A 57017-nucleotide genomic window follows, 5' to 3' on the forward strand; every position below is an offset into this window, starting at 1 on the left:
GAGTATTTAAGCCTGAGCCAGCGACCGAATCACCGCCCCAGCGTTGGTCTGCGTGTTGGCCCCGGCGCGAGCCGGAGCCCAACCCGCCCGGAACCGGCCGCCAGGCCGCCCCCGGCCCCGCTCAGACAGCCGGGATCGGATCCGGACCGTAGCGGTTCGGGCCCTCGGTGCCGCGCGCGCACATCCACACGAGCAGCACGATCGCGCCGACGAGCGGGATGAGCGTGATCAGCACAAACCAGCCGGAGCGGTCCGTATCGTGCAGGCGGCGCACGGTGACCGCGAGGCTGGGCAATACCAGCGCAAGCGACGCGAGCGCGACGACGACCATCAGCAGCATCGCGATCGCGCTCGGGTCCTCGGCGGCCGCGGCGACCACCTGACAGACGATCGACACGATGCCCGTGAGCAACGCGAAATACCAGTATTCCGCGCGGCGCGCCCGGCCGTCGAATTTTGCGTATTGATTGAGTGCGGAACGCACGGCTTCACCGAAATTCATTTTATTGCCCTCTCGTTTTATATCGTCGACCGCGGAAACAACGAAGGCATTATAAATATCAAGTTCCGGGTATTGCATCTCTTTTCGCGCATCGCTCAATGCTTGCCGCACCGGCCGCGCCGGCGCTCCGGGAGAACCGCCAGCCGCGTGCCCCGCCGCGCTTATAATCGCCGCGCCGCGCGACGAATAACCAAAAGATAATCCACAATTCGATTACGGCGGCATGAAACGCTGCACAGCCGATAATCGGCTCGCCGATGCCGCGACGGATTTACCGCCCATTCGCAACAGGCATGCCACCAGCATCGCGCACGGGCCTGAAACGGCGCAGCAAATCGCCGTGCCGCCGCTAACCGGCCGCCGCCTGCTCCAGCACGCTCAGATCGAGCTTCTTCATCCGCAGCACCTGCGCCATCACGCGCTCGGCGCGCGCCGGGTCGCCGGCCATCAGCTCGGGCATCTGCACGGGCACCACCTGCCACGACACGCCGAAGCGGTCGCGCAGCCAGCCGCACTGCTGCGCGCGCTCGTCGCCGCCCTCGGCGAGCGCGGCCCAGTAGCGGTCGATCTCGCGCTGGTCGCGGCAGTTGACGACGAACGACACGGCCGGCGTCAGCGGAAAGGCGGGGCCGCCGTTCAGCGCGAGGAACGCCTGGCCGTCCAGCTCGAACGAGACGGTCATCACCGCGCCCTCGGCCTGCCCGGCCGCCTGCGCACCCGCTTTGCCGTAGCGCGCGACGTCGACAATGCGCGCGTTGTCGAACACCGACACGTAAAAGCGGGCGGCCGCCTCGGCGTCGCGGTCGAACCACAGGAACGGCGTGATGCGCTGGATACGCTCGGTCATGGCAGTGCCTCCTCGATGTCGTCCCGGCACCGGCGCCGGTCTTATATCGTAGGCGCTGTGCGGCGGTGGCGCGGCGCCGCGCTCCGTAGCACGCCCGGTGCCCGCGCAATGAGAAAGGGGGCGATCGCTCGCCCCCTTTCCGGTCATCGCCAGCCGCGCGCGTTCAGAACGCGACGTAAGGCTGCGCGCCGCCGCTGGCCGTCTTGTCCATCCCGAAGTAGATGGTCTTGCCGTAGAAGTGCGGCATGCCGAGGTCGAGCCAGCCGCTCGGACCGAACGGGCCGGCGATGTCGTTGTAGACGAACGTCGACGGCGCCGCGAACAGCGCATCCGCATTCCCCACCGGCATCGACACGCCACCGCTCGCGCCGTTCTTGCCGGTCAGCGTCGCCGAATAGGTGACCGTCGACGACGGGCAGTAGAACTGCGTGTTGGTCGAGCACGTCGTCTGCGCCGCATCGTTGAAGAAGTACGCGTTCGAGCCGGTGTCGAAGAACGCGGTCACGCTGCTGCCGAGGAAGGTCGCATCGACGTCGCCGGCGCTCGTCGACGTCAGCTGCGTCGATGCGCCGAGCGCGTTGTTGCTCTGCGTGCCGATCCCGAACGTCAGCAGCCCGGTCGCGCTGCCCTGCCCGCTGTTCGACACGGTCGGCATCTGCACGATCACGCCGTTGTTGTCGGTCGCGAAGTGATGGACCGGGTTCGCGACCTGTTGCGACGTCGGCACGAGCGCGACCGTGCAGCTCGCGTTGCCGTTCGGGCACGCGTAGTAGTTGTTGTAGGTCGGCGACGTCGACGTCGCACAGGTCGCGCCGCAGTCGAGCGGCGCCGGCCCGATGCCGAGGATGCCGTTCGCGCCGAGATCGCCGGTCGTGTTCGCCGAGGTCCGCGCGCCGTTGTTTGAGCACGAGGCCGGCACGTTGGCCGTGCCGAGGTCGCCGATGATCTGCACCGGCAGCGCAGGCGCCTGCTCGGTGCCGATCGACAGATCGACGGTGCGCAGCGAGCCCCACGTGTAGCTCGACACGAACTTGCCGCACTCGGCCACCGGCGCGCCGCCGCTGGTGATTTGCGGCAGGCCGTTCAACACGCCCGAGGTCAGCGCGCTGCTGACGAGTCGCAGCCCGTACGACGCGGTGTCGACGAGCACGTTGTTGACCACCTGGCAGGTCGACGTGCCGGGCACGCAGATCTTCACGTTGACCGTCGGGATGTTGATCACCCGCGCGGCGCCCGGGCCGACCGTGATCACGGCCGTGTTCGCGGTATTGCCGTCGGACACGTTGGAGCCGCCGCCACTGCTGCCGCCGCTGCCGCCACTGTCGCCGCCGCCGCCGCATGCGGTGACGAGCATCGCCGTCGCGGCGGCCAGGCCCAGCACGCCGAGCCAGCGCTTGAAGGTACGAGAAATGTTCAAGGTCGCTCTCCCGCCGTCACTGGATGTCGTTGCCGGTCAGCCCGGCCGGCAATGCCGCGGGCAGCCATGCCTGGCCCGCGAACGAGCCCATGTGGCCGCCGGTGCGGATCACGAGGCCGCTGGTCGCGACCGACACGGGCGCGCGCCAGCCGTGCGCCGCGTGCGCCGCCTGCACGCCCGCCGTGTACTGCGGGAAATAGCTGCCGAGCAGCGACTCGAGGTCCGGCATGCTCGGCCCGCGCCACGCGAGCCCGAACACGCTGCCGGCCGCGCTGGTGTATTCGTGGATGACGGTGCCCGACCCGAGCGTGATCTCGCGCACGGTGTATGCGGCCGCGCTCGGCTGCACGACGCCGTCGGCGGAGCGCATCGCGCGCTGCAGCGCGCGCACGGTGGCGGCATGATCGTCCGCCGGCGGCGACATCGGTGCGCCGCCCAGTTCGGCATGTGCGTGGATCGACCACAGCACACCCGTTGCAGCCGCCGCATGCGCGACGGCCCAGCCCAAGCGTTTCAGTTTCACATTCCCCCCCAAGGGACTGGCTTCGTCGCCGCGATACCGAACCGTCCGGCACCGCCGGCTACGAATTGGAGTCTTCACAATGACGCTTCATTGCTGCTGACGCGTAGTATGCCTGCGGAGTATGTCGGAATGTCAAATGGGTGCCGCATGATGCGTCGCAGCATGTCGCGCGAGGCAGGGCAAGGCGAAGCGATGCCGCGCGGCGATCCGGGCGATGTGAATACCGCGGAATAGCGCGGAATACCGCGCATGCGCGCCGCACCGGGCCGCTCCATGCAACGGAGGGGCCGCGGGCGCGATGGGTGTGCCCGGTCAGAAACCGAGGCTGGCGAGCAGATCGTCGACCTGCGCCTGATCCTGCACGACGTCGGACTTGCCTTCCGGCGCGATCTGCGGGCCGTTCAGCAACGACGCGGGGCTGCCGGTCGAGCTGACCTGCTCGGCGGCGAGCGCGGCGGCGGTGGCCGCGAACTGCTCGCGCCGCTCCGGGGCGATGTTCTCGACGAGCACGGTCAGCAGTTGCTGCTCGATCAGATAGACCATGTCCATGATCTTCTTGATCACCTGCCCGGTCAGATCCTGGAAGTCCTGCGCGAGCATGATCTCGAGCAATTGCGCGCTCGTCGCCGAGGCGGCCTCGGGCAGCGTGTGCAGGAACGTGCGCGTGTCGTCCATCAGCTCGCGCACTTCCGCGTGCTCGATCGGCGCCGCGTACCACTGCGCCCAGCGCGCGTCGAGTGCCTCGGCTTCGTTCTGGATGCGCTCCTGCACCGGCTTCGCGATCTCGATCGCGTTCAGCACGCGCTCGGCCGCCTGCTCGGTCATCGTCGCGACGTAGCGCAGCCGGTCGCGGGCGTCGGGCACGGCTTCCGCCGCGCGCTCGACGTGCTTGTCGAGCCCGAGCTCGCGCATCGAATCGCGCAAGGCGCGCGTGACCTGGCCGATGCGCGCGAGGATCCTGTCGCTCGCGAAATCGGCGCCTTCGGCATGGCCGTCGGCGTTGATCGCCGCGCCGGCGAGCGCCGCATGGATCGGCTCGTTCACGTCAGCTCCCGGCCTTGGCCATCTTGTCGATGATCTTGTTCAGCTTCTCGTCGAGCGTCGCGGCCGTGAACGGCTTCACGACGTAACCGCTCGCGCCGGCCTGCGCCGCCGCGATGATGTTCTCCTTCTTCGACTCGGCCGTGACCATCAGCACCGGCAGGTGCGTGAGCGTCGCGTCCGCGCGGATTTCCTTCAGCATCGCGAGGCCGTCGAGGTTCGGCATGTTCCAGTCCGAGATCACGAAGTCGAAGCCGCCGCCGCGCAGCCGCGCGAGGCCGGCCGCGCCGTCTTCGGCTTCGTCGACGTTCGTGTAGCCGAGCTCCTTGAGCAGGTTGCGGACGATCCGGCGCATCGTCGGGAAATCGTCCACCACCAGGATTTTCATGCTCTTGTCCATCGTCGTTCCTTTGCAGATTCGTTACCGTCAGGGCATGCAGCATCGTACATGCCCGGAGACATTTCGTTCAGACGCGCTGCACGCGATCGCCCATCGTAGCGAGTCGCGCCATCACGCGCCGGCTCATTTCGGCGAGCGGCGCGACTTCGTCCGCGCCGCCGAGCGCGATCGCCTCGCGCGGCATGCCGAACACGATGCAGCTCGCCTCGTCCTGCGCGAACGTGTGGGCGCCCGCGCGCTTCATGTCCAGCAGCCCGGCCGCGCCGTCGCGGCCCATGCCGGTCAGGATCACGCCGATCGCGTTCTTGCCCGCGTGCTGCGCCGCCGAGCGGAACAGCACGTCGACCGACGGCCGGTGGCGGTTCACCGGCGGATCGTCGGACAGCTGCGCGATGTAGTTCGCGCCGCTGCGCGCGAGCAGCAAGTGCGCGTGGCCGGGCGCGATGTACGCATGGCCGGGCAGCACGCGCTCGCCATGCTCGGCTTCCTTCACCGCGATCCGGCACAGGCCGTTCAGCCGCTGCGCGAACGACTTCGTGAAGCCCGGCGGCATGTGCTGCGCGATCAGCACGGCGGGCGCGTCGGGCGGCAGCGGCGTCAGCACCTCGCGGATCGCCTCGGTGCCGCCCGTCGACGCGCCGATGATGATCAGCTTCTCGGTACTGACGAGCGGGTTGTTGAACATCGGCGCGGCCGGCTGGCCGTTCGCCGCGCGTGCGGCGGCGTGCGGCTGCGGCGTCTGGCGCACGCGCGCGCGCGCGGCCGCGCGGATCTTGTCCGCGAGCTTCTCCGCGTAGTCGAGCATGCCGTCGCGAATCCCGACGCGCGGCTTCGTGACGAAATCCACCGCGCCGAGTTCGAGCGCGCGCAGCGTGATTTCGGAGCCGCGCTCGGTCAGCGACGACACCATCACGACCGGCATCGGCCGCAGGCGCATCAGCTTCTCGAGGAAGTCGAGCCCGTCCATGCGCGGCATTTCGACGTCGAGCGTCAACACGTCGGGGTTGTGCTGCTTGATGAGCTCGCGCGCGACGAGCGGATCGGGCGCGGTCGCGCACACCATCATGTCGGGCTGGCTGTTGATGATCTCGGTCATCAGACTGCGGATCAGCGCCGAGTCGTCGACGCACAACACTTTGATCTTCTGCACTGCGGTCATGCCTCCTACTTTCTCGAAAGGTTGGCCGCGTACGGGCTGGCGGCCTTTTGAACCGCCGGCTGCACGCCCGCGCCGCCGCTGCGGGCGCCGAACAGTTCGATGCGCGGCCGCGCCGGCGGCGGCGCACTCGGCCGCGGCGCGGCGAACAGTTCCACTTTCGCACGCGCGCGCGCCGCGCTGGCGCGGACGGCCTCGCGTGCGAGCGCGGCTTCGCGCTCGGCCACGCCCGGCACCTGCAGCCGCAGCTTCTTCACCATCGCGCGGCCGGTGCGCGGCATGAACGCGACCTTGCGCGGATGCACACCCTGCAAATCTTCCGCGGTGATGCGAATGCGTTCGAGCGCGAGATAGCGGCGCACGAAATCGGCGTTGCGGTCGCCGATGTTGATCGTCGTCATGCCGGCCAGCACCGCGGCGCCGCCGAACACCTTCGCCTCGAAGCGCTCGCGGCGCCCGCCGGCCTTGATCAGTTCGTTGATCAGCACTTCCATCGCGTAGGCGCCGTAGCGCATCGACTCCGACGCGGCCGCGCCGGCATCGGCGCCGTCGTCGGGCAGCATGAAGTGATTCATTCCGCCGATGCCGGAGACCGGGTCGTGCAGGCAGGCCGCGACGCACGAGCCGAGCACGGTCATCAGCACGATGTCTTCGGACGTCGTGTAGAACTCGTTCGGCAGCAGCTTCACGCCGGGGCGGTCGAAGTGGGTGTCGAAGTAGTGGTTGGTCGCGATCGGGAGAGCGCTCATCAGCGTTCTCCGTAAGCGGGCGTCGCGCCCGCGGCGCGTTGCGCGCCCGACGGCGCTGCCGCGGAACCCGCCGCGCCGCGCGCGCGCGCGCTCTGCACGGCGTCGCGCGTGAGCTCGTACACCGTCTGCCCGCGCAGCCGGAACGCCTGCGTCACGTACGTGAAATTCTCCGAATGCCCGGCGAACAGCAGCCCGCCCGGCTTCACGAGCGGCTCGAAGCGCGACAGCACCTGCCCTTGCGTCGGCTTGTCGAAATAGATCATCACGTTGCGGCAGAAGATCGCGTCGAACGGCTTCGCGATCCCGTAGTCGGCATCGGTCAGGTTCAGCTGCTCGAAGCGGATCATCGCGCGCAACTCCGGGCGCACCTTCACGCGGCCGGCCTGCGCGCCCGTGCCCTTCAGGAAGAAGCGCTTGAGCCGCTCCGGGCTCAGGTGCTTGACCTGGTCGTACGTATAGATGCCGGCCTCGGCCTTCGCGAGCACCTGCGTGTCGAGGTCGGTCGCGAGAATCGACGCGCTGCGCGCGGCCGATTCGCCGAGCGCCTCGACCAGCGTGATCGCGATCGAATACGGCTCCTCGCCGGTCGACGCGGCCGAGCACCACACCGACACCGGCGCCGGCCGCCCTTTCACGAACTCGGCCAGGATCGGGAAGTGGTGCGCCTCGCGAAAGAACGCGGTGAGGTTGGTGGTCAGCGCGTTGGTGAACGCCTCCCACTCGAGCGGATCGTCTTCCCGCTCGAGCAGGTCGAGGTATTCGCGGAACGTGTCGAGGCCGCGTGCGCGCAGCCGGCGTGCGAGCCGGCTGTACGCCATGTCGCGCTTGTGCTCGGACAGCGAGATCCCGGCGCGTTGATGGATCAGCTCGCGTATGCGCGCGAAATCCGCGCCGGTGAATGCGAAGTCGCGCCCCGGCTCGCCCGCTCGGGGCGAGGCTTCCGGTGCATCGGATCGAAACGGTGCGCGCGCGGACAGCATGGCTTAGAAGGTCTCCCAGTCGTCATCGGACGTACCGGCCGCGGCCAGCGCCGGCTTCTCGCCGTGCAGCGCGGGGCGCACCAGTGCGGGTTTCTCGGCGGTCTTCGCAGCCGGCGCGGCGGGCGCCTTCGCGAGACGCGGGCCGTAGCCGCCGGCAGCCGGCGCTTCCTTGGACGGACGTGCGCCGGCATCGGCCGCGCGCTTCGGTTCGTGGCTCGATGCCGATGCAGCCGATGCCGCTGCGGCGCGCCGTGCGGCCGGCTGCGCGGCTGCTTGCGGCGCCGGCGATGCAGACGATGCGCTCGGTGCGGCGTCGTGACGGCTTTCCGACGACGCGGCAGCCGGCGTTGGCGTCGGCGCGGTCGCCCGTGCGACGCTGCGCGCCGGCGCGAGCGCGATGCCGCCCGCGACGCGCCATTCGGCGACGATCGCCTTCATCTGGCGCGTCTGCTCTTCGAGCGACGCAGCAGCGGCCGCCGCCTGCTCGACCAGCGCCGCGTTCTGCTGCGTGACCGAATCCATCTGGCCGACCGCGCGGTTGACCTGCTCGATGCCGGTCGACTGCTCCTCCGACGCGGCGCTGATCTCGCCCATGATGTCGGTCACGCGGCGCACGGCCTGCACGATTTCGTCCATCGTCGTGCCGGCGCGCGCGACCAGCGCCGACCCGCTTTCGACCTTCTCGGCCGAATCGCCGATCAGCTGCTTGATTTCCTTCGCGGCGCTCGCGCTGCGCTGCGCCAGCGAGCGCACTTCGCCCGCGACCACGGCGAAGCCGCGGCCCTGCTCGCCTGCGCGTGCGGCTTCGACCGCCGCGTTCAGCGCGAGGATGTTGGTCTGGAACGCGATGCCTTCGATCGTGCCGATGATGTCGACGATCTTGCCCGAGCTCGTCGCGATGTCCTGCATCGTCGACACCACTTGGCCGACCACGTCGCCGCCTTGCGTCGCGATGTCCGATGCGTTCACGGCGAGCTGGCTGGCCTGACGCGCGTTCTCCGCGTTCTGGCGCACGGTGCCGGTCAGCTGCTCCATGCTCGACGCCGTTTCCTGCAGCGACGCGGCCTGCTGCTCGGTGCGCTGCGACAGGTCGGTGTTGCCGGTCGCGATCTCGCGCGCGCCGACGTCGATCGACTCGGTGCCGCGGTGGACGGCCTGCACCATCCCCGTCACGGCGTCCTGCATCCGCTTGATGCCGCCGAACAGGCGGCCGATCTCGTTGTTGCTGAATACGGTCACCGGCTGCGTGAGGTCGCCGCCAGCGATGCGCTCGAAGTGCGCGATCGCGTCCTCGAGCGGCTTCACGATCAGCCCGCGCAGCATGAAGCGGATCGCGATCACGACGACGAACGCGATCGCGATGCCCGCGGAGATCAGGACGATCATCAGCGAGATGCGCGACTGCGTCGCGGCCTGGCGGTCTTCCGCGCGCTTTTGCAGCGCCGCGATCACGGCGGCGGCGGTCTGGTCGAACGCGACGAACATCGGGCTGATCTTGGTGTCGGCGATTGCGTGGTACGCGGCCATGTCGCCCGCGCGCGCCGCGACGAATTCGGGCTCGACGCCGTCCTTGATGATGGCCGTGTAGCGCGCACCGAGGTCGTCGAGCAGCGACTGGTCGACGCCGAGCTTGGCCGTCGCCTGGAACGCCTGCCAGTTCTGGTTCGACTTCGCGTACAGCTCCTGCGCGCGTTCGAGCACCTTCGCCGCCTCGGCCGTGTTGCCGCCTTCGGTCAGCGTGCGGAAGCGGTCGAGCGCGACGCGCGAGCGCAGCAGATGCGCCGACGTGTCGTCGAGCGTATGGATCGCCGGCAGATCGGCGTGCGCGATCTCGTCGAGCGCGCTGCTCGCGCGATCGAGCGCGTAGAGGCCGAGCCCGCCGACCGCGGCGGCCAGGCAAACGAGGATGAGTCCGACCGCCGTCAGCGTCGAGCGGATCGACCAGTTGTGCAACATTGCAGAATCTCCCGAAATTACTGCGCGCGCGTGGCGCTTATGCGCCGAGCATCTCGATCAGCGCCATTTCCCGGCTCGACATCAGCTTCTCGATGTCCATCAGGATCAGCATCCGGCCGTCCACCGTGCCGAGGCCCGTCAGGTACTCGGTCGTCAGCGTCGCGCCGAATTCCGGCGCCGGCATGATCTGGTCGGTCTGCAGGGTCAGCACGTCCGACACGCCGTCGACCACCATCCCGACCACGCGGTTCGACACGTTGAGGATGATCACGACGGTCTGATGGTCGTACTCGACGCGGCCCAGATGGAACTTGATCCGCATGTCGACGATCGGCACGATGATGCCGCGCAGATTGATCACGCCCTTGATGAAGTCCGGCGCGTTGGCGATGCGCGTGACGCTGTCGTAACCGCGGATTTCCTGCACCTTCAGGATGTCGATCCCGTATTCCTCGTCGCCGAGCGTGAAGACGAGGAATTCCTGCCCGGTCGCATCGCCCTGTTCGGCGTCGCGGCGGCTTGCGACCGCGTTCGCCGCGGCCGGATTGATCATTTGGACTTCAGCAGACACGTGTGCCCCCAATCGGTTGAATGGCGAGAGTTAGAAGATCGCGAGTTCAGCGCCCACCCGGGCGCCGTGCGTCGCACGGGTTTCGCGGTTCAGCGCCGCGACGTCGACGATCAGTGCGACGCTGCCGTCGCCCAGGATCGTCGCTGCCGAGATGCCGTGTACCTTGCGGTAATTGGTCTCGAGGTTCTTCACGACCACCTGCTGCTGGCCGACCAGCTCGTCGATGAGCATCGCGAAGCGGCGCCCTTCGGTTTCCATGATCGTCACGATGCCCTGGGTCGGATCGGTGCGCGCGTCGTCGACCGAGAACACCTCGTGCAGCGCGACGAGCGGCAGGTATTCGCCGCGCACGCGCACCACGCGCTCGCCGTTGCCGACCGTGTAGATGTCGTCCATCGACGGCTGCAGCGACTCCATCACGAAGTTCAGCGGCAGGATGAAGATCTCGCTGCCCACCTTCACCGACATCCCGTCGAGGATCGCGAGCGTGAGCGGCAGCACGATCCGCGTGGTGGTGCCGCGGCCGGCCTGCGACGAAATCTCGACGTGGCCGCCCATCGACTGGATGTTGCGCTTCACGACGTCCATCCCGACGCCGCGGCCCGACACGTCGGTCACCGTCTCGGCGGTCGAGAAGCCCGGCGCGAAGATCAGCTGCCACACTTCGTCGTCGCTGACGTTCTCGGAAATCTGCATGCCCTGCTTCGCGGCCTTCGCGAGGATCCGCTCGCGGTTCAGGCCCGCGCCGTCGTCGCTCACCTCGATCACGATGTTGCCGCCGTGATGCGCGGCCGACAGCACGAGCTGGCCGACTGCGTCCTTGCCGGCCGCGACGCGCTTGTCGACGGTCTCGATGCCGTGGTCGAGGCTGTTGCGCACCAGGTGCGTGAGCGGGTCGATGATGCGCTCGATCAGGCTCTTGTCCAGCTCGGTGGCCTGACCGAACGTGACGAGCTCGACCTGCTTGCCGAGCTTGCCGGCGAGATCGCGCACCAGCCGCGGGAAGCGGCTGAACACGTAGTCCATCGGCATCATCCGGATCGACATCACCGCTTCCTGCAGGTCGCGCGCGTTGCGCTCGAGCTGCGCCATCCCGTTGAACAGGCGGTCGTGCAGCGCGGGATCGAAGGCGGTCGCGGTTTCCGCGAGCATCGCCTGCGTGATCACGAGTTCGCCGACGAGGTTGATCAGCTGGTCGACCTTCTCGACGCCGACGCGAATCGAGCTGCCTTCGGCGCCGCCTGCCGCGCCGGCCGCGCCGCGCGGACGCTTGTCGTCGTGGTGATGGTGGGCGGCATGCGCGTTGGCCGGTTCGGCGTGCGGCGCTTGCTGCGGCTGGGCTGCGGCGGGCTGTGCCGGCGCCTGCGGCGCGGCCGCGGCGGCCGGCGCCGCCGGTGCGGCGGGCGCTGCGGGCGCGAACACCTCGACGCGTGCGGCCGGTGCGGCTGCGGCCGCGGCCGGTTCGGCGGCAGCCGGCGTCGCGGCGGCCGGCGCCGGTGCGGGCGCTGCGGCCTCTGCTGCCGGTGCGCCCGGCGCCGCCGCTGCGGCCGGCGCGGTGCCGCGCGAGATGCGGATCTGGCTTTCGTCGATCACGAAGCAGCACACGGCGATGATGTCGTCGGACGGCACGTCCGATTCGAGCCACAGCGTCAGGTCGCCGCCCGACTGCTCGCGGCCGGCGATCCGGCCGAGATTGCTCAGCTCCTCGGTGAGGAGCGCCTGGTCCTTCGTGTCGACGCCGACCAGCGTGATCTTCAGATGCGGGCCTTCGGCGCCGGCATCGGCCCCGCCTGCCGCCGGATGGGCGGCCGCGACGGCCTGTTCGATCACGTGGTCCGGCGCGCTATCGCCGGCGGCGGCGGGCTCCGGCGCAGCCGCAGCCGGCGCAGCGGGCGCGGGTGCGGCGGCCGCAGCCGGCGCGGGCGCCGGTGCTGCCGCGGCCGTGCCGCTCGCGGCCTTCAGCTGTTCGAGCTTCGCGCAGATTTCCGCGGCGGCCGCCGCGTCCGGCTCCGCGCTCGCACGATAGTCGGCGAGCTGGTCGGACAGCACGTCCTTGGTCTCGAGGAACGCGTCGACCATTTCCTTGGTCAGCGTCAGCTCATGGTTGCGCGCGCGGTCGAGCAGCGATTCGAGGATGTGGGTCGTTTGCGTCAGCGCGGTAAAGCCGAACGTCGCCGCGCCGCCCTTGATCGAATGCGCGGCGCGGAAGATCGCCGCGAGATCTTCGGGGTCGGGTGAATCGACGTCGAGGTTCAGCAGCAGCTGCTCCATCTGTGCGAGCAACTCGTCCGCTTCGTCGAAAAAGGTCTGGTAGAACTGCGTGATGTCGAGAGTCATGCCCGGTCACCGGTTGGATTCGTCGCGTTCATGTCAGGAGGCCGTCTGCTCGGAGAGCGTCGCGACCAGGTCGATCAGCACGGCCGGGTCGATCGGTTTTTCGATCCAGCCGGTCGCGCCCGCGTCGCGTGCGGCGTCCTTGAAGGCATCGCTGCCTTCGGTCGTCAGCACGAGGATCGGCGTGGCCGTATACGCGCTGAGCCTGCGCAGCGCGGAGATCACCTCGAGCCCGCTCCTGCGCGGCATGTTCTGGTCGGTCAGCACCAGGTCGTACGGCATCGTGGCCGCCATGTCGAAGCCGGCTTCGCCGTCCGGCGCCACCGTCACGTCGTAGCCGGCCTGCGCAAGCGTCGCCTGCAGCAGCGCACGCATGGTCGCGGAGTCGTCGATGGCGAGAATGGTTCGGATCATGTCTGTCTCGGAAGCTGGAAACGTCAGGGTTTCGGCGCGACGGCCACGGCGCTCGCGAGCACCGGCCGGGCGGCCGAGGCGGCGCCCAGCTGCTGCCCGAGCAGCTTCGAGCCGGCCGCATCGGCCGACAGCGTGGTGGTCGTCGCGTCGTCGCGCATCAGCGCCTCTTCGGATTTTCGGTTCAACACGATCACGCTGATCCGGCGGTTTTCCGGATCGAGCGGATCGGCCTTGTTCAGGTTCTGCGTCGAGGCGAGGCCGAGCACGCGCAGCACCTTCGCCTCGTCCATGCCGCCTGCGATCAGCTCGCGGCGCGACGCGTTCGCACGATCGGCCGACAGCTCCCAGTTGCTGTAGCCGCCTTCGCCGCCCGCATACGGCACCGCGTCGGTGTGACCCTGCACGATGATCCGGTTCGGCACGTCGTTCAGCGTCTTGCCGATCTCGCGCAGGATGTCGCGCATGTACGGCTCGACGTTGTTGCTCGACATCGCGAACATCGGCCGCTTCTGCGAATCGACGATCTCGATGCGCAGGCCCATCAGCGTCGAATCGATGCGGATCTGCTGGCGGAACTGACGCAGCGTCGGGTTCGCCTCGATCGCCGCCATCAGCTTGATCTGCAGGTCGTGCAGGCGCGCCTGCTCGCGCCGCTCGATCGCGCCTTGCGCCTGCGCCTGCGCGGTGTCTTCGCCCTTCTTCGCGACGCGGTCCGCGAGGCTCGTCGAGCCGTCGGTGCGGCGCGTCGTGCCGGCGTCGACGCTCGACAGGTCGCGGCCGCCGCCGTTGATGATGCTCGAGTCCTGCGAGCTGCGGTCGCCGCTGCCGAACAGCGCGGCCTGCAGCGGCGTGTTGAAGTACTCGGCGATCCCCTTCAGCTGCACCGGCGTGGCCGAGCTCAGCAGCCACATCAGCAGGAAGAACGCCATCATCGCGGTCATGAAGTCCGCGTATGCGAGCTTCCATGCGCCGCCGTGGTGGCCCTTCTTCTGCGGGGCCACCCGTTTCACGACGATTGCGCGATCCTTGCTCTTGCTCATCGAACGCTCCGCGTCACTTCGCCTTCACGCGGCGCACGTGCTCTTCGAGCTCGTTGAACGACGGACGCTCGGTCGAGAACAGCACCTTGCGGCCGAATTCGACCGCGATTGCGGGCGCGTAGCCGTTCAGGCTCGCGAGGATCGTCACCTTGATGCACTGGAACATCTTGGTCGCCTCGGCCACGCGCTGCTCCGCGAGGCTCGACAGCGGCCCGATCAGCCCGTACGACAGCAGGATGCCCAGGAACGTGCCGACCAGCGCCTGCGCGATCATCGCGCCGAGCACCGCGGGCGGCTTGTCGGCCGACGCCATCGTGTGCACCACGCCCATCACGGCCGCGACGATACCGAATGCCGGCATCGCGTCGCCGACACGCATCAGCGCGTGCGCCGGGGCTTCACCTTCGGTGTGGTGCGTCTCGATCTCCTCGTCCATCAGGCTCTCGATCTCGAACGCGTTCATGTTGCCGCCCACCATCAGGCGCAGGTAGTCGGTCAGGAATTCGACGATGTGGTGATCGGCGAGGATCTTCGGGTACTGCGTGAAGATCGGGCTCTTCTCCGGATCGTCGATGTCGGCTTCGAGCGTCAGCGTGCCTTCCTTGCGCGCTTTCGCGAGCAGCACGTACAGGAGCCCCATCAGCTCCATGTAGACGTCCTTGTTGTACTTCGAGCCCTTGAAGAGCGTCGGCAGCACGCGCAGGGTCGCCTTGATCGTCTTGATGCCGTTGCCGAGGATGAACGCGCCGACACCCGCACCGACGATCATCAGGATCTCGAGCGGCTGGACCAATGCGCCCAAATGCCCGCCTGCCAGCGCATAACCGCCGAAGACGGACAACAGCGTCACGAGTGTTCCCACGATAATCAGCACTGCCTGTCCCTCACGAAAGACCGGCGGGGAGACCGCCGTTAATCAGGTTTACGGCAGTCGGCAGGAAAACTTTCGCGGCGCCTCCGCTGCGCTGCGGCGGTGTTTACCAGCAGGCCGGAATCGGTTCGCATGCGGTGCAGCCGCTGCCGGACACTCGCCAACGCGCCGTCCGGCGCGGCTCAGGCCGTCGCGGCGGCCAGTTCGGCGCGCGCGGCGGCAGCCTTGCGGGTCTTGCCCGCGCGCGACGGCGGTTGGCACAGGCCGCACACGAAACCTTGATGCGGATCATGCGCATGGGCGACGAAGTGGCCGCCGCAGCGCGTGCAGGGCGTCATCTGCAGCATCCCGGAATCGAAGAAGCGCACCAGCGTCCATGCGCGCGTGAGGCTCAGCGCGGCCTCGTCGCCCGACAGATCGACGTGCTCCTGATAGAGCCGGTACGCCTTGACGATCGACTGGATCGGGTCGCAACGGCCGTGGTCCTGCATGAACCGGTAGATGTTGTAGAACAGCGACGAATGGATGTTCGGCTGCCACGTCATGAACCAGTCGGTCGAGAACGGCAGCATCCCCTTCGGCGGCGACACGCCCTTCAGTTCCTTGTACAGCTTGATCAGGCGGTCGCGCGACAGGCTCGTCTCCGCCTCCAGCAGCTGCAGCCGGGCGCCCAGTTCGATGAGTTCGATCGCGAGGGTGATTTCCTTCACCTCGTTCACGACGCTTTTGCTAGCCATGGTCAATAACCGTACGCTTGACGTTGTTCGGATGTGTCGCCGATACGCCGCCCGCCGGCGCGGCGCGCCGGGGCGAACGTGGAGGCGGTGGTGATCAGCGGACGCTTTCGACCGGCTGGCCGGCCATCAGGATGGCCGAGTGTGCGTGCGTGACGACGTCGCTGCGGCCTTTGTCGGCGAGCGACGACAGCAACGCGTGGTCGTCGAAGCGGAAGCGGCACAGCATCTGGTTCGATGCGGCGAGCTTCACGGTCTGCGCGAGCGTGAGGTTCGCGAGCACATCGGCGAGTTCCTCGGAAACACCCATGCGGAACATGCCCATCGCTTTGTCTTCCCGCAGCAGGCGCTGCGCGAGAAGGAGGTACGACAGGTTGACCTCTTTGATCTCACTGAGCATTTCGCTGGTGGCGCTCATCATTCCCCCGTTAGAAAACTTTGCTTTGGCCTTTCGTGTTATGAAAACGTTTGCTCTATCAGGCGCCTACTGGCGCAGCTGCCGGCACGTTTATAGTCTTACAGGCCGAATTCTGGCTAAACGGCCTTTATGCCGGTATCAGCGAAGTGGCGTATGCCGTGCAGGATTTGTCTGTAAACCGTGTAGGAATTTTTCCGACAGAAAAAATGCCCGGTGGGGACGGGTGAAACCCGGATCTGTCGGAGGAGAGGCGCTGCAGAGCGCGTAGACGGGGGAAGCTGGAACGGCGGGGCGCGAGTGAGTCAATCGGTAAAAATTATAGTGGTTTTTCACGATATCGCAACAATTATGGCCACTGTCTCGATTTCGATTCGCGTGCCCTTTTTCTCGGGGTTTTCGCGTATTTCATCGTGTAACAAGCCTTAAGTCTTTGAAAAAACACTCGAACCCCTGAAGGCGATATCCATAATGGACTCCAATGGGCGGCGGCGTGAGCCGCGCCGGCCCGCCCCGCAGCTTGCCGCCCGGCGTCCCGCATCTCCCCTCGCGGGCCGGTCACGTACCGCTCAACGCGTGCGTCGGCGAGTTCCGCAACCTTGTATCGGACCAGCATCCGCACCGGAACCCGCTGGTCGACACTGGAGAACGCCCATGCGTATTGCCCAGATCGCGCCGCTTTACGAAGCCGTCCCGCCGAAACTTTACGGCGGCACCGAGCGTGTCGTGTCCTACCTGACCGAGGCGCTCGTCGAGCTCGGCCACGACGTGACGCTGTTCGCGAGCGGCGACTCCGTCACGTCCGCGCGGCTCGAGGCCGCGTGGCCGCGCGCGCTGCGGCTCGACCCGTCGATCCGCGACTCGATGGCGCCCCATATGCGCCTGATCGAGCAGGTGGCGCGGGTCGCGCACGAATTCGACGTGCTGCACTTCCATCTGGACTATCTGCCGTTCCCGCTGATGTCGCGGCTCGACACGCCTTATGTGACGACGCTGCACGGCCGCCTCGACCTGCCCGAGCTGCAGCCGGTGTTCGACGCGTTCCCGGACGCGCCCGTCGTATCGATCTCGAATTCGCAGCGCAAGCCGCTGCCGCAGGCCGCGTGGGCCGGCACCGTGTATCACGGGCTGCCCGACACGCTGCTCACGCCCCAGCCGGACGTGAAGCCCGAGTACCTCGCGTTCCTCGGCCGCATCTGCCCAGAAAAGCGCGTGGACACGGCGATCCGGATCGCCGCGCAAAGCGGGCTGCCGCTGAAGATCGCCGCGAAGGTCGACAAGGCCGACGCCGACTACTTCAAGGAAGTGATCGAGCCGCTGCTGGGCGAGGCGCACGTCGAATTCATCGGCGAGATCAACGAGGCGCAGAAGCCGGCGTTCCTGTCGGGCGCCAAGGCGCTGCTGTTCCCGATCGACTGGCCGGAACCGTTCGGGCTGGTAATGATCGAGGCGATGGCGTGCGGTACGCCGGTCGTGGCGTTCAACCGCGGCTCGGTGCCGGAGGTGATCGAGGACGGCGTGACCGGCTTCATCGTCGAGGACGTCCAGGGCGCGGTCGGCGCACTGCACCGGATCGACAGCCTGTCGCGCGACGCGATCCGCGCCCACTTCGATGCGCGCTTCAGCGCCACGGCGATGGCGCGCCGCTATGTCGAAACCTACGAATCGCTTTGCGCGGCGGCGAAACGCCCGGCGTTGCGCAGGGTCGCCGGAGCCTGACGCGTAAATTCGTCACGAAATACGCCGGAAAAATTGCGTGGAAATCCGCGCGTAAAAGCTGCCGGCATCGAACAAAGAGCCGCATCGTCGATGCGGCTCTTTCTTTTTGCGCGGCGCGCCGATTGGTGCCGGCGATTGATGGATCATTCGATCAGGAAACGATCGCGGTTTTTGCCGACGATCCAATTCGGCGGCTTGCCGCGACCACTCCAGGTTGCACCCGACTTCGGATCGCGGTATTTCGGCGGCAACGGCGCCTTTTTCGGCGGCCGGCCGCGCCGCGCCCGCTCGGCGAATCCCAGATCCTGGGCCGTCAGCCCGTATTCGGCAATCACCCGCTGGACTTCGGTGATCACTGCCGCCACTTCCTGACGGCGCACTTCGTCCGCCTGGGCCTGCAGATCGGCGATCTGCGCCTTGAGTTTCGCGTATTGAGACATATCGACTCCCTTTTTTTGCATGATGCGGCTCCGCCGACTCCGGCCGGAACGCCGACACCCGTTACGTCATCGCACTGCCGCCCTGCTCTTGCCAATTAATTCTGCCATCTTTAACCGATTCGTCTATATGGAGAATGCGGATTTATTCTAATAAAGCGAGCCGTCGGCATTCAAATTTAACAATCGTTGACCCTCGTCGGTCCGATTCATTTCCTATAATCCAGACCAATTCGGGCGACGAAGTAAATCAGCCGGCCGCCCATTGGTGTTCACCCTACTTGGACGAGGTCCCTTCATGAATCTTTCACAGCGGCTGGCCGCAGAAGCATTCGGCACGTTTTGGCTGGTGCTCGGCGGGTGCGGAAGCGCCGTGCTGGCGGCCGCCTTTCCGGGCCTCGGCATCGGCTTTGCCGGCGTCGCACTTGCTTTCGGCCTGACCGTGCTGACGATGGCATTCGCGATCGGCCATATTTCGGGTTGCCATTTGAATCCGGCTGTGAGCGTGGGCTTGACGGTCGCCGGCCGCTTTCCGGCACGCGATCTCGTCCCGTACGTCGTCGCGCAGGTGGTCGGCGCCACGCTCGGCGCGTTCGTGCTGTATCTGATCGCAACCGGCAAGCCGGGCTTCGACGTGGTGGGCAGCGGCTTTGCGACCAACGGCTTCGGCGAGCGCTCGCCCGGCCACTACTCGCTCGGCGCGGCGTTCACCTGCGAAGTCGTGATGACGGGCTTCTTCCTGTTCGTGATTCTCGGCGCGACCGACAAGCGCGCGCCGGCCGGCTTCGCACCGATCGCGATCGGCCTGTGCCTGACGTTGATCCACCTGATCTCGATCCCGGTCACGAACACGTCGGTGAACCCGGCCCGCTCGACCGGCCCCGCGCTGTTCGTGGGCGGCGAAGCGATCGGCCAGCTGTGGCTGTTCTGGATTGCGCCGATCATCGGCGCAGCCATCGCAGGGGTCGTCTATCCGTTGATCGCAGGGCGCGACGCTGCCGTCCTGCTGCCCGCATCCGCTCGCACCGTCGAATAACAACGCTACGGGGTCACGCGAGCAGCGCAGCGAGCCTCACGCTGTCGAACAACACGAGGCAGGTAATTTGAACGGGCGCCGCTGGCGCCCGTTTTTCCTTTTCGTTCAGGACGCCGCGACGCCGTCGACGGCATCCGTCAGCGCGAACAGCGTGCGCAGGTGACGCGCCACGCCGGCGTCGAAGTTGTTGCCGATCCGCGGAATGTGCGGCAAGCGCGCGATCAGGTCGGGATTCGCGTTGTTCATCGTGAACGCGTGCCCGGCGGTTTCGAGCAGATCGATGTCGTTCATGTTGTCGCCGAACGCGATGCAGTGCCCGGCGTCGACGCCGAGCCGCTCGAGCACCGCCCGCAGCGCGCGGCCTTTCGAGACGTTGGCAGTCATCACTTCCAGGCAATCGGGCAGCGAGTAGGTGACGTACAGCGCGTCGCCGAACTGCACGCGCATCTGCTCGGCGACCACCGCGAGGTCGGCCGGCTCGCCGATGTAGAGCACCTTCGCGATATCCGTGCCGTCGTGCGCGGCCATGTCGATCACGTCGTAGCGGAAACCGGAGTCCTGATGGAATTCGAGCAGGTGCGGGGCCTCGCGATCGATCAGCCAGCCGCGATCGGTAAACAGATTGACGATCACGCGCCCGTGCGCGCCGGCCACGGCGGGCTGCACGAGCTCGCGGACGATTGCCGGGGCGATGTCCTGCGCGTGGATCGCCGTGTCGTCCGGCGCATGCACGCGCGCCCCGTTCGACGTGATCAGGTATGGCCGGATCCCCAGCACGTCGCGGATGCCGGCGACGTCCGCATAATGCCGCCCGGTCGCGATCACGAACTGCAGGCCGTCGCGTTCGAGCCGGCGGATGGTCTCGATCGTGTACGGATCGAGTTGGTGATCGCTGTTCAGCAGGGTGCCGTCGAGATCGGTGGCGATGACTTTGTACATGGGAGGCGGTGAAGGACGCGCACGGCGGTGCGGAGCCGCCATTTTAACGTCGGGCCGGCCCGCGCGCCGGACGACCGGCGTTTGCGCCCGATCACCGGTGACTCGCCACGCGCGCCCCGCTATCCTGCGCCCGCGGCCGCAAGCGCCTTCAGCGCGAGCCGCAACGCGCCGTGCGCTGAATCGTCGAGCGGCGCCCGCAACCGCGCCGCGTGGCGCTCGGGCACGGCCGGCGCGAGCGCGTCGGCCAGCCCGCCGCACAGCGCGACCGGCAGCGCGTGCCGCGGGTCGAGCGCGTCGATCATCTTGCCGATTTCCTCGCCGGCCTGCGCGATGAGCGCGGCGGCATACGGATGGTCGCGATGCGCGAACACGATCGGCGCGAGCCGCGCGTAGATGGTCTGGTTCGCGTCGCACGACCACTGGACGAGCGCGTCGCGATCGTCCGCGCCCGTTGCGCCGAGCAGCGCCTCGGCAAACGCATCACGCGGCGCACGGCCATCGAGCGCCTGCTGCGCGTAAGCAAGCGCACGCATGCCGAGCCACGCGCCGCTTGCCTCGTCGCCGGACGGAAAGCCGAAGCCGCCCGCAATGCGGCAATCGCCCGCCGCATCGAGCACCGCCGCGATGCTGCCGGTGCCCAGCGCGACGATGAGCCCCGGCGCGCCGCCGTGCGCACCGACCAGCGTCGTGTATGCGTCGCTTTCGACCGCGAGCGCGTCGAGCGGCGCGTGCGCGCGGAAAGCGGCCAGCCAGGCAGCGTTGTTGACGCCCGCCAGCCCGCAGCCAAGCGCGCATTGCGACCAGTTCAGCGCGAGTCCCGCTTGCGTGAACGCGTCGGCACAGGCCGTGCCGATCGACGCCCAGGCGCGCTCGATGCCGAGGCCGAGCCCCGACGGGCCGCCGCGCCCCTGGGCGAGTTCGCGGCCGTGCCGGTCGGCGAGCACCGCGCGGGTGCCGGTGCCGCCGCCGTCGATGCCGATTGCAAAAAGTAATGCCGTCATGCGTGGATCCTGCTGATTCGACCAGTCGCCAAGCTTAACCGCATCGGCCCCGCGCGCCCATCTGCCGTTCGGCCAGCTATGCCGCGCATGGGGCTTCCGCTATGCTGGCGCGATCGAATCGACACTGGAACGAGGCCGACGATGTCGCAGCGGTGCAACTGGGTAAAGACGGAAGCGGACGCCCACTATCACGATACTGAATGGGGCGTGCCGTCGCATGACGATCGCCACCTGTTCGAGATGCTGATCCTGGAAGGCGCGCAGGCCGGGCTGTCGTGGTCGACGATCCTGAACAAACGCGCCGGCTATCGGGAGGCGTTCGCCGATTTCGACGTCGACGCGGTCGCGCACTTCACACCGCAACGCGTCGACGAGCTGCTCGCGAATCCCGGCATCGTGCGCAATCGCGCGAAGGTCCAATCAGCGGTGATCAATGCGCGGGCCGTGCAGCAGATTCGCGAGGAGCACGGGTCGCTGGCGAAGTTCATGTGGTCGTTCGTCGGTGATACGCCGATCCAGAACGCGTGGCGGTCGTATCGCGACGCGCCGGCGTCGACCGCCGAGTCCGACGCGCTCAGCAAGGCGTTGAAGGCGTACGGCTGCAAGTTCGTCGGCTCGACGATCTGCTATGCGTTGATGCAGGCGACCGGGATGGTGAACGATCACGAGCTCGGCTGCCCTTGCCATGCGCAATGTGCGGCGCTTGCGGGCAAGCAGCCGGCACGGCGCCGCAACGCAGGCTGACGGCGAGGCGGCGGGCAGCGGAGCTGGACGGGCCGACGACAGGCCCGCCACGAAGCGGGCTGGCCCGGCGGCACGACCGCGGCGGCGGCAGCGGCAGCGGCGCCGGCTGGGGGGATAGCCGCAGACCGCGCCTGTCGGCAGCGCTCCCGACACCTATACCGCCCGGAACAGCCAGCCAAAAAAGCAAAACGGCGGAGCGGCTTCTTTCGAAGCACGCTCCGCCGTTTCGCGGCGAACCGTCAGACGCTCTTAGTGGAGCTTCTTCGGCAGCATCTGGCTACGCAGACGCTTGTGCAGGCGCTTGACGGCTGCTGCCTTCTTGCGCTTGCGGACTGCGGTCGGCTTTTCGTAGGACTGGCGTTCGCGCAGTTCAGCGATCAGGCCATTTTTTTCGATAGCACGGCGAAAGCGGCGAATCGCCACTTCGAACGGCTCGTTTTCTTTCAGAAGAATCGTCGTCATGTCGTTCCTAAAGTGCTTAAACGGTCAAAAACGTAGCGGCCAAGCGCCACGCACCGGCCATCCGGGCGTCCCCACAACAGGCGAAACGAGCGGAAATACGGCCTCGGAGGCCGGAAATGAGAGGCGGAAAGCACCGCGAGTACGCTTCACAAGCCGCGTGCAGCGCCGCGTTTGACTGCCAGCAGGAATGCCGCAACGGCAAAGGCGTGACAGAAAATCTCAATTCAGCCCGCCATCATAGCAGGAAATCACAGACAAAACCATCCTTTTGTCGTTCGCGGGGTGCTGGAGCGCGTGAAGGCTGCCGAAATGCCGTCCCGAACGGCTGCCGCACGCGCCCACAAAATCGCTGCGACCCAAGCCAGGCTTGGGCTTCGCGCCCCCATCCCACTTCCGTCCCGAATTTCCTCGACGGAGTTTCTAAAGTTTTCGCCGGGTGCCGCCGTCAACCAGGAAAGGCGGGCAGCGCCACTCGCGATAAAGCGCGACGCCGAAAACGACCCCTGTCTGTACTCAGGCATTTTCCAAAACGAGGAAGCAAATGCTGAACATCAACACCAACATCCTTTCGCTGACGACGCAGACGAACCTGTCGGGCTCGCAAAGCGCACTGTCGCAAGCGATCAACCGCCTCTCGTCGGGCAAGCGCATCAACACCGCAGCTGACGACGCAGCAGGCCTGGCGATCGCAACGACGCAAACCGCAGCAATCAACGCGCTGACGCAGGGTGTTGCAAACGCGAACAACGGCATCTCGATGATCCAGACCGCCAACGGCGCGCTGCAATCGACGATCGACAACCTGCAACGTATCCGTACGCTGGCAGTGCAGTCGGGTGACGGCTCGCTGGATTCGGCCGCTCGTGCAAACCTGCAAGCTGAAGTCTCGACGCGTCTCGGCGAAATCGACCGTGTCGCATCGCAAACGACGTTCAACAGCCAGACCATCCTGGGCGGCACGGGCAGCGTCACGTTCCAGATCGGCGCAGCAGCGAACCAGGTCGTTACCGTCGACTTCGGCACGCAGAACTGGAACAGCACGGGCATGAGCGTGAACGCCCTGAGCGTCAGCACGCAATCGGGTGCGCAATCGGCGATCACGGCGATCGACGCGGCACTGAAGCAAGTCAACACGTTCCAGGCAACGCTGGGTGCGGCACAGAACACGTTCCAGGCTGCGATCTCGACGACGCAAACCCAGGCAACCAACATGAGCGCTGCTCGCGCGCAGATCACCGACGCGGACTTCGCGACGGAAACGGCGAACCTGAGCAAGGCGCAAGTGCTGCAGCAAGCAGGCATCTCGGTTCTGGCGCAAGCGAACTCGCTGCCGCAACAAGTCCTGAAGCTCCTCGGTTAATAGAGAAGCACGCGCGGCGGGCCATACGCCCGCCCGCCTACGGGCACCGCGGCGTCGCCATCGGCACTCGATGCGACGCCGCCGCCCTGACCGGAATTCTCAAGGGAGGCACGCCTCCCTCTTTGCATTGAACCGCGGCGCCACCGCCGCATCGCGCTCGTTGATTGCGCGGACGACCGGAGTAACGGCATGGCCACCACCACCCCCGTCAGCAGCACCGACATCAGCACCCTCCTGTCGCAGGCCGGACAGTCGATCATCAGCGGCGCGACCAATTCGTCGCTCGACGTCAATACGCTCGTGACGACGCTGGTGAACGCGAAGACGGCCGGGCAATTGCAGACGCTGCAGACCCGGCAGACGAACGACAATACGCAACTGTCCGCGATCGGCCAGTTGAAGAGTGCGCTGTCGGCGCTGCAGAGCGCGCTTACCGGCCTCTCGGACGGCAGCACGCTCAGCGGCCTGGCGGCGACGGCGAGCGGCACCGGTATCGCGACGACGGTGACGAGCAGCAGCAGCGCGGTGGCCGGTTCGTATTCGGTCAACGTCACGCAACTCGCGACCGCCAACAAGCTGTCGTCGGCCGGCGTGACGTCCGCGGACACGATCTCGGCAGGCTCGCTGAGCATCACCTTCGGCAGCAATGCCGCGTTCAACGTCAACGTGGCGGCCGGCGCATCGCTGTCCGACATCGCGTCGTCGATCAATTCCGCATCCGGCAATGCCGGCGTTACCGCATCGGTCATCACCGGTTCGGACGGACAGCATCTCGTGATGCAGTCGAACGCCACCGGCGCGGCCAACACGATCTCGATCACGGGCACGGGCGTCAACTCGAAACTGACGTCGGGCTACACGACGGTCACCCCGGCGGCCGATGCGAAGCTGACGATCGACGGCACGCCGGTATCGAGCGCATCGAACACCGTCACGGGCGCGCTGACGGGCGTCTCGCTGGCGCTGTCGCAAGCCGCGGTCGGCACGACGCAAACCATCACGCTGTCGCAGGACACGGCCGCGGCGACGAATGCGATCACCAATTTCGCGAACGCGTACACCAGCTTCGTGACCACGGCGAAATCGCTGTCGTCCTACGACTCGACGGCGAAGAGCGCCGGCCCGCTGCTCGGCGATGCGATGCTGAACACGATCACGAACGCGCTCGCGACGACGCTCAGCAGCGGCGTCACGACCGGCGGCACGACGTATGCGCTCGGCAGCATCGGCATCAACGTGACGTCGACCGGCACGATGACGGTCGACACCGCCGCGCTGACCACGGCACTCAAGTCGAACAGCTCGACGGTGGCGGCGATCTTCAACCAGACGAACGGCGTGGCGCAGGCGCTCAACTCGCAGATCAACTCGTACACGCAGACGTCCGGCTTGATCGACCAGCGCACCACCGCGATCAACGCCGATCTGACGAACGTGCAGAGTCAGGCCACGCAACTGCAGACCTACTCGAACCAGCTGACCACGCAATACACCGCGCAGTTCACCGCGCTGAACTCGCTGATGGCGCAGATGGCGAACAACACGCGGTATCTGACTCAATTGTTCGGCGGCCAGAGTAGCGCCGGCGCGTTGGCCACCAACAAGTAAGCCACTACGAACCGGACCTGACCATGACGACCGACACCCTGTCCCGCGCCTTCGACCTGACCCGCGCCATGCAGTCGGCGGCCGACGCACGCGACTGGGTGCGCGTCGCGGCCCTCGTCGGCGAACGCTCGCCGCTGCTGATGAGCCTGTCCGGCGAGCAGACGCAGGATGCGCTGGACCGGGTGCGGCAAATCATGGCCATCGACGCGTCGATCACGGCGCACGCGCAGGCGGACCATCACCGTCTGACTGCGGAATTTGCGCAGTCGCAGGAACGCATCAAGGCCGCGAGCTTGTACCAGAAGACGGGCATGCTGTAACCGGCAGGCCGTCTGGTCTGTACCGATGTCGAACTAGAAGACGCCGCCAGTCGAGCGGACCGTAGTCGCCGTAACGTCGAGCCGCTTCAATGCGGCTTTTTTTTCGCCGGCACGCGGGGCGCGAGCGGGATCGCGCCGGTCACCCAGTAGCGCTCATTCGGCCGGCACACAAAGCGTCGGTTCGAACGTCGCTTCCAGCCGCGCCCCGCCCCGCTCGCGCGTCACGCGTCCGCGGGCGCCGTCTCGCCAGCCGCGTAGCTGGCCCACATGCCGTGCAGCGCGTCCTCCAGGTTGTGCGCAAAGCGCGATGCGTCGCACAGCGGCGACGCCAGCACGCGCTCGCGCAGCGTGGCGCGCAGCGTCGCCAGCCGGTCGCGGTCGGTCGCGAATGCGACTGCCTTCGCGAGGTACGCCGCCTCGTCGTCGGCGATCCATTCGCCCATGCCCGCCGCGTGCAACAGGCTCTCGCAGATGTGCGTGACGAACCGGCCGCCCTTCATGCCGAGCACCGGCACGCCCATCCACAGCGCTTCGGCGGTGGTCGTGCCGCCCGGGTACGGGAACGGGCTCAACGCGATGTCGATGCGGTTGTACGCGGCGAAGTATTCCGCGCGCGGCGAGCCGCCCTCGAGAATCAGCCGGTCCGCGCTGATGCCATGCCGCGCGAAGCGCTCGAGCGTCGCCCGATTCACGTCGTCGGCGCCGAGCTCATACGCCTTCAGCAGCAGGCGCGCGCCCGGCAGCGCGTGCAGGATCCGCGACCACAGCGCGACGACCCCGTCGCTGATCTTGACCAGCTTGCCGAAGCAGCCGAACGTGACGCCGCCATTGGTCGCCATCGGCAGCGGGCCGACCGCGACGTCGTACGCAGGCGGCGTGAAGCACAGGTAGCTGTCCGGCAGCCGCCACGGGCGCTCGGTGAAGTGATGCTCCTCGTCGGCGGGCAGCGTGTGCGCATCGCCGATGAAATAGTCGATCGCGCGGCAGCCGGTCGTCGCGAAGAAACCGAGCCAGCTCGCCTGCACCGGCGCGGGCTTGTGCGCGAAGATCGGCAGGCCGCTCCAATCGGTGTGACCGGCCATATCGATCAGGATGTCCATCCCGTCGTCGCGAATCAGTTGCGCGGCCTCTTCGCGGCCCAGGCCGACCACCTTCTTCCAGCTCGCGAAGTTCGGCTTGAGCCGCGCGGTCACGCCGTCCTCGCCGACGAAGGTCACATAGGCATGCGGCTCGATACGCGACCGGTCGATCCGCCCGAGCACGCTCTCCAGGAAAATCCCGACCGGATGCTGGCGCAGGTCGCCCGACACGAAGCCGACGCGCAGCGGCCGTGCATGCGCCTGCGCGACGCGCTTCGCGCGATCGTGCTCGAACGGATCCGCATCGCGCTCGAGATGTTCGCCGTAGCGGACCGCTTCGACGACCCACTCCTGCGGCTCGAACGCCGGCGAACTCGACATGTTGAACAGCATCCGCGAGTACGCGCGATGCAGGTCGTATCGGATCGCCGAGCGGTACGCGTCCAGCGCGCCGGCGAAATCGCCTCTCGCCCACCGGATGTCGCCGAGCGTCATCTGCATCTTGAGGGGATCGATGCCGAGCTCCCGAGCGATCTCGATGTGCTCCATCGCCTCGTCCAGCTTCTCGAGCCGCAACAGCACGGCGGCGAGGTTGTGATGCGCGTCGGCATCGTCGGGGTTCAGGTCGATCGCGTGTCGGTAGCTCAACTCCGCGGCGGCCAGCGCGTTGAGGTTGTGATACGCGAAGCCGAGGAAGTTGTACGCATCGGCCAGTTCGGGATCGAGCTCGATCGCGTGCCGGCACGCCTGCACTGCCTGCCCGTATTCGCCCTGCTGGTTGCGCAGGTCGCCGAGCCAGGCCCATGCCCGCGCACGCGCGGGATCGATCTCGATCGCCCGTTCGAGCAGCGCGACCGCCTTGTCGAATTCGCTCATGCGCTGCAGCAGTCTTGCCAGTACGCAGTGCGCGTCCGCGTCGCCCGGATCGAGCCCTTCGCGCGCATGGTCGACCGCACCCCGCAGATCGCCTGCCGCGCGCAGCGTCTCGCTCAGCCCTTGATGAGCAACGCGCAAACCCGGTTGCAGCGCGATGGCGCGGCGATAGGCATCCGCAGCCTCGTCGAATTTCTCCTGCGCGCGCAGTGCGTTGCCGAGGTTGCTGTACGCGTCGGCGTATTGCGGCTGGTGCGCGACCGCCTTGGCGTAGCTCGCCGCCGCCGCCTCGTGCTCGCCCAGATCCTGCAGCGCGTTGCCCAGATTGTTGTAGGCCTGCGCGTAGTCGGGGCGCAGCTCGAGCGCGCGCGCGCAGCTCGCCATCGCCGCCGTCGGATCGCGCGCGTCGCGCAGCGCGTTGCCGAGGTTGTTGTGCGCTTCCGCATAATCCGGACGCAGCGCGACCGCGCGACGGTAGTGCGCGATCGCGTCGTCGAGCCGGCCGCTTTCGCGCAGCATGTTGCCCAGGTTGTTGAAGTACGACGCGTCCGGCCGCTCGACCAGCGATTGCTTCATCAGTGCCAGCCCAGCGTCGTACTGCTTCAGCTGACACGCCAGCAGCCCGAGGAAATGCAGCGCATCCGGCTGGCCCGGCTGCGCGGTGAGGATCGCGTCGTACAGCGTCTTCGCTTCCGCGAGACGCCCCGACTGGTGATGCGCCAGCGCGGATTGCAGCGTGTCGTGGATATCGTTCATGCTTCCTGTTCCGAGTTCGTATAGCGTTGCCACATGGCGAGGAACGCCGCTTCGAGATGCGTCGCGAACCGGCGCGCGTCGCACAGCGGCGATGCGAGCAGTTGCGCGCGCAGCCCGGCGCGCAGCGTCGCGAGCCGCTCGCGGTCGCGCACCGCCGCGATCGCCTTCGCGACGTAGGCGTCCTCGCCGTCCGCGATCCAGTCGCCCATGCCCGCCGCGTGCAGCAGGCTTTCGCAGATGTGCGTGACGAACCGGCTGCCCTTCATGCCGAGCACCGGCACGCCCATCCACATTGCTTCGGCGGTGGTCGTGCCGCCCGGGTACGGGAACGGGCTCAGCGCGACGTCGATGCGGTTATATGCGTTCAGGTATTCCGTGCGCGGCGAACCGGCCTCGAGGATCAGCCGGTCGGCGCCGATGCCATGCCGCGCGAACCGCGCGACGGTCGCATCGCGCACGCCCTCGCGGCCGAGCTCGTGCGCCTTGAGCAGCAGCCGCGCGTCCGGCACCGCGTGCAGGATGCGCGACCACGCGTGCACGACGTCGTCGCCGATCTTCACGAGCTGGCCGAAGCAGCCGAAGGTCGGATGGCCGTGCGCCGCCATCGGCAGCGGACCGACCTCGACCTCGTCGGCCGGCGGCGTGAAGCACAGGAAGCTGTCCGGCAGCCGCCACGGCGCTTCGACGAAGTGATGCGCGTCGGCGTCCGGCAGCGTGTAGCGGTCGCCGATGAAGTAGTCGATCGCGTCGCAGCCGGTCGTCGCGAAAAAGCCGAGCCAGCTCGCCTGCACCGGCGCGGGTTTCCAGCCGAATGCGGCCAGCCCGCTCGACTGCGTATGGCCCGCGAGGTCGACGAGGACGTCGATCCCGTCGTCATGAATCATTCGCGCGGCGGCCTCCGGCGGCAGCGCGGCGATCGAGCGCCAGACGCTCGCGTGCGGCTTCAGTTTCGCGGTGATCGCGTCTTCCTCGTCCGTGGTCACGTACACGCGCAGGTCGATGCGCGTGCGGTCGAGGTGGGCAAGCACGCTCTCCAGGAAGATGCCGACCGGATGCAGGCGCAGATCGCCGGACACGAAGCCGACGCGCAGCGGCCGCCCCTGCGCGCGCGCCGCCCGCTCGCGCGGATCGTGCGCATAGCGCGTCGAACGCGCCGCCAGATGCCGGCCGTAGCGCAGCGCATCGGCCAGGTAATCGGCAGGGCTCACGCAAGCGGATGCCGCCGCGCTGAACAGCAAGCGGCTCAGCACCGTCGCCGCCACGTCGTCGGCATCGTCGCGCACCAGCGCCAGCGCGTCGCGATACGCGTGGACCGCGGCATCGACGTTGCCCTGCGCGCGCAGGATGTCGCCGAGATTCACGTGCATCAGCACGGCGGGCGCGCCGGCCTGCAGCGCCTGCCGGCAATACACGAGCGCTTCGTCGAGCCGCTGCAGCTTCAGCAGCACGACGGACAGGTTGTGGCACGCGCCGGCGTCGGCGGGATTCAGCGCGACGGCGGTGCGATGGCACGCCAGCGCGTCGTCGAGCCGGTTCAGCCCGTGATACGCGTTGCCCGCGTGGTTGTGCGCCTCGCCCAGGTTCGGCGCGAGGCGGATCGCGTCCAGCGCATGGGTGAGCGCTTCCGCGCAGCGCAACTGCTTGTGACGCACGGCGCTCAGGTTCGCGTGGGCCATCGCCATCGACGCGTCCAGCTCGATCGCGCGTTCATAGTGCTTGGCGGCGCCATCGAGGTCGCCCAGGTCTTGCAGCGCGTTGCCGAGATTGTTGTAGGCCTGCGCGTAATCGGCGCGCAGCTCGATCGCGCGCGCACTGCTCGCCATCGCCGCCGTCGGTTCGCCCGCGTCGCGCAACGCGTTGCCGAGGTTGTTGTGCGCTTCCGGGTAGTCGGGCCGCAGCGTCACCGCGCGGCGGTAGTGCGCGATCGCGTCGTCGAGCCGGCCGCTTTCGCGCAGCATGTTGCCGAGGTTGTTGAAGTACGACGCGTCCGGCCGCTCGACCAGCGACTGCTTCATCAGCGCGAGGCCAGCGTCGTACTGCTTCAGCTGACACGCCAGCAGCCCCAGGAAATGCAGCGCATCCGGCTGGCCCGGCTGGGCGGTGAGGATCGCGTCGTACAGCGTCTTCGCTTCGGCCAGACGGCCGGACTGATGGTGCGCGAGCGCGGTCTGCAATGCCTGTCCTGTTCCGTCCATCTCGTGTGTCCTGCTCAATAGGGATGAGTCGCATACGCAGTCGATCGGCGACCGTCAGATGTCCGATCGTGACGGGCGAGGTCGCGATCCCTTCGCGACCTATCGCGACCTATCGCGGCCTATCGCGGCGACGATGCCGCGCGCCGCCAGGTCGGGGGAACGTCAGGTCGGCCGGCGCGCTGCTCGGCGCGACGTCCGCCGTGTTCCGCTTGCCGCCGACGCGGCATCGTCGGCGCACGTCACGCCGTGACCGACCTCACGCGGACTCGACCGGCGCGGCTTCGACGTGCTGCGCCCACATGCCGTGCAGCGCGTCCTCGAAGTGGCGCGCGAAGCGCGGCGCATCGCACAGCGGCGACGCGAGCAAGCGCGCACGCAACGTCGTGCGCAGCACCGCCAGCTCGGCGGACTTGCCGACCCGCGCGACGGCCTGCGCAACATACGCGTCGTCGTCGTCCGCGATCCAGTCGGGCAGCCCTGCCGCATGCAGCAGGCTTTCGGTGATGTGCGACAGGAAGCGGTCACCGCGGCGGCACAGCACGGGCACGCCCATCCACAGCGCCTCGGCGGTCGTCGTGCCGCCCGGATACGGGAACGGGCTCAGCATCAGGTCGACGCGTCGATATGCGGCCAGATACTCGGCGCGCGGCGCGCGGCCTTCGAGGATCAGGCGCCGAGCGTCGATGCCGTGCGCCGCGAAGCGCGCGGCAAGCACTTGCTGCTCTTGGGGAGCATCGAGATGCTCCGCCTTAACGAACAGCTTCGCGCCCGCGACCGATTGCAGCACGCGCGACCAGACCGCGACGACGCGATCGGTGATCTTCGCGAGCTTGCCGAAATAGCCGAAGGTCGGATGGCCGTTCGCGAGCATCGGCAGCGCGCCGACATCGATCGGCTCGGCCGGCGGCGTGAAGCACAGGTAGCTGTCCGGCAGATGCCACGGCCGCTCGGTGAAATGCGCGGCCTCGGCAGGCGGCAGCACGTGGCGGTCGCCGATCACGTAATCGATCGCGCGCACGCCGGTGCTCGCGAAATAACCCGGCCAGCTGGCTTGCAGCGGCGCCGGCTTCCACGCGAACAGCGGCAGGCGGTTGTAGATCGTGTGACCGGCCGCATCGAGCAGCACGTCGATGTGGTCCGCGCGGATCCGTGCGGCCGCCGCTTCGTCGCTCAGGCCGGCGATGCGGGTCCACGTCGAGAAAGCCGGCTTGATGCGGGCGGTCAGGTCGTCCTCGACGTCGCGCGTCGGGTACGCATGCATCTCGATCCGGTTCGGGTCGAGATGCTTGAGCATGCTCTCGATGAAATAGCCGACCGGGTGCGACTTCAGGTCGCCCGACACGATGCCGACCTTCAGCGGCCGACCGACCCGCGGCGACAGGTCGACGAGCCAGTCCGTCCACGGCTTCGCGTGCCGCGTGACGAGCTCGTCGTAGCGCGCGGCCTCGGCAAGATACGCGGCGTGGTCGAACGTTTCGCCGTAGTGGCTCGCGAACAGCAGGTTGCTGCGCGGCTCCGGCAGGTCGGGGCGCAGCGCGACCGCATGCTGGTATGCCTCGAGCGCGGCCGGAATCTCGTTCAGGTCGAACAGCGCGTTCGCAAGATTGTTGTAGGCCTGGCCGTTGTCGGGCTTCAACGCGAGGGCCTGGCAAAACGCATCGACGGCGCCGCGCGCGTTACCTGCGAGCCGCAGCGCGTTGCCGAGGTTGTTGTACGCGTCGACGTAATCGGGCCGCAGTTCGATTGCGAGGCGGAAGCACTCGGCGGCGGCGGCATGACGGTTGTCCGCCTGCATCACGTTGCCGAGGTTGTAGTAGTACATCGCGTCCGGCCTGATCTCGATCGCCGCCATGATCAGGTCGGATGCCTGCCGATAACGCCCGTACTGATGGCCGATCAGGCCGAGGAGGTGAAGCGCGTCCGCGTGCCGGGGATCGGTGTCGAGGATCTGCCGGTACAGCGTCTCGGCCTCTTCCAGCCGGTCGGCCTGATGGTGCGCCAGCGCCTGTTCGATCGTGGCGGCGGCGGGGGAGGTGGGCATCATGAGCTATGTCGTCCTGGTAGCCAATACGGGATTCGAATCGCGGCCGGCGACGCTGCGTCGGCGCACGCCTTCGCCCGCGGACGCACACACCGACGGTCTCCGACGTGTCCGAATTCTCCTCGCGCACGCCGCGTTCCAATTTGGCGAGCAGGTGCTGGAATTGGTCGCTATTCCCGCGACTGCAAGCCGCACCGGCGGGCGCCCCGAATTCGCGCCGGACACCCGCGAATCCATCGAAATGCGGGGTGAAACCACCCGCTAATCCGACATTCGATCCCGGCGGCGCTCGCTAGACTTGATCGCAGAAAGATGTCCGACCTGCGACGCTCGGACGGCTGTGCATTCCGATGCCGCCGCGCCGACGCGTGCTCGTCCGGTCACACCCTTTGTGCCTGGAGCCCTGTGTATGCACGAATCAGCGATCATCACCAACGCAGATGGCGATCAGCTCGCGGCGCGCCGCGAATTGTTCGACCTGATGCAGACCTACCCCGCGACGCGCGAGGAACTGGAACGGTCGCTCGGCCTGTTCGTGCGCGGCTCGCTCCTCGCACGCATTCTCGCGACCTTTGAGATTTATCAAAAAATCGTGCCGCTGCCCGGCGCGATCCTCGATCTCGGCACGTGGCGCGGGCAGACCGCCGTGCTGTGCGAGAACTTCCGCGCGATTCTCGAGCCGCTGAACTTCCAGCGCCGCATCCACGCATTCGATACGTTCACGGGCTACACGGGCTTCGCCGAGCACGACACGCGCGACCGCAAGCTGTTCTCCGACGGCACGTACTCGCTGTCCGGCGAGTACGCCGACCTGCTGCGCAAGCTGCTGAACCTGCACGAGCGCAGCAACGCGATGGGGCACGTGCATGACAAGCACCACGTGTGGGAAGGCGACTGCCGCGACACGCTGGCGGCGTTCGGCGAAGCGCATCCCGGCGAGATGGTCGCGCTCGCATGGTTCGACCTGAACGTGATCGAGCCGACCCGGCATGCGTTCGACGCGGTGATGGAGCGGCTGGTGCCCGGCGGCGTCGTCGCGTTCTGGCAGCTCACCCGCGGCGGCCAGCTGCCCGCGGAAGGCGTCCATTACCTGCGCGACCTGCTCGGCAACCGTCCGCACCAGATCCACAAGGCGGCGGCATATCCGTCGCTCTGCTACCTGTCATTCCCCGAAGGTGGGGGCACACGCAAATGAAAATCGCAATCCTTGGCAACGGCATTCTCGGCCTGATGACGGCCCGCGCATGGCAGCAGGCCGACCCGGGCGTCGAGCTCGTGATCGTCGGCCACGCGCATCGGCCCGGCTCGGCCACGCGCGCTGCGGCGGCCATGCTCAATTCGTTCACCGAGCTGGAAGGCGATTCGCTCGGCACGCCGATCGACCGCTTCAAGTTCGAGCTGAGCCGCGGCGCGACGGCGGCCTGGCCCGCCGTATTCGCCGAAATCTGCACGCCGGAGCGCGCGGTCGCGCACGGCTTCGGCACCTTCGTGCTGAACAACGCGGCGACCGACGCGCTCGACGACGAGAACTTCGCGGCCATGCAGCGGTTCTGCCGCGAATTCGAGGAGCCCTGCGAGGCGGTCGATCCGTCAGGCATCCCGAACTATCATCCGGACCCGCGCTATCGTGCGCTGAAGGCGGTCTTCCTGAAGCGCGAAGGCTGGGTCAATCCGAAACAGTTTCTCGACGCGCTGACCGCGTCGGTCGCGCAAGCCGGCAACGTGCGCTTCATCGACGCCGAGGTCGAGCGGCTCGACACCGCGGCCGGACGCGTCACCGCGGCGCATATGTCCGATGGCAGCGTGCTCGGCGCGGACCGCTTCATCCTCTGCAACGGCGCCAACGTGACGCGCGTGCTGCAGGCGAGCCTGCCCGAGCTGCCGGTGCAGCGGATGTTCTACGGCATCGGCATGTCGGTCGAACTGCAGAGCGCGGAGAACGTGCACACGCACTGCGTGCGCACGACCAACCGCGGCCTCGCGTGCGGTGTGTATTCGGCGCCGCACGGGCCTGACCGGACCCTCGTCGGCGCCAGCAACTACATCAGTCCGGTGCCGCACGAGCACGGCCACGCCGGCAGCGCGTACACGCTGCTCAAGTCTGCGATGGACCAGATCAACACCCGCTTCTCGCGCGCGAACCTGGTCAACGTCAACGTCGGCTGGCGACCGACGACGTCCGACCTGTATCCGCTGTTCGGCGAAACCAGCGTGCGCGGACTGTGGATTCTCGGCGGCACCAAGCGCGACGGCTTCCACCTGTCGCCGGTGCTGTGCCGCGACCTCGTCGCGGCGATGCGCGGCGAGCCGGTCGATCCGCGCTACGCGGAACTCGCGCCCGAACGCCCGCTGATCCGCAACATGACGCGCGAGGCCGCGATCGCGAAGACGGTACGCCATCAGATCAATGCCGCGTACCAGCACGACTTCGTGCCGGCGCGCAACCGCATGGTCGAACAGCTTCAGAACGCGATGCGCGCGGACCTGGAGGCGCTGCACGACAAGCTGGGCGCAACGGACTGGGGCATTCCGCCCGAGCTCGTCGACATGTACCGGTACGGCCACATTCCGGCATGAGCGGCGCGACCATGAACCGCGACGCGAAGCGGGTGGCGATCGTCCAGTCCAACTACATTCCGTGGAAGGGCTACTTCGACCTGATCGCCGCCAGCGACGAGTTCATCCTCTACGATGACGCGCAGTACACGCGCCGCGACTGGCGCAACCGCAACCAGATCAAGACGCCGCAGGGCGTGCAATGGCTGAGCGTGCCGGTGAAGGTGAAGGGCAAGTATCACCAATCGATCCGCGAAACCGAGATCGACGGCGCCGACTGGGGGCCGCTGCACTGGAAGGCCCTGCAGCAGAACTACGCGCGCGCGCCGCACTTCGCGCGCTATGCAGACGAGCTCGAAGCGCTCTACACCGGTCGCACCTACGGGATGCTGAGCGAGCTGAATGTCGCGATGCTGACGTGGGTCCTCCGGCAACTGGAGATCGGCACGCGCGTGTCGTCGACGTCGGACTATGCGCTGCACGGCGACCGCACCGAGAAGCTGCTGAACCTGTGCGTGCAGGCGGGCGCGACCGAGTACCTGTCCGGCCCGGCCGCGCGCAGCTACCTCGACGAGAACCTGTTCGCCGATGCCGGCGTCGCGGTGCGCTGGTTCGACTATCCGACCTACCCCGAGTATCCGCAGCAGTGGGGCGACTTCGTCCACGGCGTGACGGTGCTGGACGTGCTGTTCAACTGCGGTCCCGAAGCGCGCCGGTACGCGCTGACCTCGAAAGACTGAAGCGATGTCCATGAGCGAATCCCCGCATGCGAGCCTGCTGGAAGAAGTGGCCGCGTACTACAGCGCGCGGCTGGCGGAGCACGGCGCGACCGCGCGCGGCGTCGACTGGAACGGCGAAGCCGGCCAGTTCCTGCGCTTCGAACAACTGACGAAGATCCTGCCCGCGTCCGGCGGCCACTCGGTGAACGACATCGGTTGCGGCTACGGCGCGCTGGTCGATTTCCTGAAGGCGCGCGCGCTGCCGGACGGCTTCGCGTATGCGGGCTACGACATCTCGTCCGACATGGTCGACGCCGCGCGGCAGCGCTACCGCGACGACGCGAACGTCGCGTTTCATGTCGGCGCGGTGCCGCAGGCTGCGTCGGACTACGGGATCGCATCCGGCATCTTCAACGTCAGGCGCGGTCACGGCGACGACGCGTGGCTCGACTACATCCACGCGACGCTCGACACGCTGCACGCGACGAGCCGCTTGGGCTTCGCGTTCAACTGCCTGACGTCGTATTCCGATCCGCCGTTCATGCGCCCGGACCTCCTGTACTACGCAGATCCGTGTGCGCTGTTCGATCGCTGCAAGCGCCGCTATTCGCGCCACGTCGCGCTGCTGCACGACTACGGCCTGTACGAATTCACGATTCTCGTCCGCAAGGACATCTGAGCGGCGCCGCGCGCGCGCCGCGCGGCCGAACCTCCCCAACTTACCGCGGAGCCTGACCATGTTCGGCCCACCCAATCTCGACAGCATTCCGTTCGGCCGCCCGTTCGTGGTCGGCAAGGAGCTCTACTACATCGCGAAAGCGGTCGAGCAGGGCGGCCTCGCTGGCGACCAGGCGTTCACGAAGCTCTGCCACCGCTGGCTGGAGGCGCGCATCGGCTGTCAGCGCGCGCTGCTCACGCACTCGTGCACGGCCGCGCTCGAGATGGCCGCGATCCTCGCCGACGTGCAGCCCGGCGACGAAGTGATCATGCCGTCCTACACGTTCGTGTCGACCGCCAATGCGTTCGTGCTGCGCGGCGCGACGCCGGTGTTCGTCGACATCCGCCGCGACACGCTGAACCTTGACGAGACGCAGATCGCCGCCGCGATCACCAAGCGCACGCGCGCGATCGTGCCGGTGCACTACGCGGGCGTCGCATGCGACATGGACGTGATCGGGCAGCTCGCGGCGGACCACGACCTGTGGGTGATCGAGGACGCCGCTCAGGCGCTGCAGTCGACCTGGAACGGCAAGCCGCTCGGCAGCCTCGGCCACCTCGCGTGCCTCAGCTTCCACGAGACCAAGAACGTGATCTCGGGCGAAGGCGGCGCGCTGCTGGTCAACGACCCGCGCCTCGTCGAGCGCGCGGAGATCATCCGCGAGAAGGGCACCAACCGCAGTCAGTTCTTCCGCGGGCAGGTGGACAAGTACACATGGGTCGACGTCGGCTCGTCGTTCCTGCCGGGCGAGCTGATCGCGGCGTTCCTGTACGCGCAGTTCGAGCACGCGGACGTGATCACCGCGCAGCGGCGCGCGACCGTGCAGCGCTACCAGGACGCGCTGCAGCCGCTGCATGCGGACGGGCTGATCGAGCTGCCCGCGATTTCGCTCGCCGAGCGCGGCAACGGCCACATGTTCTATTTCCTCGCACGCGACCTCGCCGAACGCACCGAGCTGCTGGAGCAGATCCGCACGGTGGGCGTGAACGCGGTGTTCCACTACGTGCCGCTGCACAGTTCGCCGGCCGGCCAGCGCTACGGGCGCTGCGGGTCCGGCATGGCGGTGACGGACCTCGTCGCCGACCGGCTCGTCCGGCTGCCGCTGTACCACGACATGACCGAAGCCGAACAGGATCGCATTCTCGACGTGGTCTTCGATTTCTACCGCACCCGATAACGATGACGACTCACAAACCTGGCTTGGCGCACAGCGGCTCGCGCATCTTTACGCGACTCGGCCACCCGTACTACATACTCGCGCCGAATTACCGGCAAACCTCCGGCGGGATCCGCGCAATGCACTACCTGTGCCACGTGCTGAACCTGCTCGGCCAAGAAGCGTACGTCTGCACGCAGGTCGTGCATCCCGACCTGCGCACGCCGCCGCTGACCAACGACATCGTGCAGACGCACGCCCGCGCGAATCGCAGTCCGATCGTCGTCTACCCGGACGTCGTCACCGGCAATCCGTTCAACGCGCGCTGCGTCGTGCGCTACCTGCTGGCCGAGCCCGGCCGCATCAACGGTGAACCGATCGCCCTGCAGCCGGACGACCTCATCTTCACGTTCGGGCCGTCGCTGGTGCCCGACGGATGGAAGGCGGACCTGCTGCGCATGCCGCTGGTCGACACGCGCATCTTCAACAGCGACGGTGTCGACGACGCCCGCCGCAACGGCACGGCCGTCTTCATCAATCGCCACCTGCGGCGCGGCGGCACGCTGCATCCGGTGACCGCCGAGTCGATCGAAATCTCGACCCGCGTGCCGGAACGTTCGGCGCACGAACTCGCAGCGCTGTTCCGACAGGTCGAGTGCGTGTACATGTACGAATGGTCGACCGCGGTGTTCGAGGCGCTGCTGTGCGGCTGCCCGGTCGTGTGCATCATGAATGACGCGTCGCTGTCGGAGCCGACCCGGTGGGTGATGGACGGCAAGGGCATCGCGTGGGGGCTCGACGAACATGAGATCGCTCACGCGAAGGCCACCGTTCATGAAGCGCGCAGCGTCTACCTGAAGGAAGAGGAGACCTTCTGGCAGCAGTTGCAGAACTTCGTCGAACGGACCCAGGCCCACGCGGACACGCTGGATGCGCAGGCCGTCGCAGCGGGCGCGGCCGCCCAAGGGCAGTCGGCATCCACGCCGCGCTCGTGCATCGCGGTCGTCACCGCCGAGCCGGCCGACCACGCGCGCACCAGCCTGCGCTTTGCGCAGCCGTTCGCGCGGCTGGACCGCGAATGGGCGCTGACTTTCCCCGTCACGCCAGCCGGCATCGATCCCGACGCGCTGCAGCGCGCGGACCTGATCGTGCTGCAGGGCGACACGCCCGGCCTGCTGTCCCCCGCCACGCTGGAACACCTGTTCTCGCTCGGCAAGCCGGTCGTCCTCGAGATCGACGTGCCGCTCGACACGCTGCTCGCCGACATCCCCGGCGCGGCCGACAACGCGCGCCGCAAGGCGGGCATCCGCAGCGCCGTGCAGCGCGCGCATGCGCTCGTCGTGCCGTCGGAAGCGCTGGTGCGGCAGTACCGTCATGTCAACGCATCGGTCCACGTGCTGCCGACCGGCGTCGATCTCGAGCGTCTGCACCGCGCGGCGCCCGGCGTGCGCGACCACGTGAACCTCGCGGTTTCCGGCACCGGTCTCGACGGCGCGCGTCTCGAGCAGGTCCGCCTCGCGCTGGCCGAGCTCCGCCGCCGGTTTCCGGGGAAGCTCCGGGTGTCGTTCGTCGGCGCGGCGCTGCCGGCCGGCTGGGACCGCGAACCGGACGTCACGCTGATCGCAGAGCCTGCCGCTTACGACAGCTACGCCGACGCGCTGAAGCGCGCGGACCTCGACATCGCGCTGGTCGCGGCGCCGGTCACGTTGCGCGGCGATGCGCCGCCGCGCGCATGGCTCGAATGCTCGGCGGTCGGCGCGGCCACGGTGCTCGTCGCCACGCCGGCGGAAGGCTGCTCGGTCGTCCACGGCCGCACGGGCTGGCTCGTCGCCGACACCGCCGACGCGTGGGTCGACGCGATCGCGCACCTGATCGAGCATCCGCAAACCCGCGCGCAACTCGCCGCGGCCGCGCAGGATGAGATCCGCGCGCAGCACGACATCGGCCGCAACGCCTCGCGCCACGGTGCGCTGTACGCGCGACTGCTGGCGGAGAACCGGACGCTGGCGCCGGTCGCCGCGACCGCGGACGCCGCACCGCGCCGCAAGCGCCTGATCGTGTATTCGATCGATCCGGACGCATGCGCGTCGTCGCGAATTCGCCTCACGCTGCCGTTCGGTCTGCTGAGCGACGAATGGGAACTCGTCCCGGGCATCCGGGACGGCCAGATCGACAGCAGCGCGCTAGCAACGGCCGACGCCATCCTGCTGCACCGGCTGACGCCCGGCATACTGACCGGCAACGACCTGTACACGATCTTCAAGCATGAGAAGCCGGTGATCTACGAGACCGACGACCTGCTGACCGAGTTGCCGGCCTCGCATCCGCTCGCCGCGCAAGGCGAGATGGCCCGCGCGGGGATCGAGCTCCTGCTGCGCAACGCGGACGCCGTGATCGTATCCACGCCGTTCATCGCCAGCCGCTACCGGCTGTTGCACCCGCGCGTTCACGTGCTGCCCGACAGCGTGGACTTCGACCGGTTCTACCGCCCCGTGACGGCGCGCGGCGACGATTGCGTGACGATCGGCATCGCCGGTGCGTCGCTGCGCGCCGACAACTTCGCGCTCGTCGACGCGGCGCTGCAGGCGATCTGCGCGCGCCATCCCGGCAAGGTCAGGGTGAGTTTCGTCGGCGCGGACGTCCCGCCGGGCTGGGCCGGCCACCCGGCCGCCGGGTGGGAGCCAGAGCTTCACGACTACGACGCGCACGCACGACGCCTGCCGGAACGGCGCTGGGACATCGCACTGCTGCCGCTCGCCGACCACGACTACAACGCCGGCACGAGCACGATCCAGTGGCAGGAATACGCGGCGGCCGGCATCGCCTCGATCGTCAGCGACCGGCCAGCCTATCGCTTCGCGCTGCACGACGGCTGCGACGGCCTGCTGGTCCCGGATGCGCCGCAGGCCTGGGTCGACGCGCTCGACCGGCTGATCGCGAACCCGGCGCTGCGCCGCGGGCTCGCGCGCACGGCGCAGGCGAAGGTCCGCAAGCATCACGCGCTGCAGCAGGTGCTGCCGCGCTATCGCCATGTGTATCAGCAGTGCATCGACAAAGGCGCTGTCGGCAACCAGCCCGGCCGGACGGATGCGCCGATCCTCGGCGCGCTGATCCTGGACGCCGAGGGCGATCTCGACAAGGTTCGGCTGAGTCTGCAGGAAATCGCAAGGCGGCCGGAACAGGATCTGCTGGCGGTCGTGCTGACCACGTCGCAGGCACCGCTGCCCGAATGGACCGACAAGCTGCGCTACCTGCACGCGCCCGCGCACGAGTACACGGCCACCGTCGAGCAGCTCTGCGCACTGCCGGCGTTCGACTGGACGCTGATCGTCGAAGCGGGCGACGGGCGTGCCGCGCAGGCACGAACGCCCGCCGATGCCGCGATCGCGTAGTTCGGCGCGCGCCGAGCCGCTTGCCTAACGCTGGCGGCCCGGCGCGCTATCCCGGCAGCGCGCCCTATATTCAGTTGCTCGAACAGCCGCCGCAACTGCTCGAGCTGCATGAGCTCGACGAACTGCACGAACTCGAACTACTGCTGTCTCCGGCGCCCGAGTCGGACGAACCGCTCGACCCGCCGGTTTTCACGGCGACGGGCGGCGGCGCCATCAGCACTTCCGAATGCGCGGCCCACACGGTGCCGGCGAGCGCGCCGGCGCCGAACGGCGCGGCCGTCCACAAGAGCCCGTCCGGCGTCGCACGGTCGCCCCGGCGTTCGCCGCGGTGCGCGTCAAGCGCCGCCGCGCCCGAAGCCGGGCAGGCGTCCGACCATGAAGTGGTACGCGACCATGAACGCCGTCATGAAAATCATCAGCGGCAGCATGGGCTGGCCGCGGGTCAGGCCGACCGCGAGCCTCGCCGCGCCCGCGCAGAACACGAGCAGCGGGATCGCGCGCGCGGCGGGCTCGCTCGACGGGCCGTCGCGCAGTTCTGCGCACTGCACCGGGGCGTCGGCGGGCACGACCGGCTCAGCCACGCGGCACGGCCAGATCGCTTCGGGCGGCTCGCAGCCACAGCTTGCGGTAGCTGTCGAGCGTCTGCCGGCAGTGCCGCGCGTACTGCGCGGCCTCGTCGGGCGCGCCCGCGCCCGGCACGTGGTGCAGCGGCGCGCGCAGCACGCCGGCGCAGAACACGTCCCGGTATTCGCGCGTGTATTGCAGGTGCAGGTGCCATGCGGCGTCGACCGCGCGCGCCGGCGTGACCGGATGGCCGGCTGCCTGCGCGAGGATCCAGATACAACAAATCAAACGAAACACGAAATTATTTCAAAAATACATAAGCATTAAATTGCACCAGAACCAATTAATTCGGCGCGACCATACGAAATAAAACGCCGAGCGAAAAAATCACTCGGACTGCAAACCAAAATAACCCCGTCAAATCTGACAGATAGGAATTTTGCAACCACCGCCTAATATTCTTCTGCCGACCCGATTCAATTTCGGCCACACTACCCCCAAAAAAACTACGGGGATAGCCGTTAACAAAATGATTAGAAGAGGGCAAAAATGGGTGTTTATATCATTGAATATGGTCAAGATACCAACTTCGTGCTCGCCGTCCAGGACCAAATGCTGGGCTCGTCGGTCGTAATCAAGAACAAGAAAGGGCTCGCGCCGCGATATGCCTTTTGGGATGTCGACTTCGACAGCGGCGTCATTTCGCTCAATTCGAGTGGCGGCGGGATTGCGATCGGTGCAACGCCGATCGCCGCCGAATCCTATGCGAAGCTCGCCCTTCGTCAGGATGCGATACATTTCGATTTCTTCCTGCATCCCGGCTACCTCATGGTCGATGTCAATCCGCCCCTGTGCCTCGACGTCAAGGACCGCAGAATTGCCGACGGGACGCCGACGTGGCTCTACCCGTACAACGGCTCGCCGGCTCAACAGTGGAATCTCATCCCGCTGCGCAACCTCAACGCGTTCGAATAAGACGCCGATCGAGGTCGACAGGCTCGTAGCGAGCCTTCCAGACCTTCGTCGCTCGAGCGCCGCTCGAGTCTGATCACGCCGTTGATACTGAAGCCCGCGGACCAGGAGTTCGCGGGCTTTTTCGTCGTGATCTGTCCCGCCACAAGCGAATACACGTGCTCTGCGCCGCGCGCGGGGCATCGTCGTTGCATGGATGATTGGCTGACCTGAACCGGCACGTTGAGAGCCTGCTTCGCGAAGACACGTGTTCGAAGCCGATCACGATGCCCGCCGTGTGGGCGTGGAGTCTGGCGGTCTCCCGACGACTGGATGTCGCGCTGCAAACGGCCGAGCTGGTGCCGATGCTAGCTGCAACTTAGCTGCAACGGGTCTGCACGACGAAGGGAAGAAACCGCTGAGAGCCTTGAGAGGCTTGGCGCGCCCGGCTGGGATCGAACCAGCAACCCCTGCCTTCGGAGGGCAGTACTCTATCCATTGAGCTACGGGCGCATATGACAGTGACGACGGTGAAACGACCCCGATAAACCAGTCGCCACCGTTGGCAAGACGGCAAGGATACCCGGTTTCCCATGACGCGTCCACCTCGCGCCCGAATCCCCGTCCGGCCGGCTTCCCGTGCGGGTAAACACGCGCCGCCGCGCCGCTCGCCGTGATGTAAACGTTCCGTCTATAATCGTCCGTGCTTCATTGGACTGCCATTTTGCCGTTGCACCGCGCACAATTCCTAATCACGGAGACGAGGCAAGCATGAGCGAAGCACCCCACGAATCTCCCGTCAAAACTCCCGGGCAGCTGATTGCCGTTGTCATCGCGTCATTCGCCATTCCGATCGCCCTGATCGTCCTGTTCGCCAGCTATGCCAACCACGCGTTCCGTTCGGGCGCGGGCACCGACGCGCTCTCCGACCAGCAGGTCGCCGCACGCATCGCGCCGATCGCGCAGGTCGAGGTGAAGGACGCCAACGCGCCTCGCACCTACAAGACAGGCGAGGAAGTCTACAAAGCCGTGTGCGTGACCTGTCACGGCACCGGCGCGGCCGGCGCGCCGAAGTTCGGCAACAAGGACGACTGGGCGCCGCGCATCGCGCAGGGCTACGACACGCTGCTGAAGACCGCGCTGTCGGGCAAGGGCGCAATGCCACCGCGCGGCGGTACGAACCCCGACGACGTCAGCGATTATGAAATCGCCCGCGCGATCGTCTACATGACCAACAACGCAGGAGCGAACTTCGCCGAACCCGCCGCGCCGGCCGCCAACGCCACACCGGCCGCGGGCGGCGCATCGGGTGCAGCAGGCGCATCGGGCGCCGACGCATCGAACGCACAGGCCGCCGCGGCAATGGCCGCGATCGCCGCGATTCCGAAGGCCGGCGACAAGCCCGCGGCCGCGCCGACCAGCGCCGACGCCGCGTCGGCCGGCAAGGCGCTGTACACGCAGGTATGCCAGGCCTGTCACGCAGCGGGCGTGCTCGGCGCACCGAAATTCGGCAGCAAGGAGGACTGGGCGCCGCGCCTGAAGGACTCGATGGACACCGTCTACAACTTCGCGCTGCACGGCAAGGGGGCGATGCCGCCGAAGGGTGGCTCGAACGCGTCCGACGCCGACGTGAAGGCGGCCGTCGACTACATGGTCAACGCGGCGAAGTAACGCGCTCGCCGGCCAACGGAAAAAACCCCCGCGATGCACGCGCATCGCGGGGGTTTCTTTTTACCGGGCTGGCAGATCGAGCGTCGCCTCGGAACGGCGCAACGATTCGCGGAATTACTTCTGCAACAACGCCTTCAAACTCGCGAGCCGGTCCTTCGGCGTCATCGGCGCTTCCTCCGGCGTCGGCGGCGGCGCTTCGTCGAGCCCCATCTCGGGGATGAAGCGCGACGGCTCGCACACCACCGTCTCCCGCGCCCGCTTGCGCTTCTTGCACCAGTTCAGATGCAGGCTGCGCTGCGCGCGCGTGATCGCGACGTACATCAGCCGGCGCTCCTCCTCGATCCGTTCGCTGTCGACCGGGCCGTCGTCGTCGCTGCCGCCGCGGTGCGGCATGATCCCTTCCTCGACGCCGACCAGGAACACGTGCGGATACTCGAGCCCCTTCGACGCATGCACCGTCGACAGACGCACCGCGTCCGGGTCCTCGTCCTTGCCTTCGAGCATCGACATCAGCGCGACCGTCTGAATCAGCCCGAGCAGATTCTTGCCGGTGTCCGCCAGCCCGTCCGCGTTGTGGAAGCCCTCGGCCTCGCCGTCCACGGCTTCGGTCTCCGGCTTGGTGCCCTTGCGCTTCAGCCATTCGAGGAATTCGAGCACGTTCTGCCATTTCGACTGCGCCTGCCGCTCGTCGAACGCGTCGTACAGGTACGCCTCGTAGTGAATGGCGTCCATCATGTCGTCGAGCACGACGCTCGCCGGCTCCTTGTCCGCACGCTCGGTCAGGCGCTGGATGAAGTCGCAAAACATCCGCAGCGGCTCGACCTGCCGCGCCGACAGCCGCGCCTCGATGCCGCCCATGTACACGGCCTCGAACAGCGACACCTTCGCCTGCCCGGCAAACGAGCCGAGCGCCTCGAGCGTCGTATTGCCGATCCCGCGGCGCGGCGTCGTGACCGCGCGGATGAACGCGGGATCGTCGTCGGCGTTCGCGATCAGCCGCAGATACGCGCACAGGTCCTTGATCTCCGCCTTGTCGAAGAACGACTGGCCGCCCGACAGCACGTACGGAATCCGCTCGCGCCGCAGCACCTGCTCGAAGATCCGCGCCTGGAAGTTGCCGCGATACAGGATCGCGTAGTCGCGAAACTGCGCGCGCCGCTCGAACTTGTGCGCGGACAGCCGGAACACGACCGATTCGGCCTCGTGCTCCTCGTCGTTGCACGGCGTGACGGTGATCGAATCGCCCATCCCGTGCTCGGACCACAGCTTCTTCTCGAACAGCTTCGGGTTGTTCGCGATCACGTTGTTCGCGGCGGTCAGGATCCGCACCGTCGACCGGTAGTTCTGCTCGAGCTTGATCACGTGCAGCTTCGGGAAATCCTTGCCGAGCTGCGCGAGGTTCTCGAGCGTCGCGCCGCGCCAGCCGTAGATCGCCTGATCGTCGTCGCCGACCGCCGTGAACGCGGCGCGCGGGCCGGCCAGCAGCTTCAGCAGCTCGTACTGGCACGCGTTGGTGTCCTGGTATTCGTCGATCAGCAGGTAGCGCAGCTTGTTCTGCCAGCGGTCGCGCACCTGCTCGTTGTTCGCGAACAGCTCGGCCGGCAGGCGGATCAGGTCGTCGAAATCGACGGCCTGGTACGCGTGCAGCGTCGCGACGTAGTTGCGGTAGACGAGCGCGGCCTGGTGTTCGTCCTCGTTGGCCGCGATGGTCATCGCCTCCTCGGGCATGATCAGGCCGTTCTTCCACAGCGAGATGGTGCTCTGGATCTTGCGGATCAGCCCCTTGTCGGTGGTGCCGATCTGCTCCTGGATCATGCCGAAACAGTCGTCCGAATCCATGATCGAGAACTGCGGCTTCAGGCCCACGTGCTCGGCTTCCTGACGCAGGATCTGCACGCCGAGCGAGTGGAACGTACACACGGTGAGCTGATTGACGGGCACCTTGCGGCCTTCCTTGCCGGGCGTGGTGAGCGTCTTGCCCTCCAGCAGCTTCGACACGCGCTCGCGCATCTCGGCGGCCGCCTTGTTCGTGAAGGTGACGGCCGCGATGTGGCGCGGCTCGAAGCCTTTCGCTTCGATCAGGTGCGCGATCTTCTGCGTGATCACGCGGGTCTTGCCGCTGCCCGCGCCGGCGAGCACGAGGCAGGGACCGTCGAGGTAGCGCACCGCTTCATTCTGAGCGGGGTTGAGGCCTGCGGACATGATGGCGGATGATGTTGCGGTTGACGGCGGAACGCCGGGAGGATGCCGCGCGCGCGACGGCTGGAATGCAGGCTCACGCGCGGGCAGGACGCGCATGTTAACACGTCGGCGGCCCGCTTTCCGGGAGGCCCACCGCATGGGGCAGAGCGGGCGGGACGCTCGTTTTCGCGGGTCGGCCGAACGGCTAATCCGGCCCTCTCGTCGCCATTTCGCCGGCCCGATCGGCCACAATGGCTGCACGTCGGGCGCGCTGCTCGGCCCCGCGCCGGGCCGTCCGCCCCGCCCCGCCACTTGACCGGATCGACTCCATGGGATACCCGCTCGCTACCGCCGCCCTCGGCCCGCTGCTGTTCCTGCAAGGCCGTCACGTACGCCGCGTCACGCCGCGGCTGCCCGAGGCAGCCGGCCCACGCGACGGCGTGACCGGCGACGGCCCGCCGCTGCGCGTGCTGGTGGTCGGCGATTCGGCTGCGGCGGGCGTCGGCGTCGCGTCGCAGTGCGACGCGCTGTCCGAGCAACTGGCGCGGCGGCTCGCCGCCACGCATCGGGTCCACTGGAAACTGCTCGCACGCACGGGGCTGACCACGCGCGAGCTGGTCGACTGGCTCGCGACCGAGCCGGCCGGGCGGTTCGACGTCGCGGTGACGTCGCTCGGCGTCAACGACGTGACGGGCGGCGTGCCGCCGGCCCGCTGGCGCGCGCAGCAGGCCGAGCTCGTGCAACTGCTCGCCACGCGCTTTGAGGTCGCGCACGTGATCCTGTCGGCCGTGCCGCCGATGGAGCGCTTCCCCGCACTGCCTCAGCCGCTCGCGTGGTATCTGGGGCGGCGCGCGAAACGGCTCAACGCGGCGCTGGCCGAATGGGCGGCGCCGCGGCCGAACTGCACGTTCCTGCGCGTCGCGCTGTCGTTCGAGCGCGACCAGATGGCCGCCGACGGCTTCCATCCGGGCGCGGCGGCCTGCGAGGCTTGGGCCGCACAGGTCGCCGACGCGGTGGCGCGGCAGCGAGCTGCTGCGTGACGGCGCGCGATAGCGGGCGGCCGGTTGCGGCACCGCATCCGCAACAGTGCCGCCCACAAAGGCACGGCGAATGCCTGCCGCGCCGACGCGGTTGCCGCTTGCCGCTTGCCGCTTGCCGCTTGCCGTCTGCCGTCTGCCGTCTGCCGTCTGCCGTCTGCCGTCTGCCGTCTGCCGTCTGCCGTCTGCCGTCTGCCGACGGGCATTCTGCCGGCCCCGTCGATGCGTGTCGCCGCGCCATGCCAAAATAGCCGGTCGTCCCCGCGCCAACCCGGCGCGCCATCCTTTCGTTTCGTACGCAGCCAGGAATTGCCATGTCGTCATTGCTCAGGATTGGTTTGATGGGTTTCGGTTTCGCCGGCGCGACGTTCCACGCGCCGGTGATCGCCACGAGCGGCCGCACCGAGGTCACCGCGATCGCAACGGGGCAACCCGATCGCGCGCGCGCCGCATATCCGGGCGCGCGCATCGTCCCCGACCTCGAAGCGCTGCTGCGGCTGGACGTCATCGACTGCGTGGTGATCGCCACGCCAAACGACACGCACTTCACGCTCGCGCGCCAGGTGCTCGAAGCCGGCCGCCACGTGGTCGTCGACAAGCCGGTCACGCTGACCGCCGACGAAGCGCTCGCGCTCGCCCGGCTCGCCAACGCGCGCAGCCGCCTGTTCGCGCCGTTCCACAACCGCCGCTGGGACGGCGACTTCCTCACCGTGCGCCGGATCGTCGAATCGGGCGAGCTCGGCCGCCTCACCTACTTCACGTCGCACTTCGACCGTTTCCGCCCGACCCCGCGCACTCGCTGGCGCGAGGAGCCGGCCCGCGGCGGCGGCCTGCTGCTCGACCTCGGCCCGCATCTGATCGATCAGGCGCTCGCATTGTTCGGCCTGCCCGAGACGGTCAGCGCGACGGTCAAGACGCGCCGCGACAACGGCACGGCGCCCGACTTCGTACACCTGATGCTCGGCTACCCGGACAAGGACGTCGCGCTGCACGCGAGCGCGCTGTCGGCGATCGAGCCCGCGCGCTTCACGCTGCACGGCACGCGCGGCAGCTACCAGAAGTTCGGGCTCGACACGCAGGAGGACCAGCTGAAGGCCGGCCTCACGCCCGACGACGTCGAATTCGGCGGCGGCAACCCGCCCGGTGTGCTGCGCACGCTCGAAGGCGAGGTCGAGGTCGAGCGGCCGGTGCCGACGCTCGACGGCCAGTACGCGGAGTTCTACCGGGCGCTCGCCGCGGCCGTCCACGACGGCGCGCCGTTCCCCGTCACGCCGCAGGACGCCGTCGACGTGATGACCATCATCGAGCTTGCCGCGCAGAGCGAACACGAAGGCCGCCGCGTACCGTTCGTACGGCGCGTCGTCTGAAAGGCGGTCGGCGCGGGCCCTTGCCGCGCCGGCCGTCGCGGCAAGCTCGATCCGCGGTCCGGCCGCACCGTGCCGCGCGGCGGCCGCTCGCGCCGCATCACGGAACAACCCCGCCGAACAAACCGTTACAAATGGTGCGGGAACGAAAGTCAGCGCTGCCCCGGTCTGACGCGTTTCTCAAAAAGTCGATCCGACACCAAACCGTCAGGAGAATTGTGATGCAACGGTTGATTCGCGCAGCGGCATGCTGCGTTCTGGTTTCCGCACTCGCGGCCTGTGTCGTGCAGCCGCAGCGATCGGCCCGGCAGGTTCCGCCGCCGCCGCCGCGCCCGAACCCGCAGGTCGTCGCCAACGAGCGCATGCAGGAAGTGCAGGGCCGGATCGACAATCTGCACCGCCGCATCGACGCGCGCGTGAACGGCGGCTACTATCCGCCGCCGTACGGCGCGCAGCTGCACCATCGCCTCGACGTGATCCGCCAGGAGGCGAGCGACATGTCGACGCAGCACAGTGGCGGTCTGTCCGGCGACGAGCAGCGCGTACTGAACCAGGAACTCGACACGGCCGCACGCGCGATCGGCGAGTGACGCCGGGCGCGCGCGGGCGCCGGCGAGCACGTCGGCGCCCGCGCTGCGCTTGTCGCGAAGCGACATTCTTTTGCTCAAATTGACAACGCCGACCCGCTCGCGTACAGTCGCCCGCACGCGTCGGGAGAGCGCGTGACCGCATAGTCGATACGCCGGTCGCGCCGCCGAAGGGGCACACCCGCAAACTCTCAGGCAAAAGGACCGACCGCGTCGGGGAATCCCGTTCCGCGCATTGCGCGGGCCGCCTTCCCCGCACTCTGGAGAGCGGCAGTAGCCCGCTGCGCACATGCTGCGCGGGCAGGCTGCCCACCGAAGGGGCGCGCGTTTGCCGGCTTGGTCCGCAGCGCAATCTCTCAGGTATCGAGGACAGAGGGGCATGTACCGGATCGCTCGCAGGCCACACGGCCGCGAAGGTCCGCACATGGCCGTTCTGACCCGCGCGCAAGCGCCTTGCCTGAGGCCTCGATGACTGCCCTGAATCACACCCCGCTCAACGCCGCGCACCGCGCGCTCAATGCCCGCATGGTCGACTTCGGCGGCTGGGACATGCCCGTCAACTACGGCTCGCAGATCGAAGAGCACGAAGCCGTGCGCACCGACGCCGGCATGTTCGACGTGTCGCACATGTGCGTCGTCGATTTCACCGGCAGCCGCGTGCGCGCGTTCTTCGAGCATGCGCTCGCCAACAACGTCGGCAAGCTCAAGACGCCCGGCAAGGCGCTCTACTCGTGCCTGCTCAATCCGCAAGGCGGCGTCATCGACGATCTGATCGTCTATTACTTCACCGAAGACTTCTTCCGCGTGGTGGTCAACGCCGGCACGGCCGAGAAGGACATCGCGTGGTTCAACCAGCTCAACGAACAAGGCGGATACGGCCTGACGATCGCGCCGCGCCGCGATTTCGCGATCGTGGCCGTCCAGGGCCCGAACGCCCGTGAAAAAGTCTGGGCCACCGTGCCCGCCGCGCGCGCCGCGACGAGCGAGCTCAAGCCGTTCAACGCCGCGCAGGTCGCCGGCACGCCGTTCGGCGATCTCACCGTCGCGCGCACCGGCTACACCGGCGAAGACGGCTTCGAAGTGATCGTCCCCGCCGTGCACGTCATCGCGCTCTGGAACGCGCTGCAGCAAAACGGCGTGCGCCCGTGCGGGCTCGGCGCGCGCGACACGCTGCGCCTCGAGGCCGGCATGAACCTGTACGGCCAGGACATGGACGAAACCGTGTCCCCGCTCGACGCCGGCCTCGCATGGACGGTCGATCTCTCCGCCCCGCGCGAATTCGTCGGCCGCCCCGCGCTCGAGCGCGACGGCACGCGCGCCGCGTTCGTCGGCCTGATCCTGCAGAAGGAAAACGGCAAGGCGGGCGGCGTGCTGCGCGCGCACCAGAAAGTCGTCACGCCGCACGGCGAAGGCGAGATCACGAGCGGCACGTTCTCGCCGTCGATGCAGGAGTCGATCGCGTTCGCGCGCGTGCCGGCCGCCGTCCAGCTCGGCGACATCGTCCATGTGCAGATTCGAGACAAGCAACTTCCCGCGCGCGTGGTAAAACTGCCGTTCGTGCGCAACGGCAAGGTCCTCGCTGCGTAACGACCGGGAAGCGGCCACGGCCGCCGCCCGGCAAAGCCGGGAATGGCGCCCGGCGCAACCCCATCCGGCGCACCCCGACGGCGCGCCAGCATAACGAACACATCTTTTATCCAGGAGCATCCGATGAGCAACGTCCCGGCCGATCTGAAGTACACCGACGAACACGAGTGGGTCCGCACCGAGGCAGACGGCACGCTGACGGTCGGCATCACCGATCACGCGCAGAGCACGCTCGGCGACATCGTCTTCCTCGAGCTGCCGCAAGTCGGCAAGTCGGTGAATGCGGGCGACGCGGTGGGCGTCGTCGAATCGGTGAAGGCGGCATCCGACATCTACTCGCCGGTGTCCGGCGAAGTCGTCGCGATCAACGAAGAAGCGACCGATTCGCCGGAAGGCGTGAACGGCGACGCATACGGCGTGTGGCTGTTCAAGCTGAAGCTCGCCGACGGCGCATCGACCGACAAGCTGATCGACGCCGCCGCCTACAGCAAGCTGATCGACTAATTCCCCTACCCGAACCGCGCGCGGCCGGCCAGCCGGCGCGCGCGGGACCAGAGTCACGCCATGAAGCACGAACACCCGGACCGCCTGATGAACCGCACGCCCCTCTCGCTCGCCGCGCTCGAAACGCACGACGCGTTCGCAGAACGCCACATCGGCCCCGATGCCGCCAGCCAGCAGGCCATGCTCGACACGCTCGGCTTCGCGTCGCGCGCCGCCCTGATCGACGCCGTGATCCCCGCGTCGATCCGCCGCGCCGAAGCGCTGCCGCTCGGCCCGTTCGCGCAGCCGAAGAGCGAGGCCGAAGCGCTCGCCGCGCTGCGCGCGCTCGCGGACAAGAACCAGGTGTTCCGCTCGTACATCGGCCAGGGCTATTACGACTCGCACACGCCGGCCGTGATCCTGCGTAACGTGCTCGAAAACCCGGCGTGGTACACGGCGTACACGCCGTACCAGCCCGAAATTTCCCAGGGCCGCCTCGAGGCGCTCCTGAACTTCCAGCAGATGGTCGTCGATCTGACCGGCCTCGCGATCTCGAACGCGTCGCTGCTCGACGAAGCAACGGCCGCCGCCGAAGCGATGACGCTGCTGCAACGCACCGGCAAGCCGAAGTCGAACGTGTTCTACGTGGCCGACGACGTGCTGCCGCAAACCCTCGAAGTAGTCCGCACGCGCGCGCTGCCGATCGGCATCGAAGTGAAGACCGGCCCGGCCGCCGAGGCTGCGCAGGCCGGCGCGTTCGGCGTGCTGCTCCAGTATCCAGGCGTGAACGGCGACGTGCGCGACTACCGCGCGCTCACCGACGCGATCCACGCGGCGGGTGGCCATGTCGTCGTCGCGGCCGACCTGCTCGCGCTGACCGTGCTGACGCCGCCCGGCGAATGGGGCGCGGACGTCGCGGTCGGCAACACGCAGCGCTTCGGCGTGCCGATGGGCTTCGGCGGCCCGCACGCCGCCTACATGGCCGTGCGCGACGAATTCAAGCGCCAGATGCCGGGCCGTCTCGTCGGCGTGACCGTCGACGCACAGGGCAAGCCCGCGCTGCGCCTCGCGCTGCAGACGCGCGAACAGCACATCCGCCGCGAGAAGGCCACGTCGAACGTGTGTACCGCGCAGGCGCTGCTCGCGATCATGGCGAGCATGTACGCGGTCTATCACGGCCCGCACGGCCTGAAGACGATCGCGCTGCGCGTGAACCGCATCGCCGCACTGCTCGCCGCGGGCGTCAAGCAGCTCGGCTTCACGACCGTCAACGACACCTTCTTCGACACGCTGACGATCAACGCCGGCGCACGCACCGCGCAGCTCCACGCCTTCGCGAACGCGAAGCGCATCAACCTGCGCCGCGTCAGCGACACGCAAGTCGGCGTGTCGGTCGACGAAACGACGACCCGCGACGACCTCGCCGATCTGCTGGCCGTGTTCGCGCAGGCCGCGGGCTGCACCGCGCCGGACGTCGACGCGCTGGACGCGGGCCTGCCCGGCGTCGCCGCGCTGCCGGCCGGCCTCGAGCGCACGAGCGCGTACCTGACGCACCACGTGTTCAACCGCCACCATTCCGAAACCGAGATGCTGCGCTACCTGCGCAGCCTGTCGGACAAGGACCTCGCGCTCGACCGCTCGATGATTCCGCTCGGCTCGTGCACGATGAAGCTGAACGCGACGTCGGAAATGCTGCCGGTCACGTGGCCCGAGTTCGGCCGCATCCATCCGTTCGCGCCGTCCGAGCAGACGGCCGGCTACCGCGAGATGATCGACCAGCTCGAGCAGATGCTCGTCGCTGCCACCGGCTACGCGGCCGTGTCGCTGCAGCCGAACGCCGGCTCGCAGGGCGAATACGCGGGGCTGCTGGTGATCCACGCGTACCACGCGTCGCGCGGCGAAGCGCATCGCGACGTCTGCCTGATCCCGGCGTCCGCGCACGGCACCAACCCGGCGTCCGCGCACATGGCCGGCATGAAGGTCGTGGTCGTCGCGTGCGACGCGCAGGGCAACGTCGACATCGCCGACCTGAAAGCGAAGGCCGAACAGCACGCGAACGACCTCGCGGCGATCATGATCACGTATCCGTCGACGCACGGCGTGTTCGAGCAGAACGTGCGCGAGATCTGCGAGATCGTCCATGCGCACGGCGGCCAGGTGTACGTCGACGGCGCGAACATGAACGCGATGGTCGGCCTCACCGCGCCGGGCCAGTTCGGCGGCGACGTGTCGCACCTGAACCTGCACAAGACCTTCTGCATCCCGCACGGCGGCGGCGGCCCGGGCGTCGGCCCGGTCGCGGTCGGCCCGCACCTCGCGAAGTTCCTGCCGAACCAGCGTTCGACCGGCTACGCGCGCGGCGAAGAGGGGATCGGCGCGGTGTCGGCCGCGCCGTACGGCTCCGCGTCGATCCTGCCGATCTCGTGGATGTACATCGCGATGATGGGCGCGAAGAACCTGACCGCCGCCACCGAGACGGCGATCCTCAACGCGAACTACATCGCGAAGCGCCTCGCGCCGCACTACCCGGTGCTGTATTCGGGCCCGGGCGGACTCGTCGCGCACGAGTGCATTCTCGACCTGCGGCCGATCAAGGAAACCAGCGGCATCACCGTCGACGACGTCGCGAAGCGCCTGATGGACTACGGCTTCCACGCGCCGACGATGAGCTTCCCGGTGCCCGGCACGCTGATGGTCGAGCCGACCGAATCGGAATCGCAGGAAGAACTCGACCGCTTCATCGCCGCGATGATCGCGATCCGCGAGGAAATCCGCGCCGTCGAGGAAGGCCGCGCCGACCGCGAGGACAACCCGCTGCGTCACGCGCCGCATACGGCAGCCGTCGTCACCGCGAACGAGTGGCCGCATGCGTACTCGCGCGAGCAGGCCGCGTATCCGGTCGCATCGCTCGTCACGAACAAGTACTGGCCGCCGGTCGGCCGCGCGGACAACGCATACGGCGACCGCAACCTGTTCTGCTCGTGCGTGCCGATGTCGGAATACGCATAACGCGCGGCGACACCGGCCTCCGATCGTGACCGGACCGCACGCAACCGCTGGTTGCGTGCGGTTTTTGCGTTGTCGGCCGGGCCGTCCGGTGCGCGCTGGACCGCCGATCGGGCTAACATCACACGCGATCCAGCCAATCAAGGAGTTCCGCATGGTGCGTCCGATGTTTCCGGGCCATGGTGCAACGCAGGACCGGCCGGCCACGCGCCGTTCGTTGCCGTTGCTCGTCGCGTCGCTGTCGCTCGTCGTTGCCGGCCTCGGTACGGCCGGCAGCGCGCGCGCTGCCATGAATTTCTGCGCGGCGCCCGCGTTGCAGGCGAGCGAGACGACGCAGGCCGAGCCGGGCGTGCAGGCGCTGATCCGCAGCGTCGACGCGCGCATCGGCGAACAGCCGAAGGCGATGCCGCGCGTGCATACCGAAGGCACGCTGCCGCATGAAGGCATCTACGACCAGAGCAACGACGCGCTGAAGGACATGGAGCTGATGCGCGACGCCGCGCTCGCGTGGCGGGTGACCAATGCGCCGCGCTACCTGCAGCTGGTCGACCGCTTCCTGTCCGCGTGGGTGTCGACCTACGAGCCGAGCTTCAATCCGATCGACGAGACGCGCTTCGACAGCCTGATCATCGCGTACGACATGACCGCCAGCGCGCTGCCGGTGAAGACCCGCAACGCGACCGCGGCGTTCATCGCGAAGCTCGGCGCGGGCTACGTCGCGCAGATCGACGCGCAGAAGCGTCCGCTCACCGGCACCTGGCGCAACAACTGGCAGAGCCACCGGATCAAGCTGATCGCGCTGTCGGCCTTCACGCTCGGCGACCGCCGGATGATGAACGCCGCGCAGCGGCTGTTCGTCGAACACCTCGCCGACAACATCGGCGCGGACGGCAAGACCTGGGACTTCGACGAGCGCGATGCGCTGCACTACACGGTGTACGACCTGCAGCCGCTGGTGACGGCCGCGCTCGCCGCACGCCGCTTCAACCGTAACTGGCTGCGCGAGCGCGGCACGAATGGCGCGACGCTCGCGGCCGCGCTCGACTGGCTCGTGCCGTATGCGCGCGGCGAGAAGACGCACGACGAATTCGTGCATTCGGCGGTGCCATTCGACGCGAAGCGCCGAGAAGCCGGGCTACCGGGCTACACGGGGCAGTGGGACCCGAAAAACGCCACCGAACTCTTTCATCTGGCCGCGCGGCTCGACGGGCGCTATGCCCGCGTCGCGCGGCAGCTCTCCGTCATGCCGCCCGCATGGCTGGCCGCGTGCCTGCCGCTGCAGGCGCGCTAGCACTACTTTCAACGCAAGGCAGGAATCGAAATGGCAGTCAGCGTGTTTGACCTCTTCAAGATCGGCATCGGCCCGTCCAGCTCGCATACGGTCGGCCCGATGCGCGCGGCGCTGATGTTCGTGCAGGGCCTGGAGCGCGACGGGCTGCTCGATGCGACCGCCCACGTGAAGGTCGAGCTGTACGGCTCGCTGGGTGCGACCGGCAAGGGCCACGGCACCGACCGCGGCGTGATGCTCGGGCTGCTCGGCGACGCGCCCGACACCGTCGATCCGGACACCATCGACGCGCGGCTCGAACAGATCCGCACGTCGAAGCAGCTCGCGCTGCTCGGCAGGCATCCGGTGCCGTTCGTGCTGAAGGAGCACATCGCGTTCTACCGGCAGGCGCTGCCGGAGCATCCGAACGGGATGAAACTGCGCGCCGCCGACGCGGCGGGCGCGGTGCTCGCCGAGCGCACCTATCTGTCGGTCGGCGGCGGCTTCGTCGTGACGGCCGGCGCGCCGAACACGAAGGTGCTGAGCGCGGCCGAGCAGATGACCCATCCGTTTCGCACCGGCGCCGAGCTGCTCGCGCTGGCCGAGTCGACCGGCAAGTCGATCGCGCAGCTGATGTGGGAAAACGAGCGCGCGTGGCACACCGAGGAACAGACGCGCGACGGGCTGCTGAAGATCTGGGCGGTGATGCAGTCGTGCGTGTCGCGCGGCTGCGGGATCGGCAACCCGAACGCCGACGGCAACCTGCCCGGCCCGTTCCAGGTCAAGCGCCGCGCGCCGCAGCTGTATCGCGCGCTGACCGGCAACCCCGAGCGCGCGCTGCAGGACCCGCTGTCGATGGTCGACTGGATCAACCTGTATGCGATCGCGGTCAACGAGGAGAACGCGGCCGGCGGCCGCGTCGTGACCGCGCCGACCAACGGCGCGGCCGGCATCATTCCCGCGGTGCTGCATTACTACACACGCTTCACGCCGGGCGCGAACGAACAGGGCGTGATCGACTTCCTGCTGACGGCCGCGGCGATCGGCATCCTGTACAAGCTCAACGCATCGATTTCCGGCGCGGAAGTGGGCTGTCAGGGCGAAGTGGGCGTCGCGTGCTCGATGGCGGCCGGCGCGCTCGCCGCCGTGCTCGGCGGCACGCCGCGCCAGGTCGAGAACGCGGCCGAGATCGGGATGGAGCACAACCTCGGCCTCACCTGCGACCCGGTCGGCGGGATGGTGCAGATCCCGTGCATCG

General features: G+C 67.9%; 48 protein-coding genes, 1 tRNA gene, 1 pseudogene and 2 riboswitches (1 of these 52 running past the window's edge). Of the genes and pseudogenes, 23 read left to right on the forward strand and 27 right to left on the reverse strand.

All coding sequences use genetic code 11. The features are described 5' to 3' along the window. Positions 1-121: 121 nt before the first annotated feature. The 17 genes from C3Y15_RS16915 to flhD form a co-directional block, all read right to left on the reverse strand. Positions 122-613, reverse strand: coding sequence for a DUF805 domain-containing protein (locus tag C3Y15_RS16915; protein ID WP_346268555.1), 492 nt, complete (start codon positions 611-613; stop codon positions 122-124). 238 nt (positions 614-851) lie between these two features. Further along, entirely contained in the window at positions 852-1349 is a 498-nt protein-coding gene (locus tag C3Y15_RS16920; protein ID WP_034192936.1) for a VOC family protein, read from the reverse strand. Positions 1350-1512: 163 nt separating this feature from the next. Further along, entirely contained in the window at positions 1513-2766 is a 1254-nt protein-coding gene (locus tag C3Y15_RS16925) for a DUF3443 domain-containing protein (RefSeq protein WP_069246114.1), read from the reverse strand. Between the two features lie 16 nt (positions 2767-2782). Beyond that, positions 2783-3289: a DUF2844 domain-containing protein gene (locus tag C3Y15_RS16930; RefSeq protein WP_011882913.1), complete on the reverse strand. Its 507-nt coding sequence runs from the start codon at positions 3287-3289 to the stop codon at positions 2783-2785. 312 nt (positions 3290-3601) lie between these two features. Continuing rightward, positions 3602-4333: a protein phosphatase CheZ gene (gene cheZ, locus C3Y15_RS16935; protein WP_011882912.1), complete on the reverse strand. Its 732-nt coding sequence runs from the start codon at positions 4331-4333 to the stop codon at positions 3602-3604. A gap of 1 nt (position 4334) precedes the next feature. Then, a complete protein-coding gene (gene cheY / locus C3Y15_RS16940; protein ID WP_006754880.1) occupies positions 4335-4730 on the reverse strand; it encodes a chemotaxis response regulator CheY in 396 nt (131 codons plus the stop codon). A 67-nt stretch (positions 4731-4797) separates the two neighbouring features. Further along, entirely contained in the window at positions 4798-5889 is a 1092-nt protein-coding gene (locus C3Y15_RS16945; protein ID WP_011882911.1) for a chemotaxis response regulator protein-glutamate methylesterase, read from the reverse strand. A 5-nt stretch (positions 5890-5894) separates the two neighbouring features. Beyond that, positions 5895-6635 (reverse strand): chemoreceptor glutamine deamidase CheD, encoded by a 741-nt coding sequence (gene cheD / locus C3Y15_RS16950; protein WP_011882910.1) that lies wholly within the window; start codon positions 6633-6635, stop codon positions 5895-5897. Then, the gene (locus C3Y15_RS16955; protein ID WP_011882909.1) at positions 6635-7615 is read right to left on the reverse strand and encodes a CheR family methyltransferase; all 981 of its coding nucleotides are present in this window, start codon (positions 7613-7615) and stop codon (positions 6635-6637) included. The genes cheD and C3Y15_RS16955 overlap by 1 nt, the downstream gene beginning before the upstream one ends. A gap of 3 nt (positions 7616-7618) precedes the next feature. Beyond that, positions 7619-9571, reverse strand: a complete 1953-nt coding sequence (locus C3Y15_RS16960) for a methyl-accepting chemotaxis protein (RefSeq protein WP_059621871.1) — start codon at positions 9569-9571, stop codon at positions 7619-7621. 37 nt (positions 9572-9608) lie between these two features. After that, the gene (cheW, locus tag C3Y15_RS16965) at positions 9609-10124 is read right to left on the reverse strand and encodes a chemotaxis protein CheW (RefSeq protein WP_011882907.1); all 516 of its coding nucleotides are present in this window, start codon (positions 10122-10124) and stop codon (positions 9609-9611) included. Between the two features lie 48 nt (positions 10125-10172). Beyond that, on the reverse strand, positions 10173-12479 hold the full coding sequence (gene cheA / locus C3Y15_RS16970; protein ID WP_059621869.1) for a chemotaxis protein CheA: 2307 nt from the start codon (positions 12477-12479) through the stop codon (positions 10173-10175). A 33-nt stretch (positions 12480-12512) separates the two neighbouring features. After that, positions 12513-12890 carry a response regulator gene (locus C3Y15_RS16975; protein WP_011882905.1) on the reverse strand — a complete coding sequence of 126 codons (378 nt, stop codon included), beginning with the start codon at positions 12888-12890 and terminating at the stop codon, positions 12513-12515. Positions 12891-12913: 23 nt separating this feature from the next. Beyond that, positions 12914-13930 (reverse strand): flagellar motor protein MotB, encoded by a 1017-nt coding sequence (gene motB, locus C3Y15_RS16980; RefSeq protein WP_011882904.1) that lies wholly within the window; start codon positions 13928-13930, stop codon positions 12914-12916. A 13-nt stretch (positions 13931-13943) separates the two neighbouring features. Further along, complete coding sequence (motA, locus tag C3Y15_RS16985) at positions 13944-14804, reverse strand: flagellar motor stator protein MotA (RefSeq protein ID WP_011882903.1); 861 nt, start codon at positions 14802-14804, stop codon at positions 13944-13946. Between the two features lie 179 nt (positions 14805-14983). Next, positions 14984-15538, reverse strand: a complete 555-nt coding sequence (gene flhC, locus C3Y15_RS16990) for a flagellar transcriptional regulator FlhC (protein ID WP_011882902.1) — start codon at positions 15536-15538, stop codon at positions 14984-14986. Between the two features lie 94 nt (positions 15539-15632). Continuing rightward, on the reverse strand, positions 15633-15953 hold the full coding sequence (gene flhD / locus C3Y15_RS16995; RefSeq protein WP_034193026.1) for a flagellar transcriptional regulator FlhD: 321 nt from the start codon (positions 15951-15953) through the stop codon (positions 15633-15635). Positions 15954-16604: 651 nt separating this feature from the next. On the opposite strand from flhD, the gene C3Y15_RS17005 reads away from it, so the two are divergent. Beyond that, complete coding sequence (locus C3Y15_RS17005) at positions 16605-17669, forward strand: glycosyltransferase family 4 protein (RefSeq protein WP_069246113.1); 1065 nt, start codon at positions 16605-16607, stop codon at positions 17667-17669. A gap of 143 nt (positions 17670-17812) precedes the next feature. On the opposite strand, the gene C3Y15_RS17010 is transcribed toward C3Y15_RS17005, so the two are convergent. Continuing rightward, a complete protein-coding gene (locus tag C3Y15_RS17010; RefSeq protein WP_011882898.1) occupies positions 17813-18109 on the reverse strand; it encodes an H-NS histone family protein in 297 nt (98 codons plus the stop codon). Positions 18110-18404: 295 nt separating this feature from the next. Between C3Y15_RS17010 and aqpZ the strand changes: the two genes are divergently transcribed. Beyond that, positions 18405-19142 (forward strand): aquaporin Z, encoded by a 738-nt coding sequence (aqpZ, locus tag C3Y15_RS17015; RefSeq protein ID WP_069246112.1) that lies wholly within the window; start codon positions 18405-18407, stop codon positions 19140-19142. 105 nt (positions 19143-19247) lie between these two features. Here the strand turns inward: aqpZ and C3Y15_RS17020 are convergent, their stop codons facing one another. Together C3Y15_RS17020 and C3Y15_RS17025 are read right to left on the reverse strand one after the other, a co-directional pair. Further along, entirely contained in the window at positions 19248-20081 is an 834-nt protein-coding gene (locus C3Y15_RS17020) for a Cof-type HAD-IIB family hydrolase (protein ID WP_069246111.1), read from the reverse strand. Between the two features lie 119 nt (positions 20082-20200). Further along, positions 20201-21082, reverse strand: coding sequence for a BadF/BadG/BcrA/BcrD ATPase family protein (locus C3Y15_RS17025; RefSeq protein WP_069246110.1), 882 nt, complete (start codon positions 21080-21082; stop codon positions 20201-20203). A 141-nt stretch (positions 21083-21223) separates the two neighbouring features. Between C3Y15_RS17025 and C3Y15_RS17030 the strand changes: the two genes are divergently transcribed. After that, positions 21224-21826 (forward strand): DNA-3-methyladenine glycosylase I, encoded by a 603-nt coding sequence (locus C3Y15_RS17030; protein ID WP_060091121.1) that lies wholly within the window; start codon positions 21224-21226, stop codon positions 21824-21826. A gap of 249 nt (positions 21827-22075) precedes the next feature. Here the strand turns inward: C3Y15_RS17030 and rpsU are convergent, their stop codons facing one another. After that, a complete protein-coding gene (gene rpsU, locus C3Y15_RS17035) occupies positions 22076-22288 on the reverse strand; it encodes a 30S ribosomal protein S21 (protein ID WP_006401410.1) in 213 nt (70 codons plus the stop codon). A gap of 541 nt (positions 22289-22829) precedes the next feature. Here rpsU and C3Y15_RS17040 point away from each other — a divergent pair. From C3Y15_RS17040 to C3Y15_RS17050, 3 genes are all read left to right on the forward strand, one after another. Continuing rightward, on the forward strand, positions 22830-23648 hold the full coding sequence (locus tag C3Y15_RS17040) for a flagellin domain-containing protein (protein WP_014722224.1): 819 nt from the start codon (positions 22830-22832) through the stop codon (positions 23646-23648). 189 nt (positions 23649-23837) lie between these two features. Further along, the gene (fliD, locus tag C3Y15_RS17045; RefSeq protein ID WP_060091119.1) at positions 23838-25256 is read left to right on the forward strand and encodes a flagellar filament capping protein FliD; all 1419 of its coding nucleotides are present in this window, start codon (positions 23838-23840) and stop codon (positions 25254-25256) included. 23 nt (positions 25257-25279) lie between these two features. Next, on the forward strand, positions 25280-25576 hold the full coding sequence (locus tag C3Y15_RS17050; protein ID WP_014722222.1) for a flagellar protein FliT: 297 nt from the start codon (positions 25280-25282) through the stop codon (positions 25574-25576). A 221-nt stretch (positions 25577-25797) separates the two neighbouring features. Here the strand turns inward: C3Y15_RS17050 and C3Y15_RS17055 are convergent, their stop codons facing one another. From C3Y15_RS17055 to C3Y15_RS17065, 3 genes are all read right to left on the reverse strand, one after another. Then, positions 25798-28284, reverse strand: a complete 2487-nt coding sequence (locus C3Y15_RS17055) for a tetratricopeptide repeat protein (protein ID WP_069246109.1) — start codon at positions 28282-28284, stop codon at positions 25798-25800. Further along, entirely contained in the window at positions 28281-30479 is a 2199-nt protein-coding gene (locus C3Y15_RS17060) for a glycosyltransferase family 41 protein (RefSeq protein ID WP_069246108.1), read from the reverse strand. The genes C3Y15_RS17055 and C3Y15_RS17060 overlap by 4 nt, the downstream gene beginning before the upstream one ends. Before the next feature lie 256 nt (positions 30480-30735). Beyond that, the gene (locus C3Y15_RS17065; protein WP_069246107.1) at positions 30736-32523 is read right to left on the reverse strand and encodes a tetratricopeptide repeat protein; all 1788 of its coding nucleotides are present in this window, start codon (positions 32521-32523) and stop codon (positions 30736-30738) included. Here C3Y15_RS17065 and C3Y15_RS17070 point away from each other — a divergent pair. The 7 genes from C3Y15_RS17070 to C3Y15_RS17100 all read left to right on the forward strand — a co-directional run bounded on the left by C3Y15_RS17070 (position 32522) and on the right by C3Y15_RS17100 (position 41061). Then, the gene (locus tag C3Y15_RS17070) at positions 32522-32785 is read left to right on the forward strand and encodes a hypothetical protein (RefSeq protein WP_041493726.1); all 264 of its coding nucleotides are present in this window, start codon (positions 32522-32524) and stop codon (positions 32783-32785) included. The genes C3Y15_RS17065 and C3Y15_RS17070 overlap by 2 nt on opposite strands. 144 nt (positions 32786-32929) lie before the next feature. Next, positions 32930-33715, forward strand: coding sequence for a class I SAM-dependent methyltransferase (locus C3Y15_RS17075; RefSeq protein ID WP_059561588.1), 786 nt, complete (start codon positions 32930-32932; stop codon positions 33713-33715). Further along, positions 33712-35097: an FAD-binding oxidoreductase gene (locus tag C3Y15_RS17080; RefSeq protein WP_059561589.1), complete on the forward strand. Its 1386-nt coding sequence runs from the start codon at positions 33712-33714 to the stop codon at positions 35095-35097. Before C3Y15_RS17075 ends, C3Y15_RS17080 begins: the two co-directional genes overlap by 4 nt. Continuing rightward, entirely contained in the window at positions 35094-35816 is a 723-nt protein-coding gene (locus tag C3Y15_RS17085; protein WP_124260126.1) for a WbqC family protein, read from the forward strand. Before C3Y15_RS17080 ends, C3Y15_RS17085 begins: the two co-directional genes overlap by 4 nt. Before the next feature lie 10 nt (positions 35817-35826). After that, the gene (locus tag C3Y15_RS17090) at positions 35827-36474 is read left to right on the forward strand and encodes a class I SAM-dependent methyltransferase (protein WP_014722213.1); all 648 of its coding nucleotides are present in this window, start codon (positions 35827-35829) and stop codon (positions 36472-36474) included. A gap of 58 nt (positions 36475-36532) precedes the next feature. Continuing rightward, a complete protein-coding gene (rffA, locus tag C3Y15_RS17095; protein ID WP_014722212.1) occupies positions 36533-37690 on the forward strand; it encodes a dTDP-4-amino-4,6-dideoxygalactose transaminase in 1158 nt (385 codons plus the stop codon). A gap of 2 nt (positions 37691-37692) precedes the next feature. Further along, complete coding sequence (locus C3Y15_RS17100) at positions 37693-41061, forward strand: glycosyltransferase (protein ID WP_069246106.1); 3369 nt, start codon at positions 37693-37695, stop codon at positions 41059-41061. Positions 41062-41131: 70 nt separating this feature from the next. Here the strand turns inward: C3Y15_RS17100 and C3Y15_RS17105 are convergent. Next, positions 41132-41892 (reverse strand): annotated as a pseudogene (locus C3Y15_RS17105) (TIGR04222 domain-containing membrane protein); the annotation flags it as partial. 282 nt (positions 41893-42174) lie between these two features. Between C3Y15_RS17105 and C3Y15_RS17110 the strand changes: the two are divergent. Further along, complete coding sequence (locus C3Y15_RS17110; RefSeq protein ID WP_041493721.1) at positions 42175-42600, forward strand: RICIN domain-containing protein; 426 nt, start codon at positions 42175-42177, stop codon at positions 42598-42600. A gap of 413 nt (positions 42601-43013) precedes the next feature. Here the strand turns inward: C3Y15_RS17110 and C3Y15_RS17115 are convergent. After that, positions 43014-43089, reverse strand: a tRNA-Arg gene (locus C3Y15_RS17115). 258 nt (positions 43090-43347) lie between these two features. Between C3Y15_RS17115 and C3Y15_RS17120 the strand changes: the two genes are divergently transcribed. Continuing rightward, entirely contained in the window at positions 43348-44247 is a 900-nt protein-coding gene (locus C3Y15_RS17120) for a c-type cytochrome (RefSeq protein WP_059474555.1), read from the forward strand. A 114-nt stretch (positions 44248-44361) separates the two neighbouring features. Here the strand turns inward: C3Y15_RS17120 and C3Y15_RS17125 are convergent, their stop codons facing one another. After that, positions 44362-46449 carry a UvrD-helicase domain-containing protein gene (locus C3Y15_RS17125; protein ID WP_011882856.1) on the reverse strand — a complete coding sequence of 696 codons (2088 nt, stop codon included), beginning with the start codon at positions 46447-46449 and terminating at the stop codon, positions 44362-44364. Between the two features lie 308 nt (positions 46450-46757). On the opposite strand from C3Y15_RS17125, the gene C3Y15_RS17130 reads away from it, so the two are divergent. The 8 genes from C3Y15_RS17130 to C3Y15_RS17165 form a co-directional block, all read left to right on the forward strand. Beyond that, complete coding sequence (locus C3Y15_RS17130; protein ID WP_069246105.1) at positions 46758-47468, forward strand: SGNH/GDSL hydrolase family protein; 711 nt, start codon at positions 46758-46760, stop codon at positions 47466-47468. A 311-nt stretch (positions 47469-47779) separates the two neighbouring features. Beyond that, positions 47780-48832, forward strand: a complete 1053-nt coding sequence (locus tag C3Y15_RS17135) for an oxidoreductase (RefSeq protein ID WP_059493677.1) — start codon at positions 47780-47782, stop codon at positions 48830-48832. 218 nt (positions 48833-49050) lie between these two features. Further along, complete coding sequence (locus tag C3Y15_RS17140) at positions 49051-49419, forward strand: hypothetical protein (RefSeq protein ID WP_059992204.1); 369 nt, start codon at positions 49051-49053, stop codon at positions 49417-49419. 111 nt (positions 49420-49530) lie between these two features. Beyond that, a riboswitch (glycine riboswitch) is annotated at positions 49531-49634 on the forward strand. Positions 49635-49666: 32 nt separating this feature from the next. Beyond that, positions 49667-49799: riboswitch (glycine riboswitch) on the forward strand. Between the two features lie 85 nt (positions 49800-49884). Then, positions 49885-51003 (forward strand): glycine cleavage system aminomethyltransferase GcvT, encoded by a 1119-nt coding sequence (gcvT, locus tag C3Y15_RS17145; protein WP_059463002.1) that lies wholly within the window; start codon positions 49885-49887, stop codon positions 51001-51003. A 123-nt stretch (positions 51004-51126) separates the two neighbouring features. Continuing rightward, entirely contained in the window at positions 51127-51507 is a 381-nt protein-coding gene (gcvH, locus tag C3Y15_RS17150) for a glycine cleavage system protein GcvH (RefSeq protein WP_011882851.1), read from the forward strand. Between the two features lie 60 nt (positions 51508-51567). After that, complete coding sequence (gene gcvP / locus C3Y15_RS17155; RefSeq protein ID WP_069246104.1) at positions 51568-54495, forward strand: aminomethyl-transferring glycine dehydrogenase; 2928 nt, start codon at positions 51568-51570, stop codon at positions 54493-54495. Positions 54496-54646: 151 nt separating this feature from the next. Next, complete coding sequence (locus C3Y15_RS17160) at positions 54647-55783, forward strand: alginate lyase family protein (protein ID WP_045578623.1); 1137 nt, start codon at positions 54647-54649, stop codon at positions 55781-55783. 30 nt (positions 55784-55813) lie between these two features. Continuing rightward, positions 55814-57017 carry the 5' portion of an L-serine ammonia-lyase gene (locus C3Y15_RS17165; RefSeq protein WP_014722202.1) on the forward strand. 185 nt of this gene lie beyond the right edge of the window, so 1204 of the gene's 1389 nt are visible here — the first part of the coding sequence; the start codon lies at positions 55814-55816; the stop codon falls past the right edge of the window.

This window comes from Burkholderia sp. B10, from assembly GCF_004368385.1.
Taxonomy (GTDB): domain Bacteria; phylum Pseudomonadota; class Gammaproteobacteria; order Burkholderiales; family Burkholderiaceae; genus Burkholderia; species Burkholderia vietnamiensis.

What these genes read in the sequence shown, in the direction of transcription:
- C3Y15_RS17075 (WP_059561588.1), top strand. Translation starts at nt 32,930, where the DNA reads ATGCACGAATCAGCGATCATCACCAACGCAGATGGCGATCAGCTCGCG.
- aqpZ (WP_069246112.1), top strand. Translation starts at nt 18,405, where the DNA reads ATGAATCTTTCACAGCGGCTGGCCGCAGAAGCATTCGGCACGTTTTGG.
- C3Y15_RS17120 (WP_059474555.1), top strand. Translation starts at nt 43,348, where the DNA reads ATGAGCGAAGCACCCCACGAATCTCCCGTCAAAACTCCCGGGCAGCTG.
- C3Y15_RS17055 (WP_069246109.1), bottom strand. Translation starts at nt 28,284, where the DNA reads ATGAACGATATCCACGACACGCTGCAATCCGCGCTGGCGCATCACCAG.
- cheY (WP_006754880.1), bottom strand. Translation starts at nt 4,730, where the DNA reads ATGGACAAGAGCATGAAAATCCTGGTGGTGGACGATTTCCCGACGATG.
- C3Y15_RS17160 (WP_045578623.1), top strand. Translation starts at nt 54,647, where the DNA reads ATGGTGCGTCCGATGTTTCCGGGCCATGGTGCAACGCAGGACCGGCCG.
- C3Y15_RS17125 (WP_011882856.1), bottom strand. Translation starts at nt 46,449, where the DNA reads ATGTCCGCAGGCCTCAACCCCGCTCAGAATGAAGCGGTGCGCTACCTC.
- C3Y15_RS17010 (WP_011882898.1), bottom strand. Translation starts at nt 18,109, where the DNA reads ATGTCTCAATACGCGAAACTCAAGGCGCAGATCGCCGATCTGCAGGCC.
- C3Y15_RS17110 (WP_041493721.1), top strand. Translation starts at nt 42,175, where the DNA reads ATGGGTGTTTATATCATTGAATATGGTCAAGATACCAACTTCGTGCTC.
- C3Y15_RS16920 (WP_034192936.1), bottom strand. Translation starts at nt 1,349, where the DNA reads ATGACCGAGCGTATCCAGCGCATCACGCCGTTCCTGTGGTTCGACCGC.
- C3Y15_RS17050 (WP_014722222.1), top strand. Translation starts at nt 25,280, where the DNA reads ATGACGACCGACACCCTGTCCCGCGCCTTCGACCTGACCCGCGCCATG.
- motB (WP_011882904.1), bottom strand. Translation starts at nt 13,930, where the DNA reads ATGAGCAAGAGCAAGGATCGCGCAATCGTCGTGAAACGGGTGGCCCCG.
- C3Y15_RS17080 (WP_059561589.1), top strand. Translation starts at nt 33,712, where the DNA reads ATGAAAATCGCAATCCTTGGCAACGGCATTCTCGGCCTGATGACGGCC.
- C3Y15_RS17100 (WP_069246106.1), top strand. Translation starts at nt 37,693, where the DNA reads ATGACGACTCACAAACCTGGCTTGGCGCACAGCGGCTCGCGCATCTTT.
- C3Y15_RS16955 (WP_011882909.1), bottom strand. Translation starts at nt 7,615, where the DNA reads ATGCTGTCCGCGCGCGCACCGTTTCGATCCGATGCACCGGAAGCCTCG.
- C3Y15_RS17025 (WP_069246110.1), bottom strand. Translation starts at nt 21,082, where the DNA reads ATGACGGCATTACTTTTTGCAATCGGCATCGACGGCGGCGGCACCGGC.
- C3Y15_RS17040 (WP_014722224.1), top strand. Translation starts at nt 22,830, where the DNA reads ATGCTGAACATCAACACCAACATCCTTTCGCTGACGACGCAGACGAAC.
- C3Y15_RS17130 (WP_069246105.1), top strand. Translation starts at nt 46,758, where the DNA reads ATGGGATACCCGCTCGCTACCGCCGCCCTCGGCCCGCTGCTGTTCCTG.
- cheW (WP_011882907.1), bottom strand. Translation starts at nt 10,124, where the DNA reads ATGATCAATCCGGCCGCGGCGAACGCGGTCGCAAGCCGCCGCGACGCC.
- C3Y15_RS17085 (WP_124260126.1), top strand. Translation starts at nt 35,094, where the DNA reads ATGAGCGGCGCGACCATGAACCGCGACGCGAAGCGGGTGGCGATCGTC.
- cheA (WP_059621869.1), bottom strand. Translation starts at nt 12,479, where the DNA reads ATGACTCTCGACATCACGCAGTTCTACCAGACCTTTTTCGACGAAGCG.
- C3Y15_RS17070 (WP_041493726.1), top strand. Translation starts at nt 32,522, where the DNA reads ATGAGCTATGTCGTCCTGGTAGCCAATACGGGATTCGAATCGCGGCCG.
- gcvH (WP_011882851.1), top strand. Translation starts at nt 51,127, where the DNA reads ATGAGCAACGTCCCGGCCGATCTGAAGTACACCGACGAACACGAGTGG.
- C3Y15_RS17135 (WP_059493677.1), top strand. Translation starts at nt 47,780, where the DNA reads ATGTCGTCATTGCTCAGGATTGGTTTGATGGGTTTCGGTTTCGCCGGC.
- C3Y15_RS17060 (WP_069246108.1), bottom strand. Translation starts at nt 30,479, where the DNA reads ATGGACGGAACAGGACAGGCATTGCAGACCGCGCTCGCGCACCATCAG.
- C3Y15_RS17065 (WP_069246107.1), bottom strand. Translation starts at nt 32,523, where the DNA reads ATGATGCCCACCTCCCCCGCCGCCGCCACGATCGAACAGGCGCTGGCG.
- C3Y15_RS16945 (WP_011882911.1), bottom strand. Translation starts at nt 5,889, where the DNA reads ATGACCGCAGTGCAGAAGATCAAAGTGTTGTGCGTCGACGACTCGGCG.
- flhC (WP_011882902.1), bottom strand. Translation starts at nt 15,538, where the DNA reads ATGGCTAGCAAAAGCGTCGTGAACGAGGTGAAGGAAATCACCCTCGCG.
- cheD (WP_011882910.1), bottom strand. Translation starts at nt 6,635, where the DNA reads ATGAGCGCTCTCCCGATCGCGACCAACCACTACTTCGACACCCACTTC.
- gcvT (WP_059463002.1), top strand. Translation starts at nt 49,885, where the DNA reads ATGACTGCCCTGAATCACACCCCGCTCAACGCCGCGCACCGCGCGCTC.
- C3Y15_RS16975 (WP_011882905.1), bottom strand. Translation starts at nt 12,890, where the DNA reads ATGATCCGAACCATTCTCGCCATCGACGACTCCGCGACCATGCGTGCG.
- C3Y15_RS17005 (WP_069246113.1), top strand. Translation starts at nt 16,605, where the DNA reads ATGCGTATTGCCCAGATCGCGCCGCTTTACGAAGCCGTCCCGCCGAAA.
- fliD (WP_060091119.1), top strand. Translation starts at nt 23,838, where the DNA reads ATGGCCACCACCACCCCCGTCAGCAGCACCGACATCAGCACCCTCCTG.
- rffA (WP_014722212.1), top strand. Translation starts at nt 36,533, where the DNA reads ATGTTCGGCCCACCCAATCTCGACAGCATTCCGTTCGGCCGCCCGTTC.
- C3Y15_RS17140 (WP_059992204.1), top strand. Translation starts at nt 49,051, where the DNA reads ATGCAACGGTTGATTCGCGCAGCGGCATGCTGCGTTCTGGTTTCCGCA.
- C3Y15_RS17030 (WP_060091121.1), top strand. Translation starts at nt 21,224, where the DNA reads ATGTCGCAGCGGTGCAACTGGGTAAAGACGGAAGCGGACGCCCACTAT.
- C3Y15_RS17020 (WP_069246111.1), bottom strand. Translation starts at nt 20,081, where the DNA reads ATGTACAAAGTCATCGCCACCGATCTCGACGGCACCCTGCTGAACAGC.
- rpsU (WP_006401410.1), bottom strand. Translation starts at nt 22,288, where the DNA reads ATGACGACGATTCTTCTGAAAGAAAACGAGCCGTTCGAAGTGGCGATT.
- C3Y15_RS16960 (WP_059621871.1), bottom strand. Translation starts at nt 9,571, where the DNA reads ATGTTGCACAACTGGTCGATCCGCTCGACGCTGACGGCGGTCGGACTC.
- gcvP (WP_069246104.1), top strand. Translation starts at nt 51,568, where the DNA reads ATGAAGCACGAACACCCGGACCGCCTGATGAACCGCACGCCCCTCTCG.
- flhD (WP_034193026.1), bottom strand. Translation starts at nt 15,953, where the DNA reads ATGAGCGCCACCAGCGAAATGCTCAGTGAGATCAAAGAGGTCAACCTG.
- C3Y15_RS17090 (WP_014722213.1), top strand. Translation starts at nt 35,827, where the DNA reads ATGAGCGAATCCCCGCATGCGAGCCTGCTGGAAGAAGTGGCCGCGTAC.